Genomic DNA, 57671 nt, shown 5'->3' on the forward strand with positions numbered 1-57671 from the left:
CCGCCCCGGCCCACCTTGCGTCGGTACGGCGCCACTTCGTGGACCGACTCACACCTGAGGATCTCGCCGCCCTCGAACACATTGCCAAGAAGCTGGAGGGCTCCGGGGGGTGAACCGCCGAGACACAGCCCGAAGCAAATACGGCCAGAAGTCACTCGAAGGAATGGGCCCTCGGCCCCACCCGCCCGAATCTATCGGCGTCAGTGGCGTAGGGCGTGCTTCAGGCACTACACGCCAAGTGCCTTGCTTCGCACGGCTTTTAAGCGCTTCGCGCTCAAAATCGAGCGCCGCGCGCTCCGCACCGCCCCCGCCGACCTCGCCGGCCCCGAAAAGCGGCTCCACTGGGTCCGCGACGCCACCTTCCATGAGGACAACTCCCAGGTCAGGACCGGTACGCGCCCCGCGCACTGGCCAGCCTCCGAAACCTGGGCATCAGCGCGTTCCGCCTTGCCGGACGAGCCAACATCACTCACGCCCGCCGCGCCCTCCTCGACCACGCCTTCGCTGTCTACGGCATCTGATCAACTACTACGAACTCAGATAAAACGGAACAACGCCGGGGCCGTGGTTCGATCCCGACAACCCGAACGAAGTCAGCTGCTTCAGCACCCTGCGCCCCGACCGGCTCGTGGACGAGTCCGTCCGAAAGCCGACCGACCTTCTCGGCCTCACTGAAGCCCTTCCTGCCGCCGTGCCGTACATGACGCTCCAGCTCGCCGCCGGACTGGAGATGCACTACCGCCCCGACAGCCCGGACGCGCCCAACGACGTCGCGACTGCCCTCGCCTCCCGTCTCGGCTACGAGGGCGCCCACATCAATGGCGCCGTCCACTTCACCGGCGAAAGCGGCGAGTCGGACGACGCCCTCGGTATGGATGACGAGACCCATTGCGCCCTATACGAGGAACTGGCCGAGGCACTGTCCGCTCCCGCTGAGGCCGACGGCATGCTCGTTTCCGGGACCAGGTCGCCTGCACCGCCGTTTTCGCTTGGCCCGACCGCTGGTGGATGGCGGTGGGCGTCCGCGACGGCCATCGTCAGGAGCCATGCCTGCTCCCGGGGATGGTCCGGCCGCCCCTTGTCGCGGCCGAAGTCGCAGTTGAGTTGGAACTCGGCGACCCCGATGACGGATCCGTGGAGCTCGGCTGGCTTTGTCGAAATCCTTCCGCTTCGGACCCACCTCGCGGCCGAAGCCAACCGGTGGCTCACCATCGCCGACGCACCCCTGCGCCTTCAGGGGACCGACGCAATCTGTACCGAAGTCGGTCCCATGGATCGGCCGGATGCCATCCTGTCCCGCACCAACCTCGGGGCAATGAACGAAGTCATGCAACAGCTGGCAGCAGGGCATCGCGTAGCTCTGGTCGGGGGAGGGGATACGCTGCGTGCACTGGCCCGCTCGGCCAACGACCTCAAAGAAGGACGCCGTACCTCCCACCCCGAGCTTGTTCTGTTCGCTACCTGGGGTGACCTGCAGGACTACGCCGAACACGATCCGGCCGGTCGTGACCTTCAGCCGTTGATCGACCTCGTTGACACCCATGGCACCTGCGCCATCCTCGCCGCCGTTGACCGGCTCGACGATGAATCCGCGGCTGACGTGACCGTCTCCACAGCGCACAAAGCCAAGGGCCGTGAGTGGCCGCGTGTGCAGATCTGCCGTGACTTCACCCCACCCAGGGACAGCGACCAAAGAGACGACAGCGGTCACCCAGTTCCTGGCCCCATCGACGATGCCGAAGCGCGTCTCGCCTACGTGGCCGTCACGCGTGCGCGCAATCAGCTCGACCTTGGCGGCCTCTCATGGATCGAGCACCACCCTGACGGCTGCCCCGCGTGACCGAGCATGCGCGACAGTGCTGCCGGACGGTGCGCACGAGATCGATCAGACCTCGTGGACGACAGCGCCAGTGTTCGAACGACTGGCTCGGAAGGGAACGGCCAACCCGGCCTCTCGCAGCCGAAGAAGTGCCCTGCCCATACACTCGCCAACCGAGGCGCCATCAGCCCTCAGTCCATCGGACAACGACCCTGTGGGGCTCGTAAAGTCAATCGCTGCAGGTGAAGACCGGTGTTCGTGGTTGTCGGTGGTGGCTGGGACGCTGTCCCGATGATCGTGTCGCTGTTGTACCGCGCTGCTCGCACCATGCTGTCCATGCCGGCTGTCCTGCTGCGCCGAGACACAGCCAAGGAGGCCGAGTTGTTGGTGCTGAGGCATGAGAACGCAGTCTTGCGCCGTCAGCTCAAGGTCCCGGTCCGCCACGAGTGGGCCGACCGGTTCTGGCTCTCCGCGCTGTCTTCGCTGATACCGCGCCGCCGCTGGGCCGACGTCTTCCCTGTCACACCAGGCACCCTGCTGTCCTGGCACCGCAAGCTGATCGCCAGGAAGTGGGACTACTCCGCCCGCCGCAGCCGCACCGGCCGGCCCCCGACTGCGGCCGGGCTCAGGAAGCTGGTGCTGCGCCTGGCCGGCGAGAATCCCCGGTGGGGACATCGGAGGATCCAGGGCGAACTGGCCCGGCTGGGGCATCCGATCGCACCGTCCACGGTCTGGGGGATCCTGAACGCCGCGGGTATCGATCCGGCTCCACGCCGGTCCGGCGCCAGCTGGCGCGAGTTCCTGACCGCCCAGGCCCAGGGGATCATCGCGGCCGACTTCTTCCACGTGGACACCATGCTTGGAAAGCGCCTGTACGCCATGGCGTTCCTGGAACACGGCACTCGCACACTGCACATCACCGGCGTCACCGCCCACCCCACTCGGGCCTGGGCGACGCAACAGGCCCGCAATCTCGCCGACAGGCTCGACACGCGCATGGAGTCCCTGCGCTTCGTGCTGCGCGACCGCGACGCCAAGTACGATCGGTCCTTCGACGCCGTCTTCGAGGCCGAGGACATGGACGTGCTGCTCAGCGCGCCACGGGCGCCACGGATGAACGCGCACTGCGAGCGGGTGATCGGCACCGTACGCCGCGAGGCCCTCGACCACGTCCTGCTCATGAACGAGGGCCACGCCCGGCACGTCCTCGCCGACTTCGAACGGCACTACAACGGGCATCGACCTCATCGGGCCCGAGATCAACGACCCCCTCACGCCTCCGGGCAGCCCGGCATCGCCCACGACCTCGACAGCCCCAAACTCCTGCGCACCCGCATCCTCGGCGGCGCCATCAACGAGTACCGGTACGCTGCTTGACCTGCGACGATAACTTTTCGAGCCCCACAGGTTCAGCCCGAGCGATCGAGTGTTTCTGGCGGCGCTGCTGCACCGGCTCCCGCTGGACGTACTGCGCCGGCTACGGCTGCTCGTTCAGCCGGGCACCGTGCTGCGCTGGCACCGCGACCTGGTCGCACGCCGTCACGCTGCCGCGTCACGCCCGAAGCGACCGGGACGGCCGCGTACCGTGCAGTCCATCCGCGTTCTTATCCTGCGCCTGGCACGGGAGAACCCCGGCTGGGGCTACCGCCGCATCCACGGCGAACTGCTGGTCCTCGGCGTGAAAGTGGCCGCCTCCACCGTCTGGGAGATCCTGCGGGACGCCGGGATCGATCCGTCATCCGAACGGAGCTCGAGTACCTGGGCGGACTTCCTGCGCTCCCAGGCCGAGGCCCTGCTGGCCTGCGACTTTCTGGAGACGGTCTCCTTGTCCGGGGCGCGGCTGTTCGTGTTCGCGGTGATCGAGCACGGCAGTCGCCGGATCCGCATCCTGGGTGCAACAGCGCACCCGTCCAGCGCTTGGGTGGTGCAGGTCGCGAAGAACCTGGTCATGGACTTGGAGGACACAGGCTGCCGGGCCAATGCCGCGTCGTTAAGCCAGCCCGACGGCCGTCAAGGTGGTTGTTTTCCAGGCTTCCGCGAGGGTGTAGGTCCCGTATCCGACCTTGTGGAGGAGTCCTTCGGCTGCCCACTGGCTCATCTGTGTCGCGAAGCTCCGAGCGTTTTCGATCTTCAGGATGGTGGCGACCTCCAGGGGGCGCCAGGTCCGCTCGGGGTCGGTGGACAGGAGATGGAAGACGCGGTTTCGATGGCCCGCTCCGGTCGGCCTGAACCCGCGGACGGCCTTGCGCCTGTCCAGTGGATCGTCGGGTGAGGGCGGCGGTGGGGTGTTTGGTGCGGGACGGAGTAGAACGGTCAGTCCGGTGATGTTGCGGCTCCTGCGGGGGCGGGGCTCGGTCGGCTGGGTGGGGTAGCGGGAACGGGCGGCCTTGACCGCTCGGGCGCTTGTGCGGGGGCGGCGTGAGGGAAGGAGGCCACCCAGAACAGCAGTGCCGATGGCGCCGATCAGCACGGGGAGAGATGCTCTGCGGAGGTCTCCCGCTCGCGCGCCGGTGAGGATGATCTGCTCGCGGGCGGTCTCCAACGCGATGGTGAAGCTGGCGCGGTCCGGATCGGTCCCGGGCTGTGACTCCACGGCGTCGACCATAGCGATCCGTAGGACTTGGTAGACGGTCAGCTGGGCCCACATCTCCTGGTGCAGGCCGGATGGGTCCGAGGACCTCAGCACGGTCCCGTCCAGCATGGTGTGGCGCAGGGAGTAGAAGGCGGACTCGACTTCCCAGCGCTCGTGATAGAGGCGGACCAGTGTCTTCGCGGGGTCGCGGTGGTGGTCCAGGAGAGTGGTGGCGATCCGGTATCGGTCATGGACCCGTTCGCCGCTGCTGGTGGTCATTGTGATCTCCGCGTCGATGATGCGGATCCTCAGGTTGCCGAGCCGGGTCAGGTAGGAGCCGTCGGGGAGAACGGCGAGGACGGCCGGACGACGGCGGGCCGTCACGCGGATGACGAACTGGGCGCCGGTTTCGGCGGTTTCCGTAAGGAAGCCGTCGGCGTCAAATCCTCGGTCGGCCAGCAGGAGCATGGTCTTGTTCAGCAGAGGCAGCAGTTGCCGGGCGTAGGTGGTCTCGTACTGGCTGATTGGGCCGAACACCGCACCGATCAGGCCACGCGTCCCGGTCTCGCACAGTGCCATCAGCCGAAGCGTGGGGTAACCAGCCCACCCCAGGCGCGTCCGGACCTTCCCGAGCCAGGCCCGGTTCCGCTCGTGATCGGGGACCTTGACCGCGCTGCACCCGTCGAAGGCGACGGTCCGCCAGGAGCGGTAGCGGACCCCCGCGGTCGTGGGCTGCGCGATCGGGCCAGCAACCATCTCGAACAGGGTTTTGAGCGGCGCCGGCCCCAGTCGGCGGCGCAGATCACGAAGGGCCTTCTCGCTGGGCCGATGCGGACCACCCTTCCGGAACCCGGCCGTCAGCTTGCCCCAGACCCGTAGATAGCCCAGCGACGGGAAGAGTGCCAGGGCGAGCACGAAGTACACCCCGACCCGGGAGGGAAGCCGTCGCAAGCGCCTCTGGAGCGTACGGGTTTCCTCCAGGACCTCGTCGACGAGCTCGACGGGAAGGTATCGGGTCAGCTCACCCAAGTGCCCCGGATCGAAGACGGACTCGCGCCCGAGGCCAGGGGATTTGGGCGTGGCGATGGCACACTGGTCGGGCAACGGGACCTCTTCACAGCAGGTAGATCTTGGTCGATCCCCTGCTCTACCTGAGGTCCCGTTCCCATGTCCGCGCAACACGCGGGGACATCCGTCTTGACGGCCGTCGGGCTGGCTTAACGACGCGGCATTGGCTGCCGGGCACGGTTCTTGATCCGGGACCGGGACGACAAGTTTGCCGAGCTGTTCGACACGGTCCTGCGGGATGCGGGGATAGGGGTCGTGCTCAGTGGCGTCCAGATGCCGCGAATGAACTCGATCATGGAACGTTGGGTGCAGACCTGCCGACGCGAACTGCTGGACCGCACCTTGATCTGGAACCAGCGACATCTGATCCACGCCCTGCGCGAGTTCGAACACTTCTACAACGGGCACCGACCCCATCAGGGCATCGCCAACGCCCGTCCGCTGTACCCGCTGCCCACGCCGATCACCGATCCGCACGGGATAACCCGCCTGGACATACGACGACGCGACCGCCTCGGCGGCACTCTCCACGAATACCAACATGCAGCCTGACCTCGGTGGATGAGGTTTTCGGCAGGGGCAGGGTCTCAAGCACTCCCCAGGGTGACGAACCGGGTGGCTCCACGCCTGCGCCTGGCGAGTCAGGAATGCACGGGCCCGGTCGCCCCACGAGTACGAGAGAAAAAGCCCGAAGATCTCGGATAAGCGGGCCCGGAGGGGGGTACATGCAATTGATTGCTCAGAACGAGAGCGCTCGATGCCGAACCCTGCGCTTGCCGAATACCTCATCCATGCTGATCAGGCGGCATGTTGGTACTCGTGGAGGGTGCCGCCAAGCCGCGCTCGGCATCGTATGTCCAGACGGGCGATCCGGTCCGGGTCCTCGATCGGAGCGGGCAGCGGGTGGAGGGGCGGGCGTTTGCCAGGCCCTGGTGCGGCCTGTGCTCGTTGTAGAACGTCTCGAACTCGCGCAGGGCGTGCAGGAGATGACGCTGATCCCAGATCAACGTGCGGTCCAGCAGTTCTCGCCTGCAGGTCTGCACCCACCGCTCCATGATCGAGTTCATTCTCGGCATCCGGACGCCGCTGAGCACGACCTCGATGCCCGCGTCCTGGAGCACCTCGTCGAACAACCGCGGGAACTTCCCGTCCCGGTCCCGGATCAGATAGTGGGCCCGGCAGCGGGCGCCCTCGAGGTCCATGACAAGGTTCCTCGCCGCCTGGACCACCCAGGACGCGGTGGGATGCGCGGTCGCGCCCAGGATCCGGATCCGGCGGTTCGCGTGCTCGATCGCGGCGAACACGTACAAGCGGGCCCCGGACAGGGTGACGGCCTCGAAGAAGTCGCAGGCCAGCAGCGCGTCGGCCTGGGAGCGCAGGAAGTCCGCCCACGTGCTGCACGCGCGTGCGGGTGCCGGGTCGATCCCGGCCTCCTTCAAGATCTCCCAGACCGTGGATGCCGCCACCTTCACCCCGAGCACGAGCAACTCACCATGCACGCGCCGATAGCCCCAGCCTGGATTTTCCCTGGCCAGGCGCAGCACCAGCGCTCGGATCGAGCGCACGGTGCGCGGCCGGCCTCCGCGCTTCGGCCGGGACTGGGCGGCGTGCCGACGCGCGATGAGATTACGGTGCCAGCGCAGCAGCGTGTCCGGCCGCACCAGGAGTCGCATTCGGCGCAGCACCTGTCGCGGCAGGCCCTGGAGCAACGCGGCCAGGAACGCCCGGTTGCTCGCGTGGAACCGGACCGGCTGCCCGTTCAGCTGCCGCTCCAGGACCGCGATCTGATGGCGCAGGGCCAGGATCTGCATATCCTTTTCGCGGCCGCTCATCGGCAGCAGCCGTAGCACCGCGAACGCGTTCGTCACACCAGGTACGCCAGTCTCAGCAGCACACCGATCATCATGCCGCGCCCACCACCGACCGCGCGAGAGCGCCGACTCGGGCAACCACTGGCCGACACCCAAACCCTCTCCCACCTGCATGGATGAGGTATTCGGCAAGGGCACGGGCGCAAGGACCAGCCGAAGGGCTTCGGGTCGCACGACTTGCGTGACCTGATCGTCAGCCCGCAGCCGGCTGGGCGGCCCGATCGTGCTGGTCTGGGACAACGGCCGACTACATCTGACGAAGTCACTACGCGAGTTCATCGACGCGAACGCCGAGTGGCTGACCGTCGTTCAACTGCCCACCTACGCGCCCGACCTCAACCCGACCGAGGGCGTGTGGTCCCTGGTCAAGCGCGACCTCGGCAATCTCGCCGCCGCTGGCCTCAGCGAAGTAACCCGCGCGGTCAAGCATCGACTCAAGAAGCTCCAGTACCGGCCAGACGTGATCGACGGCTGTCTCGCCGGCACCGGCTTGGCCCTGGGCGCGTGACTCTCCAGGCCTGGGCCTGGCTGTGTCGCTCGTCCGGCAAGCGGACTGTCTGCATGACGAGGTAGACGCACTCGCTCATCGCGAAGCGGGCGGCAACAGGTCGATTGAGGTTCATCCGCCGCCCTCGGGGTCATGCGCCGCCGGTCAGCACAAACGCTTGTAGGGGACCCTCTCAGACGACCCCGGCCGGCTCCACGTCGTCCCTCTGCTCTGAACTGGGTCCGATGGAGCTCCGCGTACTTGCAGTCCGCTGCGAGCAATTTTCTGTGCGTGCCGCGCTCCACGATGTGGCCGTCCTCGACGACGAGAATCAGGTCGGCGGCCCACACCGAGGACAGGCGGCGAAGGCCAGCTGGCCCGGGCCCACGATGTCACCTGCTTGCTGCGGCTTGCCGCCCACACCTCGAGCGGACCCTTCCCCACCTACGGCCGTGGCACACAACAGCACACCACTTTCCCCTCCTGGAAGGACGGGCGATAATTCCCTACTGTGCCCTGGTGATGTCAGAGGACTCTGGCAACGCCGCGAGCGCATCACGCAACCCGGCACGCGACGTTATGTTCAACTTTGGGAAGGCGTTGTGCAGGTGAGTCGCCACTGTCCGGGGGGAGAGAAACATGCGCTCGGCGATTTGCTTATTTGTCATCCCAGTTGCGGCGAGCTGGGCTATTTCGCGCTCCTGCGGAGTTAGCAACGACTCTTGTCCGCCCCGCACGTTGACATCCTTCGACGGGAATCCGCTCGCCCGCAGCTCGCTTGCGGTACGTGTGATCCAGGGCTGAGCGCCAAGCCGTTGAAAGAGGCTCAGCGCCGCAGTGAGGTGTTTGCGTGCTTCCACGTTCGCCCTCAAGCGTCGTAGTCCCTCACCGTAGGCCAACTGAATTCTGGCCAGATCAAAGGACCAGCGCTCAGCGCCCGGCGTCTCTATCGCCTTCTCAAACGAGTCACGGTCGAGGATGCGTGGGTTAGCCATGGCTTTTGCCCCTGCTGTGACCATAGCTAGTCTCGGTGAAATGTTAGACAAGCCCGCCTCTCGCACCGCTTCCGCATGAGCGGTTGCATCTTCATAGCGGCCCGATCGGGCAGACGCCTCGACAAAATCCAGTATTAGCCATAGCTCATGAGGGACGTACATTCCCAGCTCGCCTGCTGTCGTGATCCTAGACAGATGCTGGTAAGCGCCGTAGAAGTCGCCGTTGCCCAGTGACGACATCGCCCGGATATGTGAGGCATACGCGCTGAGTGCCCCAAGCCCGCGAGGAGCACCCCAGGAATAGATTTTATCCGCTAGGGTCCGGGCAGTTTCTTCATCGCCTCGTACGGCAGCATGCATGCCATCGAAGTAATACCCGGAGCATGACAATAGGCGATAGTTGTATGTTGTGCATAGCTGCAACCCTTCCTCTGTGCAGCCCTTGAGTTCATCCCATTGCCCAGTCATGAAGGCATCGTTGGCCAAGAGGAAAAGTGCCTCAATCGAAGATGCAACGGCTCCGCCTCTTCTGCCGTCCTCGACTACGTGCCCTAGTGCACTTCGGCAACCTGGCAGGCGGTCGACATAGGAGGACGACATAGCGACCTTGATGATGTGAGTGGGGTCGGTTTCTAGATGAAGGCTCCCGATCAAATGATCAAGCTGACCCAGGGCAGGCAGTGCCCTACGGGCCGGGTCGCTGAAAGTGCTGCTAAGTACGAACAGGAGTGGATCGGCGGTGGGCAGTGCAAGGTGACTGACAGCAGTGTCGAACGAGTGCCACAGCTCGATTCGTCCGCTGAAGAAACACACGAGAAGCAAGGTGCGCAGTGCCTCGCTCAGTGCATGTTCGCAGCCTGGCAGACCCTGGGGATGGTGCTCAATCGAGCGAACAAGCAGGCGGTGAGCCGTGTCTATGTCGCCTTCCCAATTGAGCAGTTGGCTGGCTGCTGCCACAGCGGCTGCAAGAGACGCCGGTCCCTCAGGGTCGGCCCGGCGGGCATCATCCAGAAGCGCACGGACGTTGCGAAGGTCTCCAGTGACGTTGGCGCCCAAGTAGGCCGCCTCCGCGAGCCGGCGCCCTCTCTCTGCTCCCACGCCGCTCAGTTCCGACGCATGCAGAAGCGTGGTGATCGCGCCCACGGCGTCACCCCGCCGCAAGGTGCTGTAGGCCACGTCGTCCAGGAGAGCGGCAACTTGGTCATCTGGTCCGACAACAGAATCTGCCAAGTGGCGGATGCGCCGCTCTGACCGTTCGGGAAGCAAGCTGGCAAGGGTGCGGTGCGCCAGCCGCCGTTCGGCGCTGGTCGACAACTCCATGATGGCTGAACGAGTCAAGGGGTGACGAAAGGACAAGCGCCCGGTGTCGAAATCCACTTGCACCAGCCTGGCGCGCTCAGCGGCGGAGAGGTCATTCAGCCCATCTGGGGCGTCAGTGGCTTTCCTGAGGACATGCAGGTCCCCCGTTCCGTCCAGCACCGCCAAGAGAAGTAGTCGACGGGTGACTTCCGGCAGGTGCGCCACGCGTGATGAGAAGATCGCCTGAAGACGTTCGCTCAAGGGTAGGACGACTGGGAGGGGCCGTCGTTCGTCACGCTGCATATCATCCAGCGCGACTGGAAGCTCCAACAGCGCAAGTGGGTTACCGCGGGCTTCAGCAAGAAGTCGCTGACGAACTCGGGGCGCCATCGCGGGGAAGTGAGCCTCAACGAGCGACGCTGCTGCGTCATCATCTAGGGGTAGAACTTCGTGCAATGGCATCCCGCTACCGCTGAGAAAGGATTCCTCACTCGTCCGGGATGCAGCCAACAAGCCTACAGGAGTTGGGCGAATGTATCGGGCGACGATACTCAGTACAAGCGCAGTAGGCTTATCTAGCCAGGCGACGTCGTCGATAACCAACAGAAGCGGAGATCCTGGGGTGCCGGCTCGCCGCAATAGGGCAACCGTCGCATTTGCGACACCGAGCAATTCTGACGGTTGCCCGCCAGAATAGCCTAGAACTGTATTGAGCGTCTCTACCTGTCCTGGTTCAAGCTCTCGGATCTTCTCACCGAGCGCGTGCACTATTTGGTGCAACCCCGCAAAGCTGATGGTCTCCTCAAACTGGGAACCGGCAACCCGCACCACACGGAATCCGGATCCGAGGGCACGGACCGCCCCTGCATCTAGCAGAGCGCTCTTGCCTACCCCAGCTTCTCCGATCAGCCACAGTGCGCCACCTCGGGCGACGGTGTCACTGAGAAACGAATCAATAAGCGCCAGGTCTGCTGCTCGACCTATGAGGGGCTCGTTCGGGTTCGTTGGCAGAGTCATCTTAGCCTTCTTGCGAGGCGACGAACCAGGATCAGCAGCCCAAGCCTCAGCCTCGGGCTCCATGATCAACTCCGTTGGAGCCAGCACACTCCCAACAAACGTGGCGGGGGAGGTGCCAGGAGAGCGATTAGGAAGTACATCATCGTTTGTTTAATTGCAGCCTACCCTGCTACACGCGACGGTCGCCTGTTGGGGAGCGCGAACCGCGATCTGGTTTCACGGCGTGCCAGTGATGAAGCCGGCACGCGAAACGCCTGATGAGAGGGTGTGCCGTGGCGATGCGGTTCCTGCCGACGGCTCTGCCTGAGGGTCTCAGCACCGTGCTTCGGGCTCTCGCGATGACGGGTGACCGCAGACGTGTTCGAAGACGGGAGTGTGTGACCCACGGCAGGGGGCTACGGGGGGGGGGGGGGGTACTAGAGCACTGTTGTCGGCCCGCTTGGTGCCTGGTGCGGTGTACTCGACTGGCTTGGCTCAGCGGCATGAATGCGAACGCGCGAATGTATCGGGGTCGGCATTGTCAGCAAAGATCGCGCCGCTTTTTTCCCGGACCACGGCGGGCTGACGTTGGAGCAGGATAAATCAAAAAGGTCTACAGTGAAATTCCTTCCGACAAAGAGGTGCCCCTAAGCGCTGTCCCGTAAATGATCGACGACGTGTTCGTTGACCGGCCTGCTTCTTTGTCGCCCGGCGAGGGTGAGGTTGTGGAGGCGGGCGATGCCAAGCATGGCGTGGTGGACGTCGTCTCCCTTGAGACGGCAGTCGCGGGGGATCCTCCAGCGTCTTCACGCGGGCGAAGGCCTGCTTGACGCGGGCGCGGACTTTGCGATGGGAGGTGATGTGTTTCTCTTTCCAGGCCGGGAGTTCGGCCTGGCCGCGTTCGCGGCGGTGCGGGATGACCAGGCCGGTGCCCCGGTAGCCGCCGCGCGGCGGTAGCGCACCGAACTGGTGCTGCCCTGGGCACAGAATCTGCTGCAGTTTCTGCACACGGACAGGCTCGGCCACTGCACCTGCAGCAGTCGGGTCGGACATCAACGTACATCCAACCTCCCCAACCATCAGCCGGCGAACAATGCGGTCGCAGCACTACTGTAGCCATCTGGAAGCAAGTAAATATGCGGCGCCGCCGACTCCAGCTGCTCTGTGGAGTAACTTGTCAGCCATCGACTACTCAGCAGGAAACTCGCGGCTTGCTGACATTTCCAGCCATACGATCTTGCCTCTGCCGCTGGGTGAACTCCCGAACGCCGAAGTAAGTGCATCTACAATGTACAGACCTCTGCCGCCTTCCGCCTCGCTCTCTTCCTCTTTGGTTGCGTAGAACGTGGGAATTGGAGGAGCAGTCTCTGAATCACAGACCTCCATTTGGATTCGGTCGGCTCGTAGACGGAGACGCAGCTCCACGTCGCTGTCCGCATGGATGAGTGCATTAGTGGTGAGCTCGGACACAATAAGCTCGAGGTCATCAGACAGGGTGTCTAGGCCCCAGCCCTTCAAGCTCTCGCGCACAAATTTCCGTGATGCCCGCACGCCTTGAAGGTCTCGCCGCTGAATCTCCATGCGTTTGCTAGGTAGGTGCGAGGCTGGCGAGACACCTTCATAGCGGGCCACGAGTAGAGCTACATCATCGAGTCGGTGTTGTTGGTCGGGAACTGCGGCCGCCAGTCTGTCGGCGTACCCTTCAAGATTGGAATCGACATCGTCTAGAGACCCAAGTAGTTCGGTTGCGCTAGCGACAACGTCATCGTGCCTTCGGGCAATTCCGTCAGTATAGAGAAGAAGCAAGGCTCCGGAGTTGAGTTGAATATCAAACGACTGATAAAGTGCCGCCGATTGAACTCCTAGTGGAACCCCAGGATGCGCCGTTACCAGCTGGGTCGTTCGATCAGTGTTCTTGACGAGAGGCGGTGGATGGCCCGCCAGACAGCCTTGAGCCTTGCCGTTTGAAACATTCAGATAGAGAACGCAGCAGGTTGCGAGAAGATCTGTGTCCAATCTGAGGAGAATTTCGTTGGTGCGTTTCAAGATCTCCGAAGGGCTGTGACCTTCACTCGCATATGCAAGAATCGCAGTGCGTACCTGACCCATGACCACGGTACTTTCGACTCCGTGCCCTTCCACATCCCCAACGACGAGTCCGATTTGGTTAGCGTGGAGTGTTATCACGTCGTACCAGTCGCCGCCTGATCCAAAATCAGGTGTGGCGGACAGGTGGCGTGCTGCGATAGTCACTTCCGGCAGCTCAGCAAGAAAGCGTGGAAGGAGCCTCTTCTGGAGACATCGGGAAAGCTCATGTTCGCGCTGGCTCAGGCGGACGCGTTCCAGGGCGGATCCCAGCAAGTCTGCCATCATCATCAGCACTGTCTGTTCCTCTGCCGCGAATGTGCGCTCTTCGGAGAAAATAAGGTTGCATACGCCTATTCGCCGAAAATTGCCACCTCGTAGGGGGAGGTAGGCCCAGGATTCGCCGCCGTCCTCCAGGGCGTTCGGATAGCTGTCTTTCCTCTGCGAGCTGTCACTGAAGAAGATGGGTCGCCCATAAAGAGCGTCTGCGGTTGGATCGCTGTCGTTGACACTTGAGCCGTGCAGTCTCTTGATGACTGCCGAAGACTTTCCACTGTGCCCGACGACCCATATACGACCGTCCGCGACCGCACTGAGTGTGATGTCCTTGGCTCCAAAAGGATCAAGGATATATGTTTTCGCAGCACAAAATACATCTTTTGCGGTAAACGCTCGATTCAGTGCAATCGCCAGCCTGCGCAACGGGTACATGAGGGTGAGGCCGGTTGAGCCGCGGGCATATGGGAGTCCCCACTTTGCATTTCGGGAACTCTCGGGCGGCGTACCTCCAAACATAGGAACAAGCACCGGACGAAAACTGGAAGTCACCGGTATGCCTTGTGAAGAAAGGTGAGCAAGCGCGTGTGCTAGCTGATTGTTACGTCCTTCCAGCCACTCAATTTGTTCATTACTGCACATGCCATGCCGGGAAGTGGGGAGAAGGATGCTGAGTACGCCATAACAGTGATCATTCACTGTCAATGGCGCCGACGCGATGGCATAGGGAAACAGTCCGACAAAGTACTCGTCGTCTGAAGTGGGGTGCGGTTCCTCCGCAACTATGAACTCGCGAGTCCTGAAAGCGACAGCGGAGGAATAGGGTGCATCTAGGTCCATGCGGTCGGGCATCCAGAAGATTGCCGGCGGAGACCCGGCAATCATTGCGGTTCCCAAACCTTGGCTACGTTGTTCCGCCAGATACACGATGCCCATAACTGCATCTAGTTTTCCCACGACGTCGTGGAGGGCTGTGTATAGAGTTTGTTGAAGTATTTCAGTGTGGCGGACTGTCTCTGATGGCCTGTGGCTGGTGGCTTCCGTCATTGAATCGAATCCCTTGCCTCAGCCCCGCCGAGGCGGCACTGCAGCGCCTGATTAGCCGCAATAACGCCCGAGGAGGGAATGTGGCCCTGCTCTGAGTGTACGTCCCGGAGGTTCTGAGGTCCCGGCAGTCGTCTCTCGGCGAGCTGTCCGGTAACTAAGAGTGGAACCCAGGACGCTCGCTCCTGATGAGATGCTGTTCGCGGCCTCTGTCCTGGTGAGCGGATCTGCCTGGCGGGCCCTACTGACCTGAGTCAGAGATTCGTCGGCAGTAGGTGGCGACTTTGTCGAGGATCTCGTCGGCTGTCTTGGTCCAGACGAAGGGGCGTGGGTTGTCGTTCCAGTCGGCGAGCCAGGCGCGGATGTCGCGTTCGAGGGCCTGGACGGAGCGGTGGACACCGCGGCGGAGCTTCTTCTGCGTGAGCTCGCCGAACCAACGCTCCACCAGGTTCAGCCACGAGGATCCTGTCGGTGTGAAATGCAGATGAAAGCGGGGATGCGCCACCAGCCACTGCTTGATCGCCGGAGTCTTGTGCGTCGCGTAGTTGTCCAGGATCAGATGCACGTCGAGGGAGGCCGGCACCTGCTTGTCGACCTTGGCCAGGAACTTCTTGAACTCGGCGGCCCGGTGCCTGCGGTGCAGGGAACCGATGACCTTGCCGGTGGCCACCTCCAAGGCGGCGAACAGGGTCGTGGTGCCGGCACGGATGTAGTCGTGACTGCGGCGTTCGGGCACCCCGGGCATCATGGGAAGCATGGGCTGGGACCGGTCCAGGGCCTGAATCTGCGACTTCTCGTCCACACACAGGACCAGGGCCTTCTCCGGCGGGTCGAGGTAGAGGCCGACGACATCACGGACCTTGTCGATGAACCGAGGGTCGGTGGACAGCTTGAACGTCTGCGAGCGGTGCGGGGCCAGGGCGAACGCCCGCCAGATCCGGGAGATCGCCGACTGCGACATACCGGTCGCCGCCGCCATCGACCGGGTCGACCAGTGCGTGGCGTTCGCCGGCTTCTCCTCCAGCGTCTTGACGATCACCCGCTCGACATCGGCAGCAGTGATCTTCCGCGGGACACCCGGCCTGGGCTCGTCACACAACCCGTCCAGACCACGGTCCAGGAATCGCTGTTTCGGGATATCGAAGTCGACGGCCCACCGCAGGTTCGTGATCTGGACGCGTGCCGGTGCGTGGGGCCAGCTGCACGAGGCGATGCTGCACCGGCCGGACGACGCCGACCTGCTCGACGCTTCCCGTGCCGTCCTCGAGGCCGCCCACATGCACGCTGAAAGAGGGGCGATGAACGAGTGCAGATCGCGGAGCTGTCCAACCCGACCAGCTGCAGCACGTCCTGCTGACCGAGCAAGCGCTAGCCCGAGCAGACCGAACCAAGGCTGGCGGATGCCAAGGAAGCGCATCAGCGCAGCGCCGTGCCCGGGCACCGGCGCTGAGTGGCCTGCCGCCGCGAGGGATACGCCAGGCCACGGGCACCTACCGCATCGCAACGAGGCGGGCGGCGGAGGCCTTCGTGCAAGAAGTTGTGGCATGGCATGGCACGGCACAGGACTTGGCGGAGGTCGTGGACATGACTTCGCCGAGGCGTGAAGCGCAGGGTCCTGGGACCTCTTGCGACCGGGGCAGCGGACATCGCCACCGCTTCGGGGGAAGGTCCGGCGCGTCGCCCGGGGTCGACCGAGGGATTCTCCTCTTCCTCGGGACATGAAGGCGGCCTTGGACAGCGCGCTGTCCAAGGCCGCCTTCGAGCCGCCGACTGTTTCGCACGTTGAGGTCGTCACCGCATGACGGCGCAGGTAGGCGTCAGCCGAGAGCTCTTCGGGCGTGTTCCGCAGGGCACTTCGGCGTGCTTTCCGACGTTGCAGTGGCGCGCACCGGGAGGTGCGGAGCCTGGCCGACGCAAGTACCCCGCTGGGAGTCGGCGAGACTCGTACCGTGCCGACCAAGAGCCAAATGATCAATCGGGAAGTCTTTCCTTCCCGATTGATCAGTCCTTGCATCGTGCTCTATGCGGCCGTCACCGGTCCGATACGGTCTTCACTCGCGGGCTCGTTCACCCCCCCGTGCTGAACGAGCCCGCGCCGAACTCCCCCACTCGAAGCGAAGTTGAGTGAGCGCTGCATTGCTCTGTTCAACGCGCGTCGTGAGTAGCGCGGACCGACCCAGCTAAGGGCTGTCCCGTAACCCCCGGCGGGCGCGCGACGACAGCTACGGCACCTCGCCGCGTTGTCGGAACGTCCGAATACGCCCAGTATGAGGACGCCCCTCCGCCTTGCGATGCACCGCATCTGACGCCGCGCGCTGATCCACCAGGGATTACGGGACAGCCCTTAGGTGTATTGATCACAAGCGTTGTTAACACCTGTGGGTCTTGATCACGGCGAAGACCTCCAGTGTGGTGGAAGTGGCTAGGCTCCCCACCACGCACGGAGGTCTTCGTGTCCCCACGGTAATGCCCGGTTGACCATTCACGGGAGGCGGCTGCTGGTTGACGTGTCCGTTGCGGAAACCGGCCAGGAGCGGCGCGAGTTCGAAGGCCGCGCAGCACCATCTTTGGCAGGGCGCGGTGCGGTGGTTGCAGATGGCCGGGGCGGACTCGCTTCGCGGACCACCCTGCGTGCCGGGCGCTTCGCTGCGCTGGGGGATGAGGCAGCTGGCCACCGAGTTGGTGCGCGCCCATCGCCTCGCTCCGCGCTGCCCGACGAGGTCGCGGAGGCCGTCTGCGCGCGATTCCGTCCTGCCGCTGACGCTAGATGATCGATTCCAAGGCTTCGTTGTCGTAGGCGGTCAGGCCGAGGAGTCGTTGCAGGATGGCCTGCCCCGATGAGCCTGTCCGATGCTCGATGCGAGCGGCTGGTCCGGGGGCGATCCGGGCGGAGGGAGTCGTCGGCTCGTGGGAAATCCCGAATAGTCCCAACGGATCCAGGATGCTCAAACCCAGTTGCGTCGAGCTGCCGCGACACCAGCGCCGAACCGGTTGGTGGTCCCCAGCTCTGCGTACAGGTCTTGGACCCGCCGCCGCAGCGTGCGTGTCGAAACCCCGAATTGGCGGGCAATGGCGTCGTCCTTGACCCCAGCGGCAAAGAGCGCAAGCAGGTTCCGCTCCTCGTCAGTGGGTTTCCGGGTCTGGTCGCCTTGGGTGGACGGCCCTGGTGACGGCAACGACTCGGAGTCGGGGCCCCCACTCAGTGAGGGCGCGGTGGTCCAGTAATGCTCGAAGAGTTCGGTCAGTGCTTTCAGCAAGGGGGGTGCTTCGGTGTAGAGGCACTCGTTGCTGTCGGCTGACAAGCTCAGCGACACCATCGCTGCCGACCGGTCTGCCATCGCCAATTTAATGGGAAGCTCCGGCGCGACCTTGGCTTCTTCCCCACGCGACACGAGGCTGCCCAGCGCCTGCCAGCCGCTTTCAGCATCGAAGCTGGCAGCCGCGTAGACGACACGCACTCGCACTCCACGCCGGACCGCTGCCTCGTCGAGTGATCCATTGGGAGCCAGCAGGAACGGAGGGCGGTCCATGGCGCAGATCTCGGATCGGGCAGCTTGCTTCAAGCGGTAGTAGCAGTCGCCGACCGCCTCCGGACCGCTGATGGTCCTGGTGGCGGGTTCGGCCGTACTGGACCGCCTGGCGTCGTCGAAGATCGCACCCAGCGGCCCGGCCGCGTCCCGCACGGCGGCCAGCTGACGCTCGCGTGACTCGACCAGTGTCCGCAGTGCGTGACGGGGATCCACTGTGAGGAACGCCCCTGAGGATCTACGGCTGACCAGCCCGGAGTGGTGCAGACGTTCGAGCAACGCCAATGCGTGCTCGAAGCTCACTCCGAATGCCGCCACTATGTTGTCGACGGTCCCGCCACTGCGCACCAGTACATGGCGATAGACAGCCTCCGCCTCTGTATCGAGTCCAACCAACTCCAAGGGTGCGTCGTTTTCCATCATTGCTCTCCACCTCTGGCCTTTGCCCGTGTGATATCGATCAGGAAAATACAAGCCGTGGGTGGCGGCCGGAGGAACGAGCCCGGGTCGTCGGGTGCCTCCAGTTGGGGTCCCTCAATCTGCTGCCGTCGCGCCGCCGCAGAGGGCAGCATCTTCGGTCGATTAGACGCACCACTCCGGCTACCGGAAGGAGAAGCCCAGGGCCAGGACGCCGGACCGCTGGCATGCGGGCTGAACATCCGGAGCGTCATGCCTGCTCGCAGCGTCCAGCCGGGCTGTCGACGAAGGTAAGAAGGCCGTGCGCAAGACAGCGGCGGCCGGCTTGCACGCTTCGGCATCCTTGGGAATCCGAACAACTCCTCGCGCCTTGCAGCATGTCCTGCTTGAGGATCATTGCGCCGACTTGCGCCATGTCCACTTGGTGACGTGGCACAGAAGTGTCAAAGTGCTGACTTTACAGTGATGCGAACGGATGGCTGACTGCCAAGGACTTCTGCCCATCTAGTTCATGAGGTTCCCTTGCGTATGCCTCCGTCCCGCAGACGCGGGTTGACAGCCGCCGTCGCCGCGCTGGTGGTGCTGACGGCCACCGCTCCTGCGGCGTCGGCCGACGTTACTCCGACGCCCCCATCCCCGACCGCAACTGCCGCCGCCGGTCCTGCGATTGTGCGTACCGTCACGCTGATCACCGGTGACAAGGTCACGGTGACCGTGAACGGCGGCAAGCACTCGGTCACGTCGGTAACCGATCCGCAGGGCAGGACCGGTGGCGCTCACGTCATGTCGGTCGGTGACGACATCTACGTGTATCCCGAGGCGGCGTTGCCCTTCATCGCGTCCGGGGCACTGGACGAGTACCTGTTCAACGTGACCGAGCTGCTCGCGGACGGCTACGACGACGCGCGCAGCGACCATCTGCCACTGATCATCACCTACACCGACGCGGCGGCCCGCTCCCGGGCCATGAAGACCCCCGAAGGCGCCAGCAAGACCCTGGCCCTGAGCAGCATCCAGGGCGCTGCGATATCCGCCAAGCACACCCGGGCGGCGGGCTTCTGGTCCTCCCTCACGGGTGCCAGGACGGCGTCCACGGGGGCGCGCTCGGCTGGGTCGGGGCCGGCGGCGCTGTCGGGTGGGATAGCGAAGGTGTGGCTGGACGGGAAAGTCAAGGCCACGCTGTCCGATACCACCGCGCAGATCGGGGCTCCCGAAGTCTGGGCGGGCGGGAACACCGGGCAGGCTGTGGACGTCGCGGTGCTGGACACCGGGATCGACGCCGCGCACCCGGACTTCGCCGACCGCATCGTGGCCACCGAGAGTTTCGTGCCGGGGCAGGACGTCACCGACCGGCAGGGCCACGGGACCCACGTCGCCTCGACCGTGGCCGGCACCGGAGCCGCGTCCGCCGGCAAGGAGAAGGGCGTCGCCCCGGGCGCCGGGCTGCACATCGGCAAGGTGCTGGACAACTACGGCAGCGGTCAGGACTCCTGGATCCTGGCGGGCATGGAGTGGGCCGCCCGGGACCAGCACGCCAAGGTCGTCAGCATGAGCCTGGGCGGCGGCCCCACCGACGGCACCGACCCGCTCAGCCAGGCGGTGAACCGACTCAGCGAGGAGACCGGAACGCTGTTCGTCATCGCGGCCGGCAATTCCGGCCCCGCGCCGTACAGCGTGAGCACCCCGGGAGCGGCGGACGCCGCGCTGACGGTCGGCGCGGTGAACGGCCCGGGGAAGGGCGTGGATCAGCTGGCGGAGTTCTCCAGCCGTGGCCCCCGCGTGGGCGACAATGCCATCAAGCCCGATCTGACAGCCCCGGGTGTGAACGTGCTGGCGGCCCGCTCGCAGTACGCGGCGGAGGGGGAGGGTGCCTATCAGACGATGAGCGGCACCTCCATGGCGACACCGCACGTCGCGGGCGCGGCGGCCCTGCTGGCCGCCAAGCACCCGGACTGGACGGGGCAGCAGCTCAAGGACGCCCTGGTCAGCACCACCGCGAGCACCCAGCGGTTCAGCCCCTTCGAGGCCGGCAGCGGCCGGCTCGATATCGCCGCCGCTGTGAAGGCCACGCTGTTCGCCTCCGGGTCCGCGTTCGCCCAGGTCCACTACCCGTACACGCCGGGCCAGACCGTCCGCAAGGACGTCAGCTACACCAACACCGGGTCCGAGCCGGTCACCGTGGACCTGTCCCTGAGCCAGGACCAGCTGCCCGAGGGTCTGTTCACCCTCACCGACTCCCGGGTGACCGTGCCCGCGCACGGCACCTCCGCCGTCGGCGTGATCACTCACCTCGACGCGGCGGAGGACAACAGCGCCTACTCCAGTCGGCTCACCGCCACCGGTGCCGACGGCTCGGTCCTCACCCGCACGCCGGTTGGCGTGAACAAGGAGGGCCACCGCGTCACGCTGTCGGTCACGGCGAAGGACCGGCACGGGGCAGCCCTGCCCGGCACCCTCGTCCTGAAGGACGTCGAGCGCAACACCGCGCCCAAGATGTACGAGGTCGATGCCTCGGGCCGCATGACCCTGCGCCTGCCCCCGAGCACCTACTCGGCATGGATGAACACCGCCGTTCCCGGGATCGACGGCACCCACACGCTGGGCTTCGCCATGTTCTCCGCGCCGCAGATCGACCTCGACGCCGACCGCACCGTCCGCTTCGACGCCGCGAACCTGCGCAAGGCGGCCGCCTACACCCCGCAGCCGACCGCTAACCAGTTCATGAGGGTCGACCAGTACCGCACCAACGGCGACCTGTTCCCGTTCATGGACAGCTACATGCCCGAGTACTGGCGCTACGACAGCCTCTGGGTGACCCCGACGCCGAAGGTGACGAAGGGCTCGTACATCTTCGCGACCCGCTGGCGGCAGGTCCAGCCGCCGCTGACGTTCTCCTCCGGCTCGCAGACCTACGACGACGTCGTCATCCAGAGCTTGTCCCGCCCGCTGCCCGAGGGCACGGGAACCTACCGGGCTGTGTGGGCCGGCAACGGCTCGGCCGCGGACTTCCGCAAGCTGAAGGTGCGTGGCCAAGTGGCGGTCGTCCGCCGCAGCGACACCGTGCCCGCCCCCGACCAGGCCGCGGCCGCGGCGACGGCCGGCGCCAGGCAGCTGCTGATCCTGAACGACGGCTACGGAAAGTTTGACCCCTGGGCCGACCTGCCCGACGCCGCCCCGCTGCCAGTGGCCTCGCTCGGCACCGACGACAGCGCACGGCTGCTCAACCGGATCCGCAAGCCCGGCACGGCAACGCTGAAGGTGGTCTCGCACCCGCATCCGCGCTACCTGTACGACCTCGTCCGCCACCACGACGGAGCGATCCCCCGCGACCCGTCCTACCGGCCCGGCCCCGGCGAACTGGCCCGGATCGACGAGTCGTTCCGCGACACCAAGCAGGGCGAGGCCCGCCAGTACCGCGATGACATATCCGCCATCTTCAACGGCCCCATGCTCAGCAACTCCACACCGGTCGCGACCCAGGGCACGCTGACATCGTGGGTCACGGCGGGCACCGGCGTCCGCTGGGTCTCCGGCGCCGGCATGAGCGACCTCGGCCAAAGAGGCCTGGCGCGCTCGTACAAGCCGCGCAGCACCACCGGCGAGAGCTGGTTCTCACCCATCCAGCGCCCGCGACTGCTCAACGACGGCATCAGCTGGCAGGCCCCCTTCCGGGCCGGCGACATCATCAGCACTTCCGCCGTACCGGCCTGGGGAGACGCCGGCGGCCACGCCGGCGTCGTCTGGGCCGACAGCGACACCTCGAAGATCTCGCTGTACCAGGGCGACCAACTGCTCGGCGAGGACGTCAACGAGCGGATCGTCACCGTCGAGAACGTGTCACCGGACCCGCTGCCCTACCGGATCGTGGTCGAGGGCAAAAGGAACCTGCCGGACCGGCCGTACTCGACCCGTACCCGCACCGAGTGGGGGTTCACCTCCAGCACCACGGACTACACAGTTCTCACGCCTCTGCCGCTGGTCCAGCTCGACTACGCGGTGGCCACGAATCCGGCCGGCAAGGCGCACCGGCGGACCGGGCTGACGGTCGCCCCGTCGCACCTGAAGGGAGCGGCGGGCACGGGCGAGATCCGCACGGTGACGCTGGAAGTGTCGTACGACGACGGTGCCACGTGGCACCGGACGACGCTGCGGCAGTCGGGCGGCGACTGGAAGGCGCAGCTCGACGCGCCGTCCCGGGCCCGCTTCGCGAGCCTGCGAACGACGGCGCGGGACACGAAGGGGAACAGTGTGAGCCAGACCGTAATCCGCGCCTTCGGCCTGAAGTAGCGACAGCGGGCGGCTGACCAAAAGGCCCCTGTCCGCGGTGGAGACCGCGGACAGGGGCATTGGGGGCGGCGGGGTGCCCTCTGCTGCTACAAACGCTTCCTCAAACTCACCATATTGGACAGCGTCTAAGTCATCTGACTGAAGTCGCGGAGACGACGAATCCATAAGGTGAATGTGTCCGAAGAACCTGGGAATTCCCTATGGGGGACATCATCATGACAGCGCGACATGCAGTACGGAACGTGGTTCTTGTGCACGGTGGATTCGTGGACGGATCCGGCTGGCAGGGCGTCCACGAGCGCTTCGTGAGCGCCGGTTACAACGTCAACCTCGTGCAGAAGCCGACCGAGTCCCTCGTCGGGGACGTGGCGGCGACGCTGCAGGTCGTCGCGGAGCAGGATGGCCTGTTTGCCCAGGTGGGGCACTCCTACGGCGGTGTTGTGATCTCCGAAGCCGGCCAGGACCCCAAGGTCGGCGCGCTAGTCCACAACGCGGCCTTCGCCCCGGATAGGGGCGAGTCGGTGACCGCGCTGATCGCCGACCCGCCGCCCAGCGCGCTCGTCCCGCCGATCCTTCCGCCCAAGGAGAACTATCTCTTCCTGGACCGAGCAGTTCCAGGCCTCCCTCGCCGGTGACTTCCCGCAGGCGCAGTTCACGGCTGACTCGCAGGTCCCGTGGGGCCTCGAAGCCCTCAACGGGACGGTCAGTGAGCCCGCGTGACGGACCAAGCCCAGCTGGTACTGGGTCGCCGCCGACGACCGCATGATCCCCCCGCCGTCCCAGCGAGCGATGGTCGAGCGTGCCGGCGCAACGGTCGCCGAGAGCCCGGGCAGCCACACCGTGTACCTCTCGAAGCCCGACGCGGTCGACCTGATCAAACAGGCCACCGACTCCTAGTCCACATCCCAGGGTCGTCGTATCCGGGGCACCCATCCGCTATTGCCACGGCGCCGCAGACTCCTCGCAAGGCTGCGGGACTTGCTGCTGCACGCCACTAGTCCGTACGGAGCAAGCAATGAGAAACCCCCAACTCACCCGCCGCAGTGAGTTCGCCGTTGCCGCCGGCGCCATCGCTCTCAGTGCCGCACTTCTGGCCCCGGCCGCCTCCGCGACGGTTCTGCAGCAGACGTCGCCTTCCGCCTCCAGTCCGAAGCTGACCAGCCCTGAGCGGTATGGCCCTGATGGGTGACAGGGCCAGCCGATCCCCCCGTGCGTCAGCAACCAAGCGTGGGGCTCGGAGACCATCTCCGGCCGCACGCTTGTATGCACCGTTGTAAACCCCTGGCCCTCACAACGAGCGCTCGCGGCCAGGGCCTACCTGAGTACGCGCCACACTTCGCGCAGGACGCCACTGGCGGCAGGACGAGCGCCGTGAACGTCCCTCCCGCGCATGTCGTGTTGACCGTCCAGCGGTGCGCGGAGGGCGCGTGTCGCCCTGGCGACACGCCTTCGGCGAGCGTCGTCGTTGCGACATGTCGCAGTTGTGACACGTGAGGTCAGTGACAAGTGCGGCTTTATCAGTCGATTCTTTCGGGCGAGCACTGCCCCTTTGAACGAAAGGTGTTTCTCTGATGACCTGGATCCGCTTGACGGCGGCGATATCGACAGGGTTGATGCTGGCCGCCGGAGGCGTGCCGACCGTCGCCGCGTCGTCGCAGACGAAGGCCACCGGGACCGCGACTCGTACCGCCGCCGTGCCGGGGGCTCGCTCCGCGACCGTGCGTCTGGTGACCGGTGACCGGGTGACCGTGACGTCGTTGCCCGGCGGACGGCACACCGCGTCGGTGCAGCCCGGACCCGGGCGCAAGCACATCCCCTTCCGCACGCTGGAGGAGGACGATAAGTCGCTGACCGTGCTGCCGTTCGACGCCGAGCCGTTGGTGTCCGCCGGCACCCTGGACCGCCGCCTCTTCGATGTGACGGCCCTGATCGCCGCCGGCTACGACGAGGCCCACACCTCCGCGCTTCCGCTGATCGTCTCCTCGGAGCCGTCACAGGTCGGTGCCAGGGTCAGCTCACAGGCGGCGAAGGCCGCCGCGGCCACCGCCGACCGGCTGGTGACGTTCAATAGGGCCGCGACGCCCTCCCGCAGCCTGGAGAGCATCCACGCGCGGTCGCTGCGGGTCGCCGACCACGACCTGGCCGCCTTCTGGAAGACGCTGAACCCCGGCGGAAAGTCGGACGCCGCCCGTGCCGCGGTCACCCCGCGCATCTCGCTGGACGGCAAGGTGAAGGCCGTGCTGGACCGCAGCACCGCGCAGATCAACGCCCCCACCGCCTGGAAGGCCGGCTACGAAGGCCAGGGCGTCAAGGTTGCCGTGCTCGACACCGGTGTCGACGCGAACCACCCGGACCTGGCCGGGCGTATCACAGAGGCCAAGGACTTCTCCGGCAGCGGGAACACCGACGACCACTTCGGCCACGGCACGCACGTCGCCTCGATCGTCGGCGGCACCGGCGCCGCCTCCGGCGGGACCCGCCGCGGTGTCGCCCCCCACGCCGACCTGCTGATCGGCAAGGTGCTCGACGACAACGGATACGGCAGCGAGTCGGGCATCATCGACGGCATGGAGTGGGCGGCCGACGAGCACGCCAAGGTCGTCAACATGAGCCTCGGTGCGAACGAGCAGACCGACGGCACCGACCCGATGAGTCAGGCCCTCAACACCCTGACCGCGTCCACCGGCACGCTCTTCGTTGTCGCGGCGGGCAACTCGGGCCCGGGCCAGTCCACTGTCGGAACGCCTGGCGCGGCCGACGCAGCGCTGACCGTGGGGGCCGTCGACCGTGACGACTCCCTCGCCCCCTTCTCCAGCCGTGGCCCGCGCTTCGGTGACGGGGCGGTCAAGCCCGACGTGACCGCCCCCGGCGTTGGCATCGTCGCCGCCCGCGCGTCCGGTACCACCTTGGGCGACCCGGTCGATGCCAACTACGTCTCGCTGTCCGGGACGTCCATGGCCACCCCGCATGTCGCCGGCGCTGCCGCGCTACTGGCCCAGCAGCACCCCGACTGGGGCGCCCAGCAGCTCAAGGACGCGCTGATCAGCACTTCCCGGACGGTTTCCGGTACCAAGGTGACCGAGCAGGGCGGCGGCCGCATCGACCTGGCCACCGCCATGGGCCCGGTTACCGCCACCGGCTCCGTCACCCTGGCCCCGCTCCACATCGGCGACACGCAGGGAGCGCGGCAGGCGGCCACCGTCCGCTACACCAACACCGGCGACAAGCCGGTGACGCTCTCCCTGGCCGTCAACCTGGCCACCGAGACCGGCCGTGCGCTGGCCGGTGGGGTGGTTGGCGTCGGCTCCGGCACCGTGCAGGTGGGCCCCGGCGCCACGGCCGAGGTGCCGCTGCGCACCGACGCGAAGAACGCCGTCCGCGGCAAGTACTACGGCTACCTCACTGCGAAGTCCGCCGACGGCGTGGTGGTCGCCCACACCACCGTCTCCCTCGTGGTGCACGCCCCGCAGCACCGGCTGACCGTGGTCTACCGCGACCGCGACGGCAAGGTCGTGCCGGGTTGGCTGCCGACCATCTGGGGTCCCGACGGTGTCGAGGGCTACACGGACCTCGACGCGGGGGTCGCCGTCGTGGAAGAGGGCACGTACTACGTCAGCACCAGTTTCAACGAAGCCGCCGATGACGGCGTCGGCGACGTAGGCAATGTCGTTGTCCCCGAGGTGAAGATCACCAAAGACACGACGGTGACGCTGAACGCCGCCGAGGCCACCGAGGTGAAGATCCACACGCCTCGCCCCGCCGAGCGGTACGGCCAGTTCATCCCCATGTACTACCGTCAGATCGACGGTCAGGAACGGCTCGAGGGCATCTCGCTCTGGTTTAGTGATCGGTTCTACACCAACCCCACTGCCCCGGTCACCGACGGCGCCTTCGAGTTCACCGTACGCGCGCAGCTGAAGGCCCCCCAACTGCGGGCGAAGTTCTCCGGCGTCTCCCAGGTCACGCCCTACTACGAGAGTTTCTCCCCGGTCTTCGGGGACCAGGGCGCGCGGCTGACCGCCGTGGCCGCCGGCACGGCACAGGCGCCCGACTTCCGCGGCGCGCGCGGCAAACTGGCCGTCGTCCGGTACGACGACGACTCCGGCGGCTACGACGGTCGTGCGCTCGCGCAGACTGCCGCGGCCGCGGGCGCCAAGGCGCTGCTGGTGGTGTGGCAAAAGGGTCACAGCGTCCAGGCCGAATGGCTGCCAAACGGTGTCCGGTTGGCCCTGCCCGTGATGCGGTTCTCCTGGGCCGACGGGACGGCCCTGCTGAAGCGCATGGCAAAGGGGACCACGACGGTGGAATTCTCCGGCACGGTCCGCAGCCCCTACATGTACGACGTCATGCAGGTCTCGAAGGGCTTCATCCCTAAGACCCTCACCTTCTCGCAGCGCAACAGCGCAGAGGTCCGCGCCACCTACAGCCGCACGGGTGCCTCGCAATGGGCGAGCGAGCAGCGTTTCGCGTGGCGTCCCTACCAGAACACCGCGATCGGCCAGACGAGCCGCTACGTTCCGGTGGGACAGGAACGCGTGGAGTACGTGAACGCCGGGGACGACACGCAGTGGCAGCACGCCGTGCAATACGTCGCCGTCGATACCTTCGGAAATCCGCTGTCAAGCGGCATGCACGACAAGGCACACACCTACCAGTCCGGCTGGCACGCCACGGAACGCTGGTTCGGAGCAGTGGTCCGCCCCTCGATCCCGCGCGGTGGGCACCTGCCGTCGGTACGCAACGGCAACACCCTGTCGGTGTATGTGCCGGAGTTCAACGACTCCGGCACCGACCACTGGTCGTTCGCGGAGAAAACCTTCGACGGAGCCGGCGACACGAACACGGCGGTGCTCTACCGCAACGGGCAGCAGATCGCCGCGTCCGACAACGGCGCGTGGGGCAACTTCGAGGTCCCCGCGGGCAACGCCGCATACCGGCTGGACATGACGACCGCCCGCGTCTCGGACGACTGGCACTTCGGCACCAACACCAGCACCTCGTGGACGTTCCGCTCGGACACCACAGCCGCCCCGGAGAAGCTGCCGCTGCTCCAGGTCGACTACGCCGCACCGGTCGACGCGCAGAACGCGGTCGGCTCTGCGCACAGGCACAACCTCGGCCTGAGCGTCCGCATGCAGGACGGCATGGCCGCACCGCGCGGGGTGACACTGAAGGTCGAGACGTCCTACGACGACGGCAAGACCTGGACCACGGCCCGCACTGCCAGGAAGGGCGGTGGGCAGTTCACCGCCACCGTCGAGCGGCCGTCCCGCCTGCACGGCGACGCGTACGTGACGCTGCGCGTCACCGCCACGGACGCCGCCGGTAACAGCGTTCAGCAGACCGTGGACCGCGCCTACCTGCACCACGGAGCCAATGATCAGTAACGCCACGGTCTGACTTTACCGCGGCGGGTGCCAGGGGATGTGAACCCCGGCACCCGCCGCGCCATTTCACCTGATACCCCACCGCGGCAGCAGGGGGCGCGCTGACCGGAGGGCAAGGACCTCCCGCCGGGCAGACGCTGGCTCTCCCCGACCTACGATCCCGACGCCCGCTACGGGACCAAGCGCGGCTCAGGCTGGTGCGGCTACAAGGCCCATCTGAGCCATACCTGCGAGCCGGACGACCCCACCTGCTCACCCAGGTCCCGATTCCGGTATGTCACCGGTGCGTACATCGCGGCGGCGCGCGACGTGACGGAATCGAGCTGCTCGGTGCGGTTGGACACCTGCCACAAGACCTACGAGGGCGAGCACTTCACACAAGGGGCGTCCACGATCGACTGGCAGGCCAAGAAAGCTGTCTGTCCCGAGGGCAAGGTCAGAGCCAGCTGGTCCAGCCAGCGCAAGAACAGCGGTACTCACCTTTTCACGGGTGCACTTCACCGCCCACGACTGCCGGCGGTCACTCCATCAGGCGTCGAGTTTGATGAGGTTGATGGCCAGGGCAGAGAAGGCGTGTTGGGGGCGGACTTTGGGCTTGCCGGCTTGCCCGCGGTAGCGGGCATGGCGTATGCCCGTGACGGTGATCGCCTGGTTGATCGTTTCCTCTACTCCGGCCCGGAGCTTGTACTTTCTCCTTCCAGGACTCGTTCCTGCTCGGCGCGGCAGTGGCCAGGGGTCCATGGGGGTTCTTTGGGATAGAGGGTCAGCTGGCGGCGTCCGCGGGCAGAGAAGGGGCAGCGGACGCGGAAGGGGGCAGGCGTCGCAGACGTCCGCACCGAACTTGACAACGATCGCGTCGCGTATGTGCTGGCGGGACCAGGGCTTGGTCGGCGAGTTGCATGACCGGCTGCGCGACTGGTCCGCGTGGCGGCCAGACGTGATCCGGAGCCGACCGCCGGCATCATCGACGTGCAGTCGGTGAAAGGGGCCGCGTCGGTGCCGGCCGCCACAAGGGGCTTCGACGGCGGGAAGAAGGTCAACGGCCGTTAACTTGAGCCAGCAGCAGCGTGTCTCGCATGTGTGTGAAGCGCCCTGAAGGTCTGCCAGTTCGCTTGGTGGATGCGGCTATCTACCGCCATCCATCACGGATGAACTTGACCGAACTCATGGCTCGTCGCCGCACACGCGAAGCAACCAACTCCTGGCGCGACCCGACACCAACGAACGAAAGCCGATTCCAGGGACAGACAACGGGGAGAAAAGCGACCTCTCGGGCGTTGTTGAGCAGGGATTTCACCCAGGCTAGCCATCCAGGGGTGACACTAGTGAGACATGGCACAAGTTGGACAGCGTAAGCCTCTTGAGCACGGTTGAAGGGGGCCGGACGATCAAGCATCTTCCCCTCTTCACAGCGCTTGAGGAGTCCCGTTGCCCAAGGTTCATATTCCCAGGCCCAGACCGGTCGCGCTCGCCGTGATCGCCGCCCTGGCACTCGGGGTCATACCTGCCACCGCCGCCGTATCGGCGGACCAGGCGACCCCGGGGCCGCCTGCAGACGCCGCACAACGGTCACCTGGCAACGGCAGCAAACACACCGTCACCCTGATCACCGGTGACAAGGTCACACTCGGCACCGCCGCCGACGGAACGGCCGTCCGGTCCTTTGAAGGCGCGAACGGGACCACCACAGGTTTCCACCGCGCTGTCATCGACGGCTCGACGTATGTCTACCCCGACTCCGTCCTGCCTTACGTCAGCGCCGGAAAGCTCGACAAGCGGCTGTTCAACGTGACTCAACTGATCGCCGACGGCTACGACGATGCGCACACCTTCCGGCTGCCGCTCATCGTGAAGTACACCGACGCCGCCGCCAAGTCCCGGACCCTGCCGAAGGTGACCGGTTCGACCGACGTCCGCCGGCTGGACAGCATCCAGGGCGCGGCCCTTGCGCAGAACCGGAAGCAGGCTTCGGCATTCTGGTCGGCGCTGACTGGCGGTTCCGCCGCGGGAGCCCGGTCGGCGACCCCGTCTTTCGCAGGCGGCATCGCCAAGGTCTGGCTCGACGGCAAGGTGGAGTCAGCCCTGGCCGACTCCACCGCCCAGATCGGTGCTCCGCAGGTGTGGTCGGAAGGCGACACCGGCAAGGGCGTCAAGGTCGCGGTGCTCGACACCGGTATCGACGCCGAACACCCCGACCTCGCCGGACAGGTCGATTCCAGCGCCAGCTTCGTCCCGAACGAGGATGTCGCCGACTACCAGGGACACGGCACCCACGTCGCCTCGACGATCGCGGGCACCGGCAGCGCCTCCGACGGGAAGGAGAAGGGCGTCGCCCCCGGCGCCCGGCTGGAGATCGGCAAGGTCCTCAACTCAGAGGGCTCGGGACAGGATTCCTGGATCATCGCGGGCATGGAATGGGCCGCCCGCGACGCCCAGGCCAAGATCATCAGCATGAGCCTGGGCGGCGGCGGCGACCACACCGACCCCATGAGCCAGGCTGTCGACCGCCTCAGCCGCGAGACCGGCGCGCTGTTCGTCATCGCGGCGGGCAACGGCGGCCCGCACTCCATCGGAAGCCCTGGAGCCGCGGACGCGGCCCTGACCGTGGGTGCCGTGGACTCTGCGGACCAGCTCGCCGACTTCTCCAGCACGGGCCCACGTGGGGGCGATGCCGGGCTGAAGCCAGAGATCACGGCACCCGGCGTCGACATCCTGGCGGCCCGCTCCCACTACAACCGGGGCTCGGGCTACTACACCACGATGAGCGGCACCTCGATGGCGACGCCGCATGTCGCCGGCGCCGCTGCGCTGCTCGCCGCCGCCCACCCGGACTGGACCGGCCCTCAGCTGAAGGAGGCGCTGGTCAGCAGCGCCAAGGCCACCCCGTCGTACACGCCCTACCAGGCGGGCGGAGGACGGCTCGACGCCCTGGCAGCGGTGCACGCCTCGGTCTTCGCGACCGTCAGTGCCTATTCCGGCTTCCACCCATGGCCCCACGAGCCGGGAGAGACCGACGTCCAGAAGGTGACGTACACCAACGTCGGCGACGCCCCAGTCAACCTCGGCCTGGCGATCAACGGCAGCCTCCCGGCGGGGCTGTTCACCCTCTCCGAGGACCACATCACTATTCCCGCGCACGGCACCACCTCGGTCACCCTGACCGCGACGCTGGACCGGCTGCCGCCCGATCAGACGGTCAGCGGTATGGTCAGCGCTACCGACAGCGTCGGCACGGTCCGGGCCCGGACCCTGATCGGTGCCGCGAACGAAGGCCAGCGCCAGATCCTGAAGATCATCGCGAAGGACCGATCCGGCAAACCGCTCTCTGGCAGGGTCCTTCTCGCCGCAGAGCACGCCTTTACGATGATGGAGCTCGATGCGTCCGGCACCGGTACCGCACGGGTGCCCGTCGGCACCTACAGCGGCTGGCTCTCCGCCGACGTCCAGGGCACCAACGGCCCCCACTCGCGGGGTATGGCCCTGCTCGCCTTCAACGACGTCAAGTTGGATCAGGACCGCACCGTCACCCTGGACGGCCGGAAGGCCCGTCAAATCCTGGCGAACGTGCCGCAGCAGACGACCCCTGTCGCGCCGCGGCTGGACGTCCGCCGGTCGTTCAGCGACAGCGCGGTCGAGTCCTCCATGCTGCCCGACCCCTCCTATGACAGCATCTGGGCTCTGCCGACCGGCAAGAAGGTCAGCACGGGCGAGTTCGAGGTCGGTGCCCGCTTCCGCCTCGAGCAGCCGGCGCTGACCCTGGGCACGAAGTCGAAGACCTACCGCGACCCGCTGGTCAAGCGCGCCGCCAAGCCGCTGCCTGTCGGCACCCGCACGCTGACGGCCGTCGATGCCGGAACGGGTACGGCCGAGGAGCTGGCCAGGCACAACGTACGCGGCAAGGCCGTGGTGGTGCGCGGCAGCGACCCGGCCGGAATCCAGGCGCAGGCGGAGGCCGCCGCCGCGGCGGGCGCCCGCATGCTCGTGGTCGCCAACGACGGCATCGGCCGGCTGCAGCCCTGGGACGAGAATCCCTGGAGCCCGGAGAGCCCGGCACCGCTGACGGTGGCGACGCTCAACGCCGACCAGGGCGGCGACCTGATCAAGGCGCTGCAGCGGGGCCCGGTCCCGCTCAAGGTCACCTCGCACCCCAGCACCGACTACCTCTACGACGTGGTGCACCACTGGTCCGGCGCGGTCCCGGCGGACCCGACCTGGCGCGTGAAGCAGCGTGACCTGGGCCGGGTGGACGTCTCGTTCCGCAACTACCGGCCGGGTAAGGCGCTGGAATTCCGCACCGACATCTGGCGCGGCTGGGCCGTCTCGAACCAGGTCACCGCGCCCGCCCAGGGCGACCGCACCGACTGGGTCACCCCCGACGCCGCCTGGCTGGATGACGCCTTCATCGCAGGCGAGACCGGGCAGCACTCAATCGACGTCCTCCACTACTCAGCGCGGAAGACCGCCAAGGTCAAGTGGTTCGGGCCGATCCAGCGACCCCGCATGGGCCCGATGGGCTATCAGCCGGTGCGGTACCTCGACGGGGTCTACATTCCCGCACCCGGCTGGGGTGATTCCGGTGCCGGCCACGTCGGCGAGGCCCGCGCCAACTTCATGGTCAAGGACTGGATGTCCCTCTACCAAGGTGACCAGCAGCTCGACTGGGGCAACTCCGAGTACCTGCCGATCACCGGGCTCGCCCCCGAGCCGCTGCCCTACCGCCTGGTCGTCGACAACGACCGGGCGACCTGGACCAACCCGTACTCGACGCACACGCTGACCGAGTGGAACTTCACATCCGCCGTCACCGGTAGCGAGTCAGCCGCGCCGCTGCCCCTGATCCAGCTCGACTACGGAGTGGACACCGACAAGGCAGGCCGGGCGGACCGGCGCGCCAAGCTGACGGTGACCGCCTCCCACCTGCCCGGCACCACCACCGCCATCGGGAAGCCCTCGCTCGAGGTCTCCTACGACGACGGCAAGACCTGGCAGCGGGCCGACCTGAGCCGCAGTGGAACCGGGTGGCGGACAGGCCTCCACGCGCCGAAGTCCGTCGGCTTCGCCACACTCCGGGTCACCGCCCGGGACCGCGCCGGCAACACCGTCTCCCAGACGATCACCCGGGCCTTCGGCCTGCGCTGACGTCACGCTACACAGCAAGCGAATGGGCGGGCCGCAGCCGGCGACCCCGCCCATTCGCCGCAGGAGCGGAGACCAGCAAACACGCGGTGCACCGGCCGCTGAACCACCTCTTTCTTCCTGCCGCACAACGGAGCGATGGCGAACACTACGGCGATAGGGTCGCGCAATGTCCGCACCTGGGTACCTGGTGGCGATCTGGTCCTGGCTGCTTACCTCTGGCGTCAGGGGCTATCCACAGTGTGAACGCCACAGGCCGCCGCAACTTGGGTGCTCCCACGAGCATCTACTAGCAGACGGCGAGACCGAGATGATCCGTCAGCTCAAGATTGCCCATGACCAGGCCGTCGAACAGCGCACGACCGCGATGGTCACGATCAAAGCGATGCTCATCCACGCCCCCGACGCCATGCGCTACGAGACCGCCGGAAAACACAGATCACCCTGGCCCGGCACCTGGCCGGCCTGCGTCCCCGCCGCCTGGAAGAACCCGATGACGCACTGCGCCACGTCCTACGAACGCTCGCCAAGCGGTGGCAGTACCTCGACACCGAGGCCAAAGAGCTGACGAAGCTGATCGCTGATCTGGTACGCCGAGCCGCGCCGCAACTGCTCGAGCCATTCGGCATCGGTGTGGACGCCGCCGCGGAGATCCTCGTCGTGGCCGGCGACAACCCCGAACGCATCAAGTCCGAAGCCGCGCTCGCCAAACTCGCGGGCATCGCACCCGTGCCCACCGGCTCCGGGATGACCAGCGGCACACACCGCATCAACCACGGCGGTCATCGCCAGCTCAACGCCGCGGTCTACCGCACCGTCATCGTCCGCATGCGATTCCACCAGCCCACGATCGACTACGTCGCCCGCCGCACCGCTGAGGGCAAAACAAAACGGGAAATCATCCGCTGCCTCAAGCGCTACGTCATCCGCGAGGTCTACCACCTCATCCGACCCGCCCCCGCAACGAGTTGACAACTATAGGAGCGTCAACGCGATGGCCGAAGCCCTCAACGGTTCCTTCAAGGCCGAGCTGATCGAGCATCAGGGCCCCTGGCGGGACGCTGACCAGGTCGAACGTGCCGTCGTCCAATGGGTCGGCTGGTACAACACCGAGCGCCTGCACTCCGCCCTCGGCTACCTCCCACCCGAGGAATTCGAGGCCCAGCACAACCGATCACAGGCAGCCCCAAGCGCCGCCTGAAACCCGAGAAACCGGCCGCTACGAAACTCGGGGCAGCTCAGTACGTCGTGATGCGCATCTCGCTAGTGCTGTGACCGCATACGTTTACCGGGCTGGTGATCCCTGCCCCCGGGAGCCGTGCTTCTAGAGTGAGGCGTCACAGCTCGGCAGCGGGGTGGGGAGGACGTATGGCGGAGGCCGAGGTTCCTGGGTCAGAGTCGGGTTGGGAACGCGCGCCGGAGTACCAGGGCGGGAAACGAAACCCGGCATTCCAGGCCAGCATGTGGGAATACGCGGCGAGCTCCTTTCGACTGGTTGCCGGTCTGTCGCCGTCCCTGGACGTCCTGGCTGCGCGGCTGCGATTGAACATCGAGCGTGGCTGGGAGGACCTGGGCCCAGTGGATGCGGCGATGTTCAGGATCCAGAAAATCGACTTCGCGCTCAGCCGGGTGGAGGGCAACCCCTGCCCCGATGTCTTCGTCTGGGTCAGCCGCGCTCAGTCTGATGTCGAGGCGGCCCTCGATATCCTGCTCGGCGCTCTCGGCATCGGCAGGGAAGCCATTACCTTCCGTAACAATGGCGAGAGCGGATTCGTTGACCTGCGGAACGATCCCCAGGCCTGACGCCTGAAGTCACGCTGCTTCGCAGATGGGGCGTCCGCCCCATCTGATGCCTTTCTCGCTGCGGATGCGAGCACGCTCCTTCCGCTGGGCGGCGAGGACCTCTGGATGGCGTGCGTTCTTGTTGCGCCAGCGCAAGTAGGCGTGCAGGGCACGGGTCTGGCCGGTGTGGTTCCGTGGTTGGAGTTGGCGACGGTGAACTGCCGCAGCGGCCCGAAGTGGGCCTCGATCGGGTTGGCCCAGGACGCGTAGGTCGGGGTGAAGCACAGTTCGACCCGGTTCTTCTTCGCCCAGCACCGGATCGTCTGGCCCACACTTTGTGTAGTGGCGGCGGGCGGCCTGCGCATGGTCTTTGCCATGTGGTGGCTGTACTTCGCCCGGCCCGCCCACACCCTGCTGGCAGGCACCGGGCCCCCCGACAGGGGGTTTCTGCGGGCCTACGGCCACTACCTGATCTTCGCGTCGGCTGCCGCCGTGGGGGCCGGCCTGGCGGTGATTGCCGACCAGGTCACTCACCGCATCGACGTCTTCCCGCAGGCAGCCGGTGCCATGGTCGCCGTCCCGGCGGCCGTCTTCCTGGTCACCGTGTGGGCGCTGCACCTGCGGTCCCGAGCATCGTCGAGTCGGCGCTCTTCCCCCTCGCTGCCGTCCTCGTCCTTCTGACTGTCTTCTTCTCGGCCACGGCTCTCGCCACGCGAGTCCTGCTGGTGGTTCTGGCCGTTGTCACGACGATCAGCGGCCGTCGGAGTCAGGAGGGCTGACGGCCGGTCGCTTCATCGCCGGTCCTCCCTGGTCTCGATCGGCACCCCAGCCCGCACGGCCAGGGTGACCGGGGTGCGTTCGGCGACGTCCAGAGCCGGGCACGCTGCGGGTCGTCCAGCTCCCCGGTCGGGGCTATCCGTCGGATAATCCGGTCGACGACGGGGCTCTCCATGGCCGCCGGAGCCCTCTCGTAGGCCAGGCGCACTCGGAGGCCGCTGAGCGGCCAGCCTTTACGGGGCGCGTATGTCCGCAGGGTGATGGCGGTGCACGAGCCGAGGGCGGACAGGAGCAGGCCAAAGTGCGTTGGGCCGGTGTCCGCGCCGCTGAGGACCTCGGGCTCGTCCGCGATCAGTGTGTGGTGGTCGGTCCGGATCTCGATTCCGGTAGTCCTGGTCGGTGGCGCGGTCGACGGCGACGGCTACCCGTCGCAGAGCGGTGGTTTCGGTGGCTGACCCTGTTCTTGCGGGTGGTGTACCGGTTGCGGTGCGTCGTGAATGGGGGCTGTGCGTCTCCCTAGCTCTGGGCGCTCAGCGGTTGCCGGGAGTTTGGCTGCAGCCGCAACGTGTGGGTGGCGGTGAAAGGAATCAGTTCGTGGTGCCGGTCCGGTAGGGCGATTACCAGGGCGCTGTCCGGCAGGGCGCGGCGGACACACGTGAGCATCCGCACCGCCGTGCGCTCGTCGAGGCCGGTCGTTGGTTCGTCGAGCAGTAGGACCGCCGGTGCCCGCAGCACTGCCCTGGCGATCACCAGGCGGCGTCGCTGGCCCTGCGACAGCGCGCTGCCCAGCGGGCCCGTCGGGGTGTGGAGGGGGAGCTGTTGCAGGGCGGCGGCCGCGAGCGCGGCCCGGAGTGTGTCGTTGTCCGCGCCGGGGGCGGCCTGCCGGAGGTTCTCGGCGACGGTCGCGTCGGCGATCCAGTCTTCCGCCTCGACAAGGGTGAGCGTATCTGCGATCACACTGGCGGGCAGGGAGTCGACGGGCGCGCCGGCGAGCAGCACCGATCCGGGAGCTGCGGGGGCGATCCGTCCGGCGAGAGTCTCCAGCAGGGTGCTCTTCCCGCTGCCGTTGGGCCCGGTGACGACGATGACGTCACGGTGTCCGATCACCGCCGACCAGCTGGTGCGGTCGTCGGCGAGACCCACGGGAACCCGGCGGGCTACCAGGGTTCGTGTCGGCCCTGCGGCTGTCGTCGGGAGCGCGGGGCGTTGGCCAGTCGGGAACGCGCGGTTTACCAGGTCCCCCAGTCGCAGCGTGGCATCGGCGGCCAGGCCGTTGTCGCGGAGCACTTGGGGAAGGGTCTCCATCAGTTCGTACGCGGCCGCCACCAGTAGCACCTCGCCGATGGCGTCGGCGGCGGGCTGGGTGAACACGGGACCGGACAGCGCCAGGAGCAGAACCGCTGCCTGGCCCGCTATGGCCAGCAGCCGCAGCAGCAGCCGGGCCCGGCGCATCACCACGGCGACCGCTGCCTCCGCACGCCGGGACTGGTCAACCGATCGCGTGACCTGGTCGCGTACCACGTCGACCGCGCCCAGGCAGCGCAGTTCGGGGAGCGCGGAGCGCGCGCTGAGCAGCGCGGTGCGGGCGGTGGCGCGGGCGGCGGCGGCTGCCCGCTGGTGCTCGCGGGTTCGCCGGTCGGCGGCCACTGCCGTGGCCGCCGAGACCGCGAGCAGCACCAGTTCGGCGGTGCCCGCCAGAGGACTGGCCACCAGCAGCAGAGCGACGACGACGGTGGCCGTCAGGCCGATCCCGGCCAGCGGCGGAACAACCTGGGCGGGTATCCCGCCCACCGCTTCCACGTCGCCGGTGAGCTGGGCCATCAGGTTGCCGTCGCGTCCGTTCCGCAGTTCGCGCGCTGGCACGGTAGTCGCGGCGTGGACCAGCCGGGAGCGAAGCGAGACAGTCGCGCCCAGCAGGGCTCCATGGCTGACCAGGCGTTCCGCGTACCGCAGACCGGTGCGGCTCAGAGCAAGAGCGCGGACGGCACCCGAGGGGTACATCCACGACCAGGTGGTGTTCGCCTGTGCGGTAACCACCGCGCAGGCGGTCAGGAACCAGCCGGACACACCCAGCAGACCGGCGGCGCACAGTTCGGCCGTCCCGGCGAGCGCGACCGCGCGCAGCAGGTCGCGTCGTGTGCGGCGGTCTGCCGCCGTCCACAGCAGTTTGAATGCGTTCACAGCGTTCTCCCGGTCCCGGTCAGCCGTCCCCGGCTCAACTGCACGACGTCGTCCGCGACGTCGAGCAGCGCGGGACTGTGGGTGGTGACGACCACGGTGCGGCTGCGCGCGAGCGTCCGTATGGCCGCGATGACGCGGGCCTCGCCGTCCGGGTCCAGATGCGCGGTGGGTTCGTCCAGGCACAGCAGCGGAGATTTGTGCAGCAGTACGCGGACCAGCACCAGTTGCTGCATCTGCCCCGAGGACAGCCCCCAGCCGCGCTCCCCGATCTGGGTCGCCAGGCCTTGGGGGAGTGTGGCCAGCAGGTCCTCGAAGCCCAAAAAGGCGAATGCCGCGGTCAGTTGCTCATCGGCATCGGCGCCGGCGTCGGGCCGGGCCAGCAGCAGGTTGTCCCGCAGCGTGCCCGGCAGGAGGTAGGAGGGCTGGCCGGCCCATGCCGTGGCGGCCGGGGAGGCCAGCCGGGTGCCGGAACTCACGATGTGCAGGCACCGCCCGCGGTCCGGGGCGCGTAGGCCCGCAGCCACGGAGAGCAGGGTGGTCTTGCCCGCGCCGCTGGGCCCGCTGATGGCCAGGACCGAACCTGGGCGCACCGTCAGGGTGACGTCGTCCAGGGCGGCCTCGTCCCTGCCCGGGTACCGCACCTCTACTGCCTCCAGGATGACACCGGCCGGGCTGGGTCGACTCGGATGACGAACGACGGGCACGTCGGTCACGGGACCACCAGCCGATGCGTCCGGGGCCGCGTCGATGATCTCCGCGATCAGTTCGGCCGCCGCGGCAGCCTCGGCGCGGGCATGGTAGCCGCGGGCGAGCTCCCGGGCGGGGGCGAAGTACACCGGGGTCAGGACGAGCACGAACAGTGCGGTGTCCAGGCTCATGGTGGATGGCACCACCGGCAGGTCCAGGTAACCGAGCAGGGCGAGGCCGCAGTACGTGGCGACGACGGCCATGGCCACGGTGATGAGGAGCTCGATCCAGGCGGTCGAGAGGAAGGCCACCCGCAGGACGGTGCGGGTACGCGCGGCCAGTTCCCGGTCGTCGGCCTCGGTGGCGCGCACCGCCTCCTCGCCGGCTCCCAGGCCGACGAGCGTGGGCAGTCCGCGCAGCCGGTCCAGCAGACGGGTGCTCAGTGTCCGTGTGGCGGTGAGCTGGGCGTGCACGGCGACGCGGGTGCCCATGCCGATGACCTTGAGGTTGACGGGCAGCAGCGGGGTAGCCAGCACCAGCACCAGTGCGACGGTCCAACTGCCGGCCGCGATGGAGGCCAGCACGATGCCGCTTCCCAGCAGCATCGACCGCCGGGCGGGGACGTAGGTCGTCAGCCAACCGGTCAGCCGGTTCACCTCGCTGTCGAGTGCCTCGCCGAGAGCGGCGTCTGACACCTCCTCGGACGGCGCGCCCGTCGTGGGCAGCGCGGCCCGGAGCAGTCGGGCGCGCAGATGGTCTTGGACCGCGGCCGCTCCGTCGTCGGCCACCCGGTCGGCCACCACGAGCAGGAGCCCGCGCAGCATCAGCCCGGCGGCGACCATGGCCACACTGCTGAGCACCGGAGCCAGCGCCACGCCTTGGTGCTGGGAGCGCAGTGCGGCCTGGGCCGCCCAGCCCAGGCCCGCGGCCCACAGGACATGGCCCGTGGCCGCGAGCCCGCGCAGGGTGCCGGCTCGCCGGAACGCCGGTTCGCCGACGGAAGCCCATGCGGTGAGTAGCCGGGCAGTCTGTTGCTGACCGTCGTCGTCGCGGCCCAGCCTGGCGAGTTGGTCGGAAATGTCGTTCATCGTTCGGCTGCCCGGAGATCGAATTCGCCGGCGGATGCGGAGCGGCGGTCGGCTCGAATCCATACGGCGAGTGCGGTGACAGAGAACACCGCGATCCCGGTCGGATCGATCCACGTGGCCACGCCACCGAAGATGTCCTGCGAGACGGCCGCCACCGCAACGGCGAGGAGCGTCAACAGCACACGCCGGACGACGACGGCCGCACGCGGACCGTCGCCGGGCACACGCGACACCGGCGCGTCAGCGGTGTGTTCCTCGCCGGTGGTGTCGGACGGGCCGACGGAGTCGGTGAGGGCCGGTGACTGGTCGGTGAGGCCCGCCGACTGGGTCAACTTCCCGCGGAAGACCCACCACGCGTAGATGTTGTACGCCAGCACGACCGGCATGCACCCGCCCACCCCGATGAGCAGGAACAGCTGCGACCCGTGAGGGCTGGCCGCGGCGTGCACGGTCAGGTCGGGAGGGACGACGACGGGCGCGGTGGCGGCCACGAGCGCGAGCAGACCCGACGCCTCCAAACCGGCCACGGCGGCGAACGGACGCCAGTCGGGTCGGCGGCCGAATCCGTACCACGCGATGGCCCCGCAGACCACGGCGGCGGCCACGGCCAGGCCGAACAGGGTTGTGCGGAGCGGCTCGTCAAAACGGAAGCGCTGCGGGTCGGCGAGCGAGAGCCCGAGCGCCAGGACCACGCCGGCCGCCGCGACCGTCAGAAGCAGCGGCCGACCCAGCCGGCCCGCCCGGTGGTGGGCGGTCCCCACAGTCTTGTCCTGCAGCCATGCGGCGCCGGCCAGCAGATGCACGGCCGCCAGCCCCAGGGCACAAAGCACGCTGTACGGCGTGAACCAGTCGAAGGTGCCCCCGGTGAACACCCCACCGCGATGGGGCAGCCCGGACAGGACGGCTCCGATCACGAGCCCTTGGCACAGCGAGGTGACCAGGGAGGAGAGCCCGAAGACGAGCCCCCAGCCGCGCCGGTAGCCGGGGGCGACGCTCTGCAGCTCGATGGCCGCGCCGCGCAGCACGAAGGCCAGCAGCATGACCACGAGCGGCAGGTAGACGCCGGGCAGCACGGTGGCGTAGACACCGGGCAGGCCCGCCCACAACGCCACTGCGGCCAGAATGATCCAACTCTCGTTGGCGTCCCAGGCGGTGGCGATCAGCTCGTTGTACTCCTTGCGCCGCCGGTCGCTGCGGTCGAGCAGGCTCAGGATGCCGATGCCCAGGTCGTATCCGTCGAGCAGCAGATAGGCACCGAGCGCGAACAGGACCAAGGCGTATGACGTGTACTCAAGCATGGCCCACCTCGGTCGGGTTGATGGTGGGACCAACGTCCGCCACCAGGTGTTCGGGGCCGGTCCGCACTGTGCGGACGATGTAGCGGATCCACAGCCCAAGCAGCAGCGCGTAGACGCCGACGAAGCCGATGAGGCTGGCGATCGCCGCGCCGAGTGAGAGATGGGAGACGGCGTCACTGGTGCGGATCAGGCCATAGACGACCCAAGGCTGCCGGCCGGTCTCCGCCGTGATCCAGCCGCCGCTGATCGCTATGACACCGGCGGGGGCCATCCAGACCATCAGCCGGTGGAACCGCCGGGCGGTGTACAGCCTGCCGCGCAGCCGCAGCACCACTCCGGCGAAGGCCATGGCGAACATCGCCAGAGCGGTGAAGTACATCGCCCGGAAGCCGTAAAAAGCCGACCACATGTTGGGGCGATCGGCCTTCGGCGTCTGCAGTAGCCCGGGGACGTTCGCCTGGCCGGTCAGATCCTTGCCGATGACGGCGCCCAGGTGAGGTATCTCGACATGGAGCTCGTTCTCGCCCTTGTCAGTGTTCGGCACCACGAGCAGGTTGTAGCCGTTGTTGTCGGTCTTCCAGTTGCCCTCGAAGGCCTGGAGCTTCGCTGGCTGGTGCGCGCCCATGAACGCAGCGGTCGCGTCTCCCACGTACAGCTGTACGGGCATCAGGATGGCCAGCACTCCGAGGGCGATGGAGAGGGTGCGGCGTGCGAAAGGCAGCGCCCGCTGCTTGACCAGGTACCAGGCGGCGATCCCGCCGATGAACCAGCAGGCGCTGATCAGCACGGCAAGCAGGATGTGCGGGTACCTGTAGGAGAACGCCGGGTTGAACAGCACGTGCCACCAGTCGCTTGCCCAGAACTGGCCCTTGACCTCGGTGAAGCCCACGGGATCCTGCATCCAGCTGTTGGCCGACAGGATCCATGTCGTGGACAGCAGGGTGCCGACGACGATCATCCAGCAGGCGAACGCCATGGTACGGGGGCGCACCCTTCCGTCGCCGTACAGCATGATGCCGATGAACCCGGCCTCCAGAAAGAAGGCCGTGATGACCTCCATGCCGATCGTGACACCGAGGATCGGCCCGACAGCATGGGCGTAACTTCCCCAGTTGAGACCGAATTCGAAGGTCATGACGGTTCCGGCGACCACACCGAGGCCGAATCCGACCGCGAATATCTTCTTCCAGAAACGAAATATCTGAAGGTACAGCGGATTTTCGGTCCTGACGTAGACCGTGTACATCACCGCCAGGAAGAGGGAGAGTCCGACAGTCAGTGCGGGAAAGCTCATATGAAACACTGCGGTGATGGCGAATTGCCATCGAGAGATCTCCACCACTGCGGGCGTGGCCACGGAGTCTCCTTTCCGTCGATTTCGGGGGTAGGTAGCCCTGGCGGTAAGGATCGAAACGGACCCGCCCGTTGTGTAGCCCGGGGCAACGGCTGGGACGCCGCCGTGCATGAGGGGAAGCGACCGGAATCGGCCGTCTCATGAGGTGACCCTAGCCTCGCGCTTTCACGTGGCGACCTGTGAGGAGTGCATCTGACCTGCAATGCCGGTGATTTAGGGAGTTTTCGCAACAGCCGTTTAGGCATTTCGTTTTTGCCTATCAACGCGGTGAGTCAATTTACCGGGCCACCAATGGACGCAAAGGGCATCAGAGCTCCTGCCCTGACGGACACCCAGCGTCACCACCGACTACGGGCCAGACCCGTTGATTGGACAGTCCCCCTCGCCCCAGGTGGCGTGGTGATAAGGGTCAGTCTTCTGCCACCTGTTGCCGCTCGGATGGCTGTACTGCTCGCGGCGGATGTCGATGTAGGTGCCGGCGAGGATGCGGTAGAGCCAGAGCTTTCGGTCTGCCCCGGGAAGCATCTCCCGAAAACCGATGTAGGCCCGCCCGAAAGTCTCCAGTTCCAGCTCTTCTGCCACGGCCGGGCTTCCCGTCATGCACACCGCGGCGCGATACATCGGGTCTAGGAGGGTCAGCACGTCCCGCTCGAAGCACCCATCTAGGTCGTTGGCGAAGTGCCGCGAGCCCCCTGGCCGCTCCCAGGAAAACGGTCTTCTTCGTTGCCGGTCCGGGGCGCAGGCTGGTCGGTCCAGCTGTAGGGATCCATGCTGCGTGCGGTGAGGGACGCTTCACTGACCCAGCGGTGGCCGCGGAACTCGGCGCTCGCATCGCCCTCATGCGGATCTCGTTCGTCTTCGGCGCCTCGGTACCGATGTCGTCCGGTGCCTGGACCGAGCGTTGAAATCCCACTCCGGGCAGTGTGCTGTAGGTGTGCGAACCAGTGAGGCAATTGCTGCTCCTCTAAAGGCATCCGCTGCTCGTGGCAGCCGATGTCTGACGACGGGCACAGGGTCTGTAGACGTTGAAAGCACCATGGGGAATGACCTGCTCACGGCGGCCGAACAGTCTGCGGACCGGGAACAACACATCCGGACCGTGGACCGTGGTAGTGGCAACGGGGTCGGTCACCGCAGCGGTGGCCGGGGTCTGGCCTCCTCCGCCACCGCATCCTCCGTCAGTGACCACCACGCACCGTTACCACGAGTAAGAGAACAGAGCCGAGGACCGTACAGGCTCCGTCGCCGGCATCGATCAGCGCCAAGGGTGTGGTGCATGTCCTGTGACACCGAGGCGTCAAGCGGCTGTGCAGGGGGCAGCAGCGCGTACAGGCGTGGGGCCGGGTTTCCGGCCCCACGCCTGGCTGCTGACACCCGGTGAATCGGATGGCCCTGCCAGTTGCACCCGTCAGGGTCATGCCGCTCAGGGGTGGTCAGCGGGTGGCAGCGTCCGCCTGCTCGATGAGCTTGGTGGTGATGCCCGGGTGGCTGATGAAGACGACGTGGGAAGCCCCGGGGACCTCCACGACCTTCTTGGCGCCGGCCCGCTCGTACTCGAAGCGCTCGAGGGCCGGCGGGATCGCCTTGTCCGCCCCGGCGACGAGCCCGAAGGACGGGATGTCGTGCCAGGCGGCGGCCGTTGTCGACTCCTCGAACCCGGCAGCGGTGAACGGGCGCTGCGAGGCCTCCATCAAACGGGTGGTGGAGACCGGCAGGTCGCCGGCGAACGCACTGCGGAACTTGTCGGCCTTCAGGTACAGATCGGTTCCGGTCGTTCCGTCGGCGGTGGAGTACGGCACCGGGTTGATCGCGTCCGGGATCTCGCTGCCGGGGAACTTGCCCAGCAGGTCGCCCTGGAGTTCTCCCTTGTCGGGGACGAACGCGGCGACGTAGACGAGCGCCTTGACGTTCGGGTTGCCCGCCGCGGCGTTGGTGATGACGGTGCCACCGTAGGAGTGTCCGACCAGGACGATCGGGCCCTCGATCGACTTCAGGACGCTGGCGATGTAGGACGAGTCGTTGGCCACGCCGCGCAGCGGGTTGGCCGGGGCTACGACCCGATACCCATCGTCCTGCAGACGCTCACTGACACCGTTCCAGCCAGAGGCGTCCGCCCAGGCGCCGTGCACGAGCACAACGGTCGGCTTGGCGGCATCCGTGTGGAGCTGCAGGGGCGCCGGAGCAGCGGAAGCCGTCGACACCAGAACGGCAGCCGCCGCGGTGGCGGCGGCACCAGCGGCAATTATCCCGCGGCGCAGGGTCTTCTTCTTCTTATGCATGTACCAGGACCTTCTTCTCTTGTGGTGGTGGTGGCTCCGCCCAGCTCACGCAGCGACCAGCACTGCGCGGCGTGGACGTATGACATGCAGCCATAACGCGAATTCCATGAGGATTCGCGAGCGCTTCACGCGCATTCAGAATTGCGTGGCACGATTCCTGCTGTGAAGCAGGATTGATGCTCCTACCGCCTGCTGAGTGATCTCGGAACAAGAGGTAGGGGACGCTTCGGACGATGCCTTTGCTGGGCAGCGCCAGACTGTGACGGACTACGCCTGGTGGGTGGCAGCCCGCTTGATCAGATCCGCCACAGCCTCCGGCTGGGAGACGTAGATGGCGTGGCTTCCGGGGACCTCTTGCACGGTGGCTCCGGCCCGCTCGGCCATCGCCCGCTGCGCAGGCGGAGGAATCATCCTGTCGTCACCCGGCACGAGGTACCAGCTCGGCTTGGCGCGCCAGGCAGCCTCGGTGACCACGCCGCCGAGCGCATCCACGCCCCAGGGCACCTGGGAGTCGGCCATGAACTGGGCCTCCTCGGGTGCTACATCCCCCGCGAACGTGGCAGCGAACTTCTCACGGTCCAGGAAGAGGAAACCGTCACGGGGCGGCAGGATCGGGGGAACGGGGGCCCCGGGCAGCGGGTCGGCGAGGAGAGTGTTGACCGACTCGCCCTTGTCCGGCGCGAAGGCGGCGATGTAGACGAGCGCCGCAACACTCTCGTGACGGCCGGCCTCGGTGATCACGGCCCCGCCGTAGGAGTGGCCAACCAGCACAACCGGCCCGTCCTGGACATCGAGGACCTGGTGAGTGGCTGTGACGTCACCCTCGAGGGTGTGAGTCGGGTTCTGTACAACGCTGACGTTGAAGCCGTCACGGGTAAGGATGTGGTAGACCGGCTGCCAGCCGGAACCATCAACGAACCCTCCATGCACGAGAACGATGTTCTTCACTGTGCTCATGTGATCGCTCCTGTTGTGTCTCGGACGCCTTCCGAGTACGACTCACGGTAAGCAGCGCTGACCGTCACAAGCATCGACCAAATGACCTAACTACTGCATGAGATGAGGTGCCCAGCAGCGTCGCTATGACCGGCTGGCGCTGACGACGCCCTGGACTCGGCTGTCCCGCCTGTACAAGCACGCAGGTGACGCACGCTGGCGGCAAGGCCCGAGCGCAGCCGCGGCCCTGGTCATTGGACCTGTCCTGCCCGTCTCGTACTGTCCAGCGCATGGCCTTGCAAACCGTCCTGTAATTACGTAGTGACGCTTCGTCAGTACCGTCGCCACCGCCCGGTCTGTGCGTGGGCTGTCCTGCGGCCGCGACACTCAAGCGCAGCGCTGGCGGCGCACCCTTCCCATGTTCCCGCTGCCCGCCCCCAGAACCACCAGGTCGTAGTGCCGCACACCCGTCCACCTTCCGCCGGTGCAACGCCCGGCCTCTCCAGGCCCGGCTCTCGGGCGTTCGCGAGCCTTGTTCGTCGCTGCCCACCTGACGGCGCTCTCCGTCAACGTCTTTTGACGTCTTATCACGCAAATTTGACTATAAACGGGCAAACCAGGCGCGACACCGGTCCGGACTCGTCGCCCGCGCCTACGTCGATTCCGTCGCTGCGGTCCCGGCCGGACGTCCTGCGGCTTGGCCGGCTGCCGGGGCATCGGCAAACGTCAAAGCGGAACAAGCTCAGTCAGGTGACCGATGTGCCTGAGGTGTCCGGTGGACGACCGTGGGCCTAAGAGGAGACCTCACGGAAGGGCACGTCTCTTATGACCGAAAATCAGCACGACCCGCGGGCTCGGCAGTTTGGGCGCCAGGGCGTGGCGCCGCTGTCGTTGGACATCTACCAGCTCTGGAGTTCGTTCCGGAGACCGATACAGGCAGACTTTCGCTTCGATCCCGACGACCCCCTCGTTGTGACTGTCGCCTTTTTGCCGAAGGACGAGCCACCCGTCATGTGGCGTGTCTGCCGCCAACTTCTCTACTCGGGCCTTGTAGAGAACAGCGGGATCGGCGATGTGCAAGTGTGGCCAGTGCGCATCAGGCAGCGGTGGGTGGTGCGCATACGCTTGCAGGCCCGCGGAATGTCGGCCCTCTTTGAGGCGGACCGCCAATGTCTGGAGGATTGGCTACACGACACCGACGCGGCTGTCCCCATGGGTGAGGAACTGAACAGCCTGGATTGGGATGCCGCGACCTCGTACCTGCTCGGTGGCTCGTGAGAAGCATCCAAGGAACATCGGCGGCCAAGTAGGTAACCAAGCGCGACCACCGGGCCTGGCGCACATCAGTCATGTGACCGTGTGCCACGCGGGTCACCTCCGACGATGGCACCCGACCTGACACAGTGACCACAGTCAGTGACTGATGTGCCCACCGTAACCCCACCAACGACTGTGCATTGCGCCCGGCAGCTGTCGTTGACCAGCCCACATGGTCCTCGTGCAGGTGGGTCAGGACGACAGCCGCCCTTGTTCCCCCAGGGCCGCTACCTCGTCCAGCACGCAGAGACAGCTGCCCTTGATCGGTCGGACCAGGTGTGGCAATGGGTCGTCGAACCCGGGACAGCTCGACGAGGTGCACGGGGAGCATCGGCTGATGCCGGGGGCCTGCCTCCCACGCCGGACACACATCCGGCCACCAGTCCGTTCTTGTCGAACAGCCCGGCGGCCGGGACGTCGTTGTCACCGGCGACGCACTGGTGCACGACATCCAGTTGGCAATCCGGCCGTCGAAAACTACGCCCACGAGCGCGACCCAGACACCGCCCGCGCCTCCCGCGAGGCCCTGCTGGCACCCGCCCATCTGCCCCGGGCGTTCGTCGAACCGTAGAACGTCCGGGTGTCGCCGCGGACCACGGCGTGATCGCGCCGCCCGCGCCGTGGCCGCGGTCGTACCGTGCCCGGGAGACGGCGTTCGTACCCCCGGTCAGGGACCGCAGGAGGGTGTGGCCACCTGTTCGGCGGCAGGCCAGTGTCCCGCAGGCATCAGCGCGGCTCAAGCCTGGGTGACCAGCCACCCGCGCACGATGGAGGCCCCAGGGCGCTGAACTGCCGCGTTGTGCAGGGACGGTTGGCCGCCGTGTGAGGAGCGTTGACAATCTCATGACCTCTGGTAAGTCTGTGATGCTGCATGCGCAAAACATCAACTGAATCTCTCAAAATACGTCGCACGCTCACGCGATCTCTCCCGGCGACTGAATTGAGTCGCCCGCGCGACGCTCTCCCGCTCCTCCCGCAGCGGTGTGCCGACATGGCGCACCGTCGGCAACCCCCAGCCCCCGTGGAACAGAGGACGCCATGAGATGGAAGCAACACGGCCGACAGCTGATCACCGCCGCACTCAGCGCCGGACTGATAGCGGTCGGGCTCCTGCCCGTCACTGCCGGCGCAGCCACCGCACAGCCCTTGGCCGAGGCGGCTAACCTCGCGCTAAGTAAGCCGATCGAGGCGTCCTCGTCGACGCAGAACTACTTCGCCACGAACGCCAACGACAACAGCACGAGCACCTATTGGGAGTCGAGCGGCCATCCGTCGACGCTGACGGTGAAACTCGGCGCCAATGCCGATCTGGAGTCGATCGTGGTCAAGCTCAATCCCGACGCGATCTGGTCGACGCGCACGCAGAGCATCGAAGTGCTCGGGCGTGAGCAGTCCGCCGACAACTTCACTTCGCTGAAGGCTCGGGCGGACTACACGTTCAACCCCTCGGGTAACCAGAACACCGTGACGATCCCGGTCACCGGCCGCTACGCCGACGTACAGCTGAAGATCTTCAGCAACAGCTCCGGGTACGGCGGCCAGGTCGCGGAGTTCCAGGTCATGGGCACCGCGGCACCCAACCCTGACCTGACCCTCGCCGACCTCTCCTGGGATCCCCCACAGCCCACCGAGAGCGACGAGATCAGGATGAACGCCATCGTCAGCAACATCGGTTCGGCGGCCGCGGCCGCGACGACCGTGAACGTCAGCCTGGACGGAACGGTCGCGGGCAGCGCCCCGGTGCCCGCGCTCGGCGCCAGCGAGTCGGCGACCGTGCCGGTCACCATCGGCAAGCGGGCGCAGGGCAGGTACACCGTCTCTGCGGTGGTCGACCCGACGGACACGATCTCCGAGCAGGACAACAGCAACAACAGTCGCACCGCAGACGCGGAGCTGACCGTCGGCCAGAGCCCGGGCCCCGACCTGGAAGTCACCGGTATCACCTCCAACCCGGCCAACCCTGCCGTCGGGTCGAACGTCACGTTCACGGTGAGGGTCCACAACCGCGGCACCAGCACGGTGGGCGCCGGTTCGGTCACACGCCTGACGGTAGGCAGCACCACCTTGAGCGGCACCGCTCCCGCGGTCCCCGCCACCGAGACAGCCACCGTCGACATCAGCGGCAGCTGGACCGCGACCAGCGGCGGGGCGACGCTCACCGCGACCGCCGACGCCGCCGACGTCGTGGACGAGACGAACGAGGACAACAACGTGTTCGCACGCTCCATCGTGGTCGGGCGCGGGGCGGCCGTGCCGTATGTCGAGTACGAGGCGGAGGACGCCAAGTACGAGGGCACGCTTCTCGAAGCCGACCCCGAGCGCACCTTCGGGCACACCAACTTCTCCACGGAGTCCTCGGGCCGCAAGTCAGTACGGCTCAACTCCACGGGCCAGTACGTGGAGGTCATCTCGACCAGCGCGTCCAACTCGATCGTCGTACGCAACTCTATCCCGGACGCGGCGGGCGGCGGCGGCAGGGAGGCCACCCTCAGTCTCTACGCGAATGGCACCTTCGTACAGAAAGTGACCCTGTCCTCCAAGCACAGCTGGTTGTACGGCAACACCGACGCTCCGGAGGGGCTGACCAACACCCCCGGCGGCGACGCACGGCGGCTCTTCGACGAGTCGCACGCGCTCCTTGCGCAGACGTACCCGGAGGGCACCAAGTTCCGGCTCCAGCGCGACGCCGGTGACGACGCCGCGTACTACATCGTCGATCTGATCGATCTGGAGCAGGTGGCACCGGCGGCGAGTAAACCGGCCGCGTGCACCTCGATCACCGAGTACGGCGCGATCCCGAACGACGGGATCGACGACGCCGGTGCCATCCAGCGGGCCGTGACCGCCGACCAGAACGGCACCATCGAGTGCGTGTGGATCCCAGCCGGACAGTGGCGGCAGGAGCAGAAGATCCTCACCGACGACCCGGAGGACCGGGGTCAGTTCAACCAGGTGGGCATCAGGGACGTCACGATCCGCGGCGCGGGCATGTGGCACTCCCAGCTGTACACGCTGACCCCACCGCACGAGGCGGGCGGCATCAACCACCCGCACGAGGGCAACTTCGGCTTCGATATCGACCACAACACCAAGATCTCCGACATCGCCATCTTCGGCTCGGGCACCATCCGCGGCGGCGACGGCAACCAGGAGGGCGGGGTCGGTCTCAACGGCCGGTTCGGAAAGGACACCAAGATCACGAATGTGTGGATCGAGCACGCCAACGTGGCCGCGTGGGTCGGCCGCGACTACGACAACATCCCGGCCCTGTGGGGCCCGGGCGACGGCGTGGAGTTCAGCGGCATGCGGATCCGCAACACCTACGCGGACGGCGTGAACTTCACCAACGGGACTCGCAATTCCGTGGTGTTCAACTCGTCGTTCCGCAACACCGGTGACGATGCGCTTGCGGTCTGGGCGAACAAGTACGTGAGGGACCAGTCGGTGGACATCGGTCACGACAACGTCTTCCGCAACAACACGGTCCAGCTGCCGTGGCGCGCCAACGGCATCGCGGTGTACGGCGGATACGGCAACAAGATCGAGAACAACCTGGTCTACGACACCATGAACTATCCCGGCATCATGCTCGCCACGGACCACGACCCGCTGCCCTTCTCCGGACAGACGCTGATCGCGAACAACGGCCTGTACCGCACGGGTGGGGCGTTCTGGGGAGAGGCACAAGAGTTCGGCGCCATCACCCTGTTCGCGTCGGGCCTGAACATCCCCGGCGTCACAATCCGCGACACCGACATCCACGACTCGACGTACGACGGCATCCAGTTCAAGTCGGGCGGGGGTGCCACACCGGACGTGAAGATCAATGATGTGAGGATCTCCAAGTCCAACAACGGCGCGGGCATCCGCGCCCACGGCGGAGCCCGCGGCAGCGCGACGCTCTCGAACGTGACGATCACCGACTCGACCGACGGCAGCATCCTAGTCGAGCCCGGCTCACAGTTCGTGATCAACGACGGGGCGACAACGCAGTCTTCCACCACCCGACGGGGCGGCGACTGACGGCCCCTGGGTTCCACCGGCACGCCGCCCGGTCCCCTCTCCGCGGGTCCGGGCGGCAACGCGCCGCAGAGAAGCATCGACGCACAACGGACTGAAACGACGACGTGTTCGGTGACGGGTTGGGCCGGCCCGAGGGCCCTGTCATTCCGGGGTCCTCGGGGCTGCCCGAATGGCACAGCAGCCCCGACTCCCACTGCGGCCGGAAGAGGGAACCTGCCGACGCCAGCGCTGCCGCACACAGGCCGGACGCGACGCGCGAGGACGTCTCCGCGACCTTAGGTCGTTCTACGAGGGTTTCCTGGACCGACCCGAGGACCTATTGGATGCGGAGGCCGACCTGGGATGTCGCGACCAATCGCGGCCTTCGACCTGGCCCGCCAACGTCTGGGCCGGCAATGGGGGCCTTTCCCCGCGATCGTGGACACGCTGATCATCGTGAAGATCCATAGGACAGGAGTTCCTGTTGGGGACGTCGAAGTACTCACCTGAGTTTCGGGCTGATGCCGTCGCGCTGTTCGGCGGTCGCACGAGGAGGCCGGTGAGCTGTTCGGGCACGAGGTGGTCGGGCTGACTCTGGTCAATCCCCGCTTCTACCACGTGGACACCGCGCTCGCCGTCCTCGACGACGACGAGATCATGTACTACCCGGCGGCCTTCTCCGCCGGCAGCCGGGCCCGTCTCGCGGAGCTCTACCCCGACGCGGTGCTCGCCACGGACCACGACGCCGAGGTGTTCGGCCTCAACGCGGTCTCCGACGGCGGGAACGTGGTCATGGCCGAGCAGGCCACCGGACTCGCCGCCCAGCTGCGGGAGAGGGGGGTACGTGCCCGTCGGCGTGGAGCTCTCCGAACTCCTGAAGTCCGGCGGCAGCGCCAAGTGCTGCACGCTCGAACTCCGGGCCGCGGACGCCGCGTCATGATCATCTACGACGGCCGGTGCTACTCCCCGGTCTCCCGTTCTGTGGATCTCAGAGCTCCTGATCAAGCATCTTGCTCACGGGCCTCAAGCCGGAGGCCTGGTAGAAGGCACGGGCCCCCTCGGTGAAGTCCCCTCGGTCGCCAGGCGTCGGAAGCCGGCGGCCCGTCCGACTTCGCGCACCGCATCCAGCAGGGCCGAGTCGACGCCGCTTCGCGAGGCAGGTGATCTGCCCACGGCGCTGAGCGGTGCACGGCGCGGACCCCTGGGGGCATGTCCCCGGGGTCGCGGGCGGGGCGGCCCCGGCGTGTGCCGGGACCGCGTGGCCGGGGAGAGCGTACGGCGGAGCGGAGGGCTCGGCGCGGTGGCGCCGGGCTCCGCGGGCCGTGGGGCCGGTCAGGTGCTGAAGATCTGCATCCCCGAGCACTGGCCGGCGGGCCAGCCGGTGTTGGCGGTGAAGTTCAGCCGCACGTAGCGGGTGGTGACCGAGGTGGGCAGGGTGAGGGTCGCGGTGTTGCCCGTCGCCGGGTCGAAGGTGCAGTTGGCCGAGGGCAGCAGGGTGGTGAAGGTGCCGACTTCGGTGCCGCCCAGCACCGTCAGGGTCTGGGTGCGGGTGCCCCAGGCTGTGGACGGCGGCAGGTTCAGGACCAGCCGGCGGATGCCGGTGGGGGCCTGGAGGTCCACCTGGAGCCACTGCGGGAAGGCGTTGTTCGCGCTCTCCCAGTAGCTGTTGGGGTCGCCGTCGGTGGCGTTTCCCGACCCGTGGACCTGGGTGTGGCTGCTCTCCGACGTGGGCTTGTGCAGCGCCAGATCGGTGGTGCCTGAGCCGGCGTCGGTGGTGACGGAGACCTGGTTCGAGGGCTGGGAGAGGTTCCCGGCCGCGTCGGTCGTCACCACCTCGAAGGTGTAGGCGGTGGACGGGCTCAGGTCCGTGACGGTGAAGGAGGTCCCGGTGGTGGTCCCGGCCTGGCTGCTGGTGGAGCCGCTGACCCGCATGATCCGGTATCCGGTGACCCCGACGTTGTCGCCGGCGGCGTTCCAGGCCAGCGCGACCGTGGTGTCGCTGTGGCCGGTGACCTGCAGCGACCCGGGCGCGGAGGGCGGGGTGATGTCGCCGCCGCCGGCCACCGGCGGGGTGGGCCGGATCGCGGTCAGGGCGATCTGGCCCTTGAGCATCCGGCCGCCGTCGCCGGTCAGCCGCAGGTAGTAGTCGGAGGAGCAGAAGGTGCCGTCCTCGTCGAGGGCGAGGAACCCGGAGTCGGTGGGCACCGAGGCCTGTGTCTCGGCGGTCTTGGCGATCTGGTTGCCCTCGTTGTACTCGTCGAACATCGAGATGTAGATGCCCTGCACCCCGGCCCGGCACATGTTGTAGAACTGCCGCCACATGAAGTCGCCGTGCGCCCGCTGTCGGCCCGAGACGTCGCCGGGCAGCACGCACGGCTGGTAGTCCATGCCGTGCGCGACGCAGTCCGCCTCGTCGCCGACGGTGTAGGTGTTGTAGGCGTTGTCGGACTCCGCGGCACTGCCGATCGCGCCCACCATCCACGGCGAGATCATGTTGAAGGCGTGGTACACGTCCATGTACCCGGTCTTGGTGCCCGCGCCGCCGGTCCGCCACTCGCGCGGCACTCCGCCGATGACGTAACAGCCCTGCCCCTTGAACCAGTTGATCACGTCCAGGCAGGCATCGACCGAGAACGGGTGGTTGTCGTCGTTGAAGCCGAAGCCCCAGATGCACACCACCGGCTTGCCGTTCTGCCGCGCGTATGCCGACGAGGAGGTGTGCGCCGACATCTTGGTGGTCCAGTCCGTCTTGATCTCGGACTGCATGTTCCACCAGTTGGAGACGTCGTACATGATGTAGAACTTCACGCCGTGCGACTCGGCGGAGCTGCGGACCTTCGCCGCCATCCCGTCGCGCGTGGGCCCCTCCTGGCCGCTGGGGTCGAACCGCTGCAGTGCCGCGGTGTCGATGGCGTTCTGCTGCATCCAGGAGAAGTGCAGGTCCACGGTCTGCTGGTCGTACGAGGAGAACAGCGTGGCCGGCTGGCCGTTGCCCAGGTTCGCGTACGCCGTCGGGTAACCGTGGGTGTACTCGCGCATGTCCGGCCAGCACGTGATGCCGGTGTTGGACCGGGACGGCGGCTGGCCCCAATTCTGGCTCCAGTGCCACCAGCCGTCGATCGGGGCGCTGTCGCCGATACACGCGAACCAGCCCTGGTAGCCGACGGTGACCTTGCCGACCACGTCGCCGGGTGGACTGGCGGCGCCGCCGGCGCCGCCAGCGCGGTCTCTGCGGCCCCGATCCCGCCCGCGGCGGTGGCCGCGATCGCGGCCTGCAGGAAGACCCTGCGCGTGACACCCATCTGGACTCCTCCGGTCGGCTGTCAACTACCGCCGCTCCGCGGCTGATTGGCCATCCGTAGCGACTGGAAGCCTGGTGCCGGGGAGCGTAACGACACGGTTATGGTTCCGCAATACATCGTGCATCGAACGAAATAATTGACGGGAAATGCGCAAGACGCGACCTACGGGGGTCCTGGGAAGTCCAACGGCATGGGGTTGTTTCCGTAACCGGGGCAGCGGCCATAGCGGCGCCGACAACCTGAGCGGGCAGGCCCCACTCGTGGTGGCACCCACCCACGGCCCGGTGGCCGATCACGGCCGCCGCTACGCCGAACGACTGCGAGCAGCCGGGACGACGCCCGCGCGGGCGGCGATCCTAGAGTTCCTCGAAGAGCCCCTCACCGCGTGACCGCATCAGGTGCAGGCGACTCGGGAGGCTGCACCGACCTTGGTCTCGGCTGGTGGAGCTGGGAAAACCGAGACGGTGGTGTGGGAGGCCTTCGTTGTCCTTCGGTCTCAGTCCTGCGGGGAGACCGGGTGCAGGGGCGGTAGAGCTCGAGACTGCTGGGGACGGGGGAGCCGACCGCTGCGGTGATGGGGAGGGGTGAGGCGGCGAGCATGAACTCATACCGTCCGTCCTGCGCGCAGGCGGTGGCGAGGGCGTCGAGGTCGAACATCTCGCCGAACGCCAGACCCATGTGGACTTGGGCGATGAGGTGCAGCGGCTGGAAGGCGTCGATCTCGTTGGGCCGGACCTCCACTCCCCAGGTGTCGGTGATGATCGCGGCGATCTCCCGCTGATGCAGCCAGGGGGCGGTGTGCAGGGACAGGCCGGGAGCGGGGCCGCCGGCGTAGTCGCCCCACTGGCCGCGCCGCACGCTCATCTGCCCGGTCCGCACCAGCAGCGCGTCGCCGGACTTCACGGTGCTGCCTTGCTGGATGAGGGCGTCGCCACGGGCTGCCCGTTGTTCCTGGTGGCGCCCGAGCCGCTCCAGCAGGTGGCGCGGCTGCTGGCCGCATGGGACGCGATCCGGGCCGAGACCAGCAGGCTGGCGCCCGCTGACGCCCGGCCCGTCGTCGCGGACATCCTCAGCAAGCGGCAGGCGCTCCCCAGCCAGTGGCTCGCTCTGTTGACCACCCGCCCGGTCGCCGCGGCGTAGTACGCGGCCCGCCACGGCGTACAGGGGGTTGGGTTTGCACGCAGGCGCGGAGCGGTTCACAGCCCTCGAGTCGGCCGAGCTCCAGCGACTGGTGTCGTTTACATCGACCGCGCGCGGCTCGCCCGGCAGCTCGCTGAGGAGCGGTGCCGACGTCGGCGCCTGGCCGAGTGCCTCGGCCGCATCGGCGGTTCGGCTGGCTCCCAGCGTCTGGGTAAGCCTGCTGCGGCGTACCCCGGATGGGGGTTGTACCCACAGTTGGCTGAATCGTTGTCTGCACAGGGGGATCCAAAGGTGCACCGGAGGTACTGCCGGAGGTGTGAGCCCCTCATTTGTGATCTCGAGCGTTTTGCCTGGTCAGCCCTCGTGGGCAAGCCCTTTTTGTACGCCGACACCTCTAATTCGTTACGGTGTTGTGTACGACAGCGGTTTCGGCTGGTCGGGAACGTGAGGAGAGCCGTACGGGTTGGGATGGTTGTGAAGCGATCCTTGGCCCGTACGGCTCTCTCGCATCGTATCTGCACGGGCATCTCGAGGCGTCGACTCGGGGCGCTCATCGCCGAGTTGGCCAGCCCGTGGATGGCGCGGGAAGAGTCCCGGCTGAGCGAACGCCGAGGCCATGAGCGGCTGCGCGCCGAGGGCGGCGGGCCCAGCCATCAACTGGTCTTCACCGACCGGGTGATCGCGACCCTGGTGATCCTGCGGTTCCAGCTTCCGCACGCCGCCCTCGCCGTCTTCTACGGCGTGGACCGCTCCACCGTCACGCGGGCCGTCCATGAGATCCGTCCGCTCCTGGCAGCACGGGGCTTCGCGGTCCCCGGCGAGACGGGACTGCGTCTGCACACGCTGGCCGATGTCTTCGCCTACGCCACCGCGAAGGGTGTCGAGCTGCGCCTGGACGGCACCGAGGTACGGGTGCGGCGTCCGAAGGCACACCGCCCCGGCCGGCGTGCGTTCGTGTCCGGCAAGATGCGGCAGAACACCAAGAAGGCCACCGTCATCACCGACGGACAGGGCCGCACTCTGTGGACCGGCGCGGTCCGGCCGGGCCGTATGCATGATCAGACGGCGGTCAAGACCGAGGGAATCGAGGCCCTCTTCGAGCAATACCCGCAGGTCAAGGCCAAGGTGGATGCCGGATACCGGGGCCTGGCCAAACGGTTTCCCGACCAGGTCCAGGCGCCGCCGAAGAAGCCCGCCAAGGACGCCTCGGCCCAGGAGATCACCGCCTGGCAGGAGGCCCGCAAGAAGCAATCCTCGGAGCGGATATGCGTCGAGCACGCCAACGCAGAGCACAAGCAGTGGAGGCCCCTCCAGCGGTACCTCGGCCGCCGCGAGTACTACACCGAGACCCATCTGGCCATCGCCGGCCTCGTCTCCGACCGCACCGCAGAGCGGTAATCACCCACCAGCCAACCCGCCAGACCAACACGCCCCAACCTCAGTCGCGCACGACACCGTTAGTAATTAGAGGTTCTGGATCTCTGAGGGGCCCGGGGCGGCGTTGTCCAGCCCAGGGCAGGACGTGTGTGGTCCGGTCGGTGCCGTGGTGACCCCTACGACACCTCCGACCGTGCGAGGTCTTTGTAAAGACTGGTGGCGCTGGGTGCCGGCCGGTCCTCGCACGTTCTGCCCCCGCGGACCCGTCAGGTTCGGGATCCTCGTTGGATGAGCTGCCGCACGGTGACGCGTTTCTCCTCACGAGCTTCGAGCTCTGGACACGGCGTGCGCCCGTGCGGCCTTGCGGCGCCGCGCACGGCTGATGAGGTGGCGGGCCTTGGAGCCCTGGAATTAGTGCGCCGTGCGGCCCCGCGTGCTCGTCTTCGAGAACGGCACCGGAGAAGGGGCGGGATCCATGGACGTGTTCTGCGGGATCGACTGGGCGGAGGGACACCACGACGTCGCGCTCGTCGACGACACCGGCAAGCTGCTGGCCAAGTGCCGCATCAACGACGACCTGGACGGCTACCGGCTGCTGCTCGACCTGCTGGCGGAACACGGCGACACCGCGGAGACGCCGATCCCGGTGGCCATCGAGACCAGCCGCGGCCTGCTGGTTGCCACGCTGAGGCAGGGCCCCCGCCAGATCTACGCGGTCAACCCGATGGCCGCCTCCCGCTACCGCGACCGGCACGGAGTCAGCCGCAAGAAGTCCGACCCGGGCGACGCCCTGGTGCTCGCGAACATCATCCGCACCGACGCGCCGGTGCACCGCCCGCTGCCCGCCGACACCGACCTGGCCCAAGCCGTCGCGGTCCTGGCACG

The 57671-nt window shown here is 67.0% G+C and carries 35 protein-coding genes and 12 pseudogenes (2 of these 47 running past the window's edge); 27 read left to right on the forward strand and 20 right to left on the reverse strand.

Annotated elements, in window-relative coordinates; genetic code table 11:
• From OHB49_RS41900 to OHB49_RS41915, 4 genes and pseudogenes are all read left to right on the forward strand, one after another.
• Positions 1–113, forward strand: partial view of a MarR family winged helix-turn-helix transcriptional regulator gene (locus OHB49_RS41900; RefSeq protein ID WP_030980808.1) — the final stretch only. Its footprint begins 355 nt before the window's first position; only the last 113 of its 468 coding nucleotides appear in the window; the start codon falls outside the window, past its left edge; its stop codon occupies positions 111–113.
• 1023 nt (positions 114–1136) lie between these two features.
• Positions 1137–1840: pseudogene (locus OHB49_RS41905) on the forward strand (3'-5' exonuclease); the annotation flags it as partial.
• 270 nt (positions 1841–2110) lie between these two features.
• Positions 2111–3196: an integrase core domain-containing protein gene (locus tag OHB49_RS41910; protein WP_329166810.1), complete on the forward strand. Its 1086-nt coding sequence runs from the start codon at positions 2111–2113 to the stop codon at positions 3194–3196.
• A gap of 49 nt (positions 3197–3245) precedes the next feature.
• Positions 3246–3797 (forward strand): annotated as a pseudogene (locus tag OHB49_RS41915) (helix-turn-helix domain-containing protein); the annotation flags it as partial.
• Between the two features lie 12 nt (positions 3798–3809).
• Here OHB49_RS41915 and OHB49_RS41920 read toward each other — a convergent pair.
• Positions 3810–5495, reverse strand: coding sequence for an IS4 family transposase (locus tag OHB49_RS41920; RefSeq protein WP_329166251.1), 1686 nt, complete (start codon positions 5493–5495; stop codon positions 3810–3812).
• A gap of 147 nt (positions 5496–5642) precedes the next feature.
• On the opposite strand from OHB49_RS41920, the gene OHB49_RS41925 reads away from it, so the two are divergent.
• Entirely contained in the window at positions 5643–6011 is a 369-nt protein-coding gene (locus OHB49_RS41925) for an integrase core domain-containing protein (RefSeq protein ID WP_329166253.1), read from the forward strand.
• 246 nt (positions 6012–6257) lie between these two features.
• On the opposite strand, the pseudogene OHB49_RS41930 reads toward OHB49_RS41925, so the two are convergent.
• Positions 6258–7353 (reverse strand): annotated as a pseudogene (locus OHB49_RS41930) (integrase core domain-containing protein).
• A gap of 100 nt (positions 7354–7453) precedes the next feature.
• On the opposite strand from OHB49_RS41930, the pseudogene OHB49_RS41935 reads away from it, so the two are divergent.
• Positions 7454–7838 (forward strand): annotated as a pseudogene (locus OHB49_RS41935) (transposase); the annotation flags it as partial.
• 485 nt (positions 7839–8323) lie between these two features.
• On the opposite strand, the gene OHB49_RS41940 reads toward OHB49_RS41935, so the two are convergent.
• The 5 genes and pseudogenes from OHB49_RS41940 to OHB49_RS41960 form a co-directional block, all read right to left on the reverse strand.
• Entirely contained in the window at positions 8324–10372 is a 2049-nt protein-coding gene (locus OHB49_RS41940) for a helix-turn-helix transcriptional regulator (RefSeq protein ID WP_329166811.1), read from the reverse strand.
• A 291-nt stretch (positions 10373–10663) separates the two neighbouring features.
• Positions 10664–11191, reverse strand: a pseudogene (locus tag OHB49_RS41945) (AAA family ATPase); the annotation flags it as partial.
• A 563-nt stretch (positions 11192–11754) separates the two neighbouring features.
• Positions 11755–12052: pseudogene (locus OHB49_RS41950) on the reverse strand (IS5/IS1182 family transposase); the annotation flags it as partial.
• A 243-nt stretch (positions 12053–12295) separates the two neighbouring features.
• Positions 12296–14515 (reverse strand): SpoIIE family protein phosphatase, encoded by a 2220-nt coding sequence (locus OHB49_RS41955; RefSeq protein ID WP_329166255.1) that lies wholly within the window; start codon positions 14513–14515, stop codon positions 12296–12298.
• Between the two features lie 238 nt (positions 14516–14753).
• A pseudogene (locus OHB49_RS41960) lies at positions 14754–15629 on the reverse strand (IS630 family transposase); the annotation flags it as partial.
• 10 nt (positions 15630–15639) lie between these two features.
• On the opposite strand from OHB49_RS41960, the pseudogene OHB49_RS46000 reads away from it, so the two are divergent.
• Positions 15640–15807: pseudogene (locus OHB49_RS46000) on the forward strand (IS5/IS1182 family transposase); the annotation flags it as partial.
• 1650 nt (positions 15808–17457) lie between these two features.
• Here OHB49_RS46000 and OHB49_RS41965 read toward each other — a convergent pair.
• A complete protein-coding gene (locus OHB49_RS41965) occupies positions 17458–18462 on the reverse strand; it encodes a LuxR family transcriptional regulator (RefSeq protein ID WP_329166258.1) in 1005 nt (334 codons plus the stop codon).
• A gap of 663 nt (positions 18463–19125) precedes the next feature.
• Here OHB49_RS41965 and OHB49_RS41970 point away from each other — a divergent pair.
• The 5 genes from OHB49_RS41970 to OHB49_RS41990 all read left to right on the forward strand — a co-directional run bounded on the left by OHB49_RS41970 (position 19126) and on the right by OHB49_RS41990 (position 28130).
• Positions 19126–22743, forward strand: a complete 3618-nt coding sequence (locus OHB49_RS41970) for a S8 family serine peptidase (RefSeq protein ID WP_329166259.1) — start codon at positions 19126–19128, stop codon at positions 22741–22743.
• Positions 22744–22958: 215 nt separating this feature from the next.
• Positions 22959–23378, forward strand: a complete 420-nt coding sequence (locus OHB49_RS41975; RefSeq protein ID WP_329166260.1) for an esterase/lipase family protein — start codon at positions 22959–22961, stop codon at positions 23376–23378.
• Between the two features lie 127 nt (positions 23379–23505).
• Complete coding sequence (locus OHB49_RS41980) at positions 23506–23640, forward strand: hypothetical protein (RefSeq protein WP_329166261.1); 135 nt, start codon at positions 23506–23508, stop codon at positions 23638–23640.
• 118 nt (positions 23641–23758) lie between these two features.
• The gene (locus tag OHB49_RS41985; protein WP_329166262.1) at positions 23759–23932 is read left to right on the forward strand and encodes a hypothetical protein; all 174 of its coding nucleotides are present in this window, start codon (positions 23759–23761) and stop codon (positions 23930–23932) included.
• 382 nt (positions 23933–24314) lie between these two features.
• The gene (locus OHB49_RS41990) at positions 24315–28130 is read left to right on the forward strand and encodes a S8 family serine peptidase (protein ID WP_329166263.1); all 3816 of its coding nucleotides are present in this window, start codon (positions 24315–24317) and stop codon (positions 28128–28130) included.
• 528 nt (positions 28131–28658) lie between these two features.
• Here the strand turns inward: OHB49_RS41990 and OHB49_RS41995 are convergent.
• Entirely contained in the window at positions 28659–28871 is a 213-nt protein-coding gene (locus OHB49_RS41995) for a transposase (protein ID WP_329166264.1), read from the reverse strand.
• Between the two features lie 183 nt (positions 28872–29054).
• On the opposite strand from OHB49_RS41995, the gene OHB49_RS42000 reads away from it, so the two are divergent.
• The 6 genes from OHB49_RS42000 (at position 29055) to OHB49_RS42025 (ending at position 35069) form a co-directional block, all read left to right on the forward strand.
• On the forward strand, positions 29055–29180 hold the full coding sequence (locus OHB49_RS42000) for a hypothetical protein (RefSeq protein ID WP_443079704.1): 126 nt from the start codon (positions 29055–29057) through the stop codon (positions 29178–29180).
• 378 nt (positions 29181–29558) lie between these two features.
• The gene (locus OHB49_RS42005; protein WP_329166266.1) at positions 29559–33269 is read left to right on the forward strand and encodes a S8 family serine peptidase; all 3711 of its coding nucleotides are present in this window, start codon (positions 29559–29561) and stop codon (positions 33267–33269) included.
• A 307-nt stretch (positions 33270–33576) separates the two neighbouring features.
• Positions 33577–33834 carry a hypothetical protein gene (locus OHB49_RS42010; protein WP_329166267.1) on the forward strand — a complete coding sequence of 86 codons (258 nt, stop codon included), beginning with the start codon at positions 33577–33579 and terminating at the stop codon, positions 33832–33834.
• 41 nt (positions 33835–33875) lie between these two features.
• Complete coding sequence (locus OHB49_RS42015) at positions 33876–34238, forward strand: IS110 family transposase (protein WP_443079700.1); 363 nt, start codon at positions 33876–33878, stop codon at positions 34236–34238.
• A 22-nt stretch (positions 34239–34260) separates the two neighbouring features.
• A complete protein-coding gene (locus OHB49_RS42020) occupies positions 34261–34467 on the forward strand; it encodes an integrase core domain-containing protein (protein WP_329166270.1) in 207 nt (68 codons plus the stop codon).
• A 167-nt stretch (positions 34468–34634) separates the two neighbouring features.
• Positions 34635–35069 (forward strand): hypothetical protein, encoded by a 435-nt coding sequence (locus tag OHB49_RS42025; protein WP_329166271.1) that lies wholly within the window; start codon positions 34635–34637, stop codon positions 35067–35069.
• Positions 35070–35078: 9 nt separating this feature from the next.
• Here OHB49_RS42025 and OHB49_RS42030 read toward each other — a convergent pair.
• Positions 35079–35368: pseudogene (locus tag OHB49_RS42030) on the reverse strand (IS630 family transposase); the annotation flags it as partial.
• 43 nt (positions 35369–35411) lie between these two features.
• Between OHB49_RS42030 and OHB49_RS42035 the strand changes: the two are divergent.
• Complete coding sequence (locus OHB49_RS42035; RefSeq protein WP_329166813.1) at positions 35412–35729, forward strand: low temperature requirement protein A; 318 nt, start codon at positions 35412–35414, stop codon at positions 35727–35729.
• 85 nt (positions 35730–35814) lie between these two features.
• Here the strand turns inward: OHB49_RS42035 and OHB49_RS42040 are convergent, their stop codons facing one another.
• The gene (locus OHB49_RS42040) at positions 35815–36207 is read right to left on the reverse strand and encodes an OsmC family protein (protein WP_329166816.1); all 393 of its coding nucleotides are present in this window, start codon (positions 36205–36207) and stop codon (positions 35815–35817) included.
• Here OHB49_RS42040 and OHB49_RS42045 point away from each other — a divergent pair.
• Positions 36140–36280 carry a hypothetical protein gene (locus OHB49_RS42045; RefSeq protein WP_329166272.1) on the forward strand — a complete coding sequence of 47 codons (141 nt, stop codon included), beginning with the start codon at positions 36140–36142 and terminating at the stop codon, positions 36278–36280. The genes OHB49_RS42040 and OHB49_RS42045 overlap by 68 nt on opposite strands.
• Positions 36281–36341: 61 nt before the next feature.
• Here the strand turns inward: OHB49_RS42045 and OHB49_RS42050 are convergent, their stop codons facing one another.
• The 7 genes from OHB49_RS42050 to OHB49_RS42080 form a co-directional block, all read right to left on the reverse strand.
• On the reverse strand, positions 36342–38006 hold the full coding sequence (locus OHB49_RS42050; RefSeq protein ID WP_329166274.1) for an ATP-binding cassette domain-containing protein: 1665 nt from the start codon (positions 38004–38006) through the stop codon (positions 36342–36344).
• Entirely contained in the window at positions 38003–39781 is a 1779-nt protein-coding gene (locus tag OHB49_RS42055) for an ABC transporter ATP-binding protein/permease (RefSeq protein WP_329156883.1), read from the reverse strand. The genes OHB49_RS42050 and OHB49_RS42055 overlap by 4 nt, the downstream gene beginning before the upstream one ends.
• On the reverse strand, positions 39778–41079 hold the full coding sequence (locus OHB49_RS42060; RefSeq protein ID WP_329156882.1) for a cytochrome d ubiquinol oxidase subunit II: 1302 nt from the start codon (positions 41077–41079) through the stop codon (positions 39778–39780). The genes OHB49_RS42055 and OHB49_RS42060 overlap by 4 nt, the downstream gene beginning before the upstream one ends.
• Positions 41072–42436: a cytochrome ubiquinol oxidase subunit I gene (locus OHB49_RS42065; protein WP_329156880.1), complete on the reverse strand. Its 1365-nt coding sequence runs from the start codon at positions 42434–42436 to the stop codon at positions 41072–41074. The genes OHB49_RS42060 and OHB49_RS42065 overlap by 8 nt, the downstream gene beginning before the upstream one ends.
• 345 nt (positions 42437–42781) lie before the next feature.
• Positions 42782–43015 carry a hypothetical protein gene (locus OHB49_RS42070; RefSeq protein ID WP_329156878.1) on the reverse strand — a complete coding sequence of 78 codons (234 nt, stop codon included), beginning with the start codon at positions 43013–43015 and terminating at the stop codon, positions 42782–42784.
• Positions 43016–43866: 851 nt separating this feature from the next.
• Positions 43867–44712, reverse strand: a complete 846-nt coding sequence (locus tag OHB49_RS42075) for an alpha/beta fold hydrolase (RefSeq protein WP_329156877.1) — start codon at positions 44710–44712, stop codon at positions 43867–43869.
• Positions 44713–44979: 267 nt separating this feature from the next.
• Entirely contained in the window at positions 44980–45669 is a 690-nt protein-coding gene (locus OHB49_RS42080; RefSeq protein WP_329156875.1) for an alpha/beta hydrolase, read from the reverse strand.
• A gap of 804 nt (positions 45670–46473) precedes the next feature.
• Here OHB49_RS42080 and OHB49_RS42085 point away from each other — a divergent pair.
• The 3 genes and pseudogenes from OHB49_RS42085 to OHB49_RS42095 form a co-directional block, all read left to right on the forward strand.
• Positions 46474–46926: an SsgA family sporulation/cell division regulator gene (locus OHB49_RS42085; protein WP_329156873.1), complete on the forward strand. Its 453-nt coding sequence runs from the start codon at positions 46474–46476 to the stop codon at positions 46924–46926.
• Between the two features lie 1077 nt (positions 46927–48003).
• Positions 48004–50988: a CARDB domain-containing protein gene (locus tag OHB49_RS42090; RefSeq protein ID WP_329156872.1), complete on the forward strand. Its 2985-nt coding sequence runs from the start codon at positions 48004–48006 to the stop codon at positions 50986–50988.
• A gap of 507 nt (positions 50989–51495) precedes the next feature.
• Positions 51496–51907 (forward strand): annotated as a pseudogene (locus tag OHB49_RS42095) (dimethylarginine dimethylaminohydrolase family protein); the annotation flags it as partial.
• Positions 51908–52299: 392 nt separating this feature from the next.
• Here the strand turns inward: OHB49_RS42095 and OHB49_RS42100 are convergent.
• On the reverse strand, positions 52300–54150 hold the full coding sequence (locus OHB49_RS42100; RefSeq protein ID WP_443079626.1) for a discoidin domain-containing protein: 1851 nt from the start codon (positions 54148–54150) through the stop codon (positions 52300–52302).
• 349 nt (positions 54151–54499) lie between these two features.
• On the opposite strand from OHB49_RS42100, the pseudogene OHB49_RS46005 reads away from it, so the two are divergent.
• A pseudogene (locus OHB49_RS46005) lies at positions 54500–54607 on the forward strand (alpha/beta hydrolase); the annotation flags it as partial.
• A gap of 211 nt (positions 54608–54818) precedes the next feature.
• On the opposite strand, the pseudogene OHB49_RS42110 reads toward OHB49_RS46005, so the two are convergent.
• Positions 54819–55181: pseudogene (locus OHB49_RS42110) on the reverse strand (cyclase family protein); the annotation flags it as partial.
• On the opposite strand from OHB49_RS42110, the gene OHB49_RS42115 reads away from it, so the two are divergent.
• From OHB49_RS42115 to OHB49_RS42125, 3 genes are all read left to right on the forward strand, one after another.
• A complete protein-coding gene (locus tag OHB49_RS42115) occupies positions 55182–55409 on the forward strand; it encodes a hypothetical protein (RefSeq protein ID WP_329156868.1) in 228 nt (75 codons plus the stop codon).
• Between the two features lie 468 nt (positions 55410–55877).
• Positions 55878–56807, forward strand: a complete 930-nt coding sequence (locus OHB49_RS42120; RefSeq protein ID WP_329156865.1) for a transposase family protein — start codon at positions 55878–55880, stop codon at positions 56805–56807.
• Positions 56808–57261: 454 nt separating this feature from the next.
• Positions 57262–57671 carry the 5' end (the start) of an IS110 family transposase gene (locus OHB49_RS42125; RefSeq protein WP_329156864.1) on the forward strand. 829 nt of this gene lie beyond the right edge of the window, so the window shows 410 of its 1239 coding nt (coding positions 1–410); its start codon is at positions 57262–57264; its stop codon lies beyond the right edge, outside the window.

Source organism: Streptomyces sp. NBC_01717 (assembly GCF_036248255.1).
Classification (GTDB): Bacteria; Actinomycetota; Actinomycetes; order Streptomycetales; family Streptomycetaceae; genus Streptomyces.

Excerpts from the sequence above, each read along its gene's own strand:
- OHB49_RS42020 (WP_329166270.1), top strand. The coding sequence starts at position 34,261 with ATGGCCGAAGCCCTCAACGGTTCCTTCAAGGCCGAGCTGATCGAGCAT.
- OHB49_RS42055 (WP_329156883.1), bottom strand. The coding sequence starts at position 39,781 with ATGAACGACATTTCCGACCAACTCGCCAGGCTGGGCCGCGACGACGAC.
- OHB49_RS41910 (WP_329166810.1), top strand. The coding sequence starts at position 2,111 with ATGATCGTGTCGCTGTTGTACCGCGCTGCTCGCACCATGCTGTCCATG.
- OHB49_RS41990 (WP_329166263.1), top strand. The coding sequence starts at position 24,315 with ATGACCTGGATCCGCTTGACGGCGGCGATATCGACAGGGTTGATGCTG.
- OHB49_RS41955 (WP_329166255.1), bottom strand. The coding sequence starts at position 14,515 with ATGACGGAAGCCACCAGCCACAGGCCATCAGAGACAGTCCGCCACACT.
- OHB49_RS41965 (WP_329166258.1), bottom strand. The coding sequence starts at position 18,462 with ATGATGGAAAACGACGCACCCTTGGAGTTGGTTGGACTCGATACAGAG.
- OHB49_RS42090 (WP_329156872.1), top strand. The coding sequence starts at position 48,004 with ATGAGATGGAAGCAACACGGCCGACAGCTGATCACCGCCGCACTCAGC.
- OHB49_RS42060 (WP_329156882.1), bottom strand. The coding sequence starts at position 41,079 with ATGCTTGAGTACACGTCATACGCCTTGGTCCTGTTCGCGCTCGGTGCC.
- OHB49_RS42075 (WP_329156877.1), bottom strand. The coding sequence starts at position 44,712 with ATGCATAAGAAGAAGAAGACCCTGCGCCGCGGGATAATTGCCGCTGGT.
- OHB49_RS42120 (WP_329156865.1), top strand. The coding sequence starts at position 55,878 with ATGGTTGTGAAGCGATCCTTGGCCCGTACGGCTCTCTCGCATCGTATC.
- OHB49_RS42035 (WP_329166813.1), top strand. The coding sequence starts at position 35,412 with ATGGTCTTTGCCATGTGGTGGCTGTACTTCGCCCGGCCCGCCCACACC.
- OHB49_RS41975 (WP_329166260.1), top strand. The coding sequence starts at position 22,959 with ATGACAGCGCGACATGCAGTACGGAACGTGGTTCTTGTGCACGGTGGA.
- OHB49_RS42010 (WP_329166267.1), top strand. The coding sequence starts at position 33,577 with ATGATCCGTCAGCTCAAGATTGCCCATGACCAGGCCGTCGAACAGCGC.
- OHB49_RS41980 (WP_329166261.1), top strand. The coding sequence starts at position 23,506 with ATGATCCCCCCGCCGTCCCAGCGAGCGATGGTCGAGCGTGCCGGCGCA.
- OHB49_RS42025 (WP_329166271.1), top strand. The coding sequence starts at position 34,635 with ATGGCGGAGGCCGAGGTTCCTGGGTCAGAGTCGGGTTGGGAACGCGCG.
- OHB49_RS42080 (WP_329156875.1), bottom strand. The coding sequence starts at position 45,669 with ATGAGCACAGTGAAGAACATCGTTCTCGTGCATGGAGGGTTCGTTGAT.
- OHB49_RS42085 (WP_329156873.1), top strand. The coding sequence starts at position 46,474 with ATGACCGAAAATCAGCACGACCCGCGGGCTCGGCAGTTTGGGCGCCAG.
- OHB49_RS41985 (WP_329166262.1), top strand. The coding sequence starts at position 23,759 with ATGAGAAACCCCCAACTCACCCGCCGCAGTGAGTTCGCCGTTGCCGCC.
- OHB49_RS41995 (WP_329166264.1), bottom strand. The coding sequence starts at position 28,871 with ATGGACCCCTGGCCACTGCCGCGCCGAGCAGGAACGAGTCCTGGAAGG.